Source organism: Nonomuraea sp. NPDC026600 (assembly GCF_040638335.1).
GTDB lineage: Bacteria > Actinomycetota > Actinomycetes > Streptosporangiales > Streptosporangiaceae > Nonomuraea.
Genome location: NZ_JBEZYD010000006.1, coordinates 1 through 55,461 on the forward strand (window position 1 = coordinate 1; position 55,461 = coordinate 55,461).

The following is a 55,461-nucleotide window of genomic DNA, read 5'->3' on the forward strand; positions in this document are numbered from 1 at the left end:
CTCGGCGTGGAGCAGACGGCCCAGGTGCTCGCGCTGATCGGACGGCTACGCGAACGCGGGCTCGCGGTCCTGGTCATCTCACACAACCTGGCCGTGCTTTGACGTCAGCCGACCGCACGAGCTTTCGCGATTCGGCGAACGGCCGGGGTCGGCCTCGACCTGAAGGCCGCCCACCGGAAGAATGGCCCCATGATCTTCATCACCGCGAAGTTCCGCGTCCTGCCCGAGCACGCCGACCGGTTCCCCGAGATCGCGGGCGAATTCACCCAGGCGACCCGCGACGAGCCCGGCTGCCTGTGGTTCGACTGGTCGCGCAGTCTGGCGGATCCGACCGAGTACGTGCTGGTCGAGGCGTTCCGCGATGGCGAGGCCGGGGCAGCGCACGTACAGTCGGAGCACTTCAGGAAGGCCCAGCAGACCCTGCCGCCGTACCTCGCCGAGACGCCGCGCATCGTGAACGCGACCGTGCCGCAGGACGACTGGTCCCTCCTCGGCGAGATGGCCGTGCCCGAACGGGACTGACCGCCGGAGCGTCGCTCAGTGCTGAACCCTCAGGTAGCGCTGGTGGCAGGCTCATCTCACCGCCGATCGAGGTCAGCGGAAGGCTTCGGCGTGTGCGTCCGCCCACTGTTCGAAGGTGCGGGGCGGGTGCCCGGTCACCTCTCGCACGGTCGGCAGGACCTGCGACTCGTCGAGCGTGCCATCGACGTAGAAGCTGAAGAAGGCGTCGACGTACTCGACCGGCATGCTCGCCTCCATCTGAACCCGAGCCTCCTCGTCCGGCAGTCCCTCGCAGCGCAGGTCCCTGCCCAGCACCTTGGCCAGCATGGCGATCTGCTCCGCGGGCAGCAGCGAGTCCGGGCCGGTCAGCTCGTAGATCCGGCCCTCATGCCCATCGCCGGTCAGCGCCAGGGCCGCGATGTCGGCGGGGTCGATGGCGGCGGCTGCCACCCCGGCGAACGGTACGCGCACCAGGTCGCCGATCCGAAGCTGCGGCAGCCAGCGCAGCGCGTTGGACATGAACGCCCTGGGCCGCAGGAACGTCCAGGGCACACCCGCCTCCCGCGCGGCGCGCTCGGAGAGCGCCATGTACCGGGAGATCACATTGTTCATGTCCGCTTGCGCGGCCGAGCCGCTCGTCAGCAGTACGACCCGTTGCACCCCCGGTCCGGCGTATGTGGGCCAGCAGTCCGGGCATGTCTGCGTATCCCGGCAGCAGGAACACTCCCCCGTACGCCGATCAGGGCATCGGCCAGGGTATGAACTGCTGCTCATATTCGCTATGAAGGCCCTGAACATCGGCCATGATCTGTCAAGGTTTCCTCTTGGTCGGCGGTGTCGGCCGGGCCGGGCGGGATCATCCCGCAGGGCCGATCATGGATCGGCGGGGCGTTCGCCGAACCGGTTGTCTGCGGTGCCGCTGAGCCTGCAGATCCGCAGCACGGCGGGTTGCGGCTGGTTCTGGCCGAGCAGGCAGATCAGAATGTTGTCGTTCATATGTTCTACCCGCTAGGGTCAACCGCTGGTAATCTTTCGCTTACCGATCGTGAGGTTTGGTTCCGGAGGGGCGGGGGTGCAGGCATGCGGGCGTACCGGTTCCCCTCCGATCGCGACGTGCTGAGCGCGTGGTGCACCTGTTGCCACGACCGCCGCCTGGCCGGCACCCTCGTGCCCGCATGTGGTCGCCGGGCGTCGAGAACTGCTCAGAGGGCGGCCGATTCAAGCGCGGTCGGTCACCTTCGGCCCACCTCCGAGACGGGAGCGGTGGATGAGTGACCTCACCGCGACCGCCTGCTGCACCGCCTATGCAGCGGTGGTGGAGGCGACCGGTGAGGTCGTTGCGCAGGGTCTGCTGGTGCGGCGGGTGGTCTGGCTGGCCAGCCTGGCGCGCGACCTGACCGCCCGTCTGGTGGCGGCCCGGTGGAATGCGGCTGATCTGGACGCTTTGGCGTCCGGGGTGGGGTTGGACGGGCGGGTGTTGCCGTCGAAGGGCTGGATGGCTGTTCGTCGGCTCGGCTGGGGCGTGGGCCCGCCCGCGGGCGTACATGTGTGCGATCGGGTGGTGCGGTGCGCGGAGGAGCAGGCCGCTCGCCTGTTGCGGCTGGCGCTGCACCGGCGCCGCCTGGTGGCGGCGATCGTGACAACCTGGCCACAGAATACGAGTGCACGCACCGGCGCCGAGTGGGAGGCATTGCGTGCGCTGCTGCCGGACGGGGTGAGCGCGGCGGAGGTCCGTAACCGGAGTCGGCAGATCCGCGCCTATCTTGACGAGCATGAGGTGTTGCCGGCTGATCTGATCGAGTTGGAGGAGCCGCCGAAGGTTGCGGCGCAGGTGGTGCTGGCGGCGGCCGACCGGCAACTGCTCACCCTGCAGCGCACCGGCCACCGCAGCGCCCGGCTGCGGGTGCGGCTTCCGCTGGTCGAATCGCCCGCGTCCGCCAGGGACTGGGCGTGGCATGTGCTGCCGGTCATCTTGCCGCCGACCGTCACACCTGAAGCGACGTTGTGCGCCCCCACCGTGAGGGTGACCAAGGGCCGGGTGCGCGTCGATCTGCCGTTCCGGATCCCGGTCGGCTTCGCGCCCGCTGCCGGTCATCGGATCGGGTGCGGGTTCGACTGGGGCCTGAACGGGCTGCTGGTCGGCGTGGTAGGGGAGTTGGCCGGTGGCCGGGTGATCAGTGATGGGCGGCCGTTCGCCTACGATGCGAGCGGTGTGTCGGCCAAGCTGCACCGGTTGCGGGCCGAGCGTGAGCACCTGGCCGCCAAGCACCGGCGTCTGGAAGGGCTGCTGGCGGGGATCACGCCTGCTGATTCCCGTTACGTCGCGTTGAGTACGGCCTGGCAGCGCATCGGGGTCGAGCATGAGCGGCTGTGTGCGCGCATTCGGCATCTGAACAAGGCGCTGGCCTGGTCGGCGGCGCGATGGGCGGTCGATCAGGCCGTCGCTGCGGGGGCGACGGTCATCTACCTGGAAGATCTGGCCACCCTGGAGGCGCGCGGGCGCCGAGGGAGCTGGAACGCGCGCCTGTCGGGGCAGGTGCGCGGCCGGATTGTCGAGGCGATCCGGCATCTGGCGGCCAAGCACGCCATCGCGGTGGTCACGGTCCCGGCGCGCGGCACCTCCAGGTACTGCCCCCGGTGCGGAGCGGGCACGTCGGTGCTCAAGCATTGCCCGGCTCCGGACCGGTTGGCCGAGCGGGGCTGGCGGTGGGCCTCCTGCCCGGCGTGCGGCCTGTCGTGTGATCGGGACTGGGCGGCGGCCGAGCGGATCGTCGCACGCGGCTTGCTCGGCCAGCACGCCACCCGCACCCATCGTTCCACCGGGGTCCGCACCATCGCCACCGTCGTGGAGGGCAACGTGGCCCGCGCCCGCCGACCGCGCAGGCCTACCCGGGCGGCCCGGCGCGCCCGCCGCACTCGAACCGACCTGCACCCCCGACCGGCCGCACGCGACAGGGCCAAGAAGCGCCCCACCCCGAAACGGCCCACCCGCACCTCAGCCAACTCACGAAACAACTCGATGACTTTCAGCCGTGTGCCCGACCGGCGTACGGTGCCCGCCCCACCGCCTGCGGGCGGTGGACAGCGTCCGGCGGGCCATGCACCCAAGGCGGGACGGCACCAGCCGTACCGGACAGGGCATGTCAGGAATTTTCACCATCGGACCGGCTTCCACCACGCCAAAGCCACCCCCGTGCTCACGTTCACCGAGCACCGGGGCAGCCCAGGCCAGGCCACGCCCGTCCGAGTTGCCTGATTCCTCCAGGCAACTACAGGGAATTCAAGACGCTGTCGGGCTGGTTCAGGGGGAGGGTGGCGGCCCGCGGGTCGCGTACCAGCGCGCGCACCCGCTACCCGGCCTGGGCCAGAGCGGCCACCAGGTGCGAGCCGATATTGCCGGTGGCGCCGGTCACTAAGATCATCATGTCTCCCATCGGTTATCAACTTACGAGGTAAGGAGCTCTATGCGGTGCCGATGAGGCCGACAGCCAGGGTGATCAGCGCGACGGCGAGGAGCAGGCCCCCGACTGGCGTGAGCATCGTGAGCGCTTCGCGAAGGATGTACATATCCTCCGCGAGCAGAATCCGGATCATGCCATCCCCCATCACGACTACTCGAACCGGCCGCCTTGGTGCGTCGGAAGTGTAGTTCCTCGGCGAGGGTCGGAGATGTCGCTGTCTCGCCGCGAGAGCCTCACTCGCCGGGTTCGGGCAGGCGGAGCGCGTACAGGAGCCACACCAGGGCGAAGCCGACGGCGAGTACGCCGAGCAGGCGGGTAGCCCCCGTCATGCCCACCACGACGGTCAGCGGAGCCACCGCCAGCGACGACACCCCTTGCAACCCCGACGACAGCCCGAACGCCGTGACCATCACGCGCCCGCGGATGTGGTCGGGGCTGGCCACCTGTAGCCCGTTGATGGCCAGGATCGCGCACGCGCCCACCCCGAGGTGGCCGGCCATGGCGGCGAGTATGCCTAACCACAGGCTGCCGGCCTGGGCCAGGGCGAGGTAACCCAGCCCGAACACCGCCAGGGCACCACCCGGCACGAGCAGCCGTCGCCGTGGCGACGTGCCGGTCAGTCGCCGGCCCAGGAACGGCCCGAGCACGGAGCCCGCCCCCTGCGCCAGGTACAGGACGCCGACTCCGGCGTCGGTGGCGCCGAACCGTTCGAGCGCGTAGACGGGCAGGAGGCCGACGATGCCGTAACACAGGCGCAGCGCCGCCGTCAGCAGGAGCAGGGCCGACACGGTGGGGGTGCCACGGATGAAGCGCCACAGTTCGGAAGTGTCGGTACGTACGCGCATGCGGCGGGTCGCCGGGGCGGTGGAGAACGGGCGGCGGATCCGGGCGATGAGGACGGCGGACGCGGCGAAGGAGGCGGCGTCGATCAGCAGGGTGGCCGTGCTGCCCCAAGCGGCCGTGACCAGGCCGCCGAGTCCCGCGCCGAGCAGCAGGCTGGAGGAGTAGAGGCCGCCGAGCGTGGCCTGCGCGATGGGCAGCCGGTCGGGGGCGACGAGGTTGGGCAGGACGACCTCGGGGATCGGGCTCGACACCGCGGCCGACACCGACAGCACGGCCAGCGAGACCAGCGCCATGGGGACCGATCCCAGGTGGAAGGCGGCCAGCAGACCCGCGAGGGGGACGATGGCGGCGAGGTCGCAGGCGATGCGCAGACGGCGGCGGTCCAGGCGGTCGGTCAGCGAGCCGATGAGCGGCATCAGCAGGATGCCGGGCAGCGATTCGACGGCGAACAGCAGAGCCGTCAGCCCGGCCGAGCCGGTGCGGTGGTAGACGAAGGCGTTCAGGGCGACGAAGGTGAACCAGTCGCCGGTCAGGCTGAGGGCCGAGGCGAGGAAGAGCCGGCGGAAGTCGGGGTTGCCGCGCAGCAGGGCGAGCAGCGCGATTCCGGGCAGGCGGGAAGGAACGGATGACACCTGGTGACTCCAAGCAGCCGAGCCGTCCGACCGGAAAGGCCGGACGGGCGAAGGGGGGATCGCTTCGCGGGATGCCCGGCGGATCAAGCGCCGGGCGGCTGCTGATCAGTCACACAGGTGTTGCATGAGTGGAGGTTAACGCACCGCGGGACGCGGCGTCAGGAGCGGGCCAGGACCTCGTACTTGACCGTCATGACGCCGGCGCCCGTGTCGCCGATGGCGGAGAAGGCGGCTGACGAGAGGTCGAGGCAGCGACCGCCCACGTACGGACCGCGGTCGTTGATGCGGACCGTGACCGATTCGCCGTTGGCCGGGTTGGTGACGCGTACCCTGCTGCCCAGCGGGAGCGTCTTGTGGGCGGCGGTCATGGCGGACGGGTTGAAGCGTTCGCCGCTGGCGGTCATCTGCCCTTCGTCGTAGAAGGAGGCGCCGCAGGTGCCCGAACTGAGTACGCGGGTCTTCGGCTTGGCGGCCTCGGTCTTCGCCTTGCGGACAGGCACGGTGTTCGCCTTGTCGGCCGGCTTGGTCTCCGGCTGGGCGGCCGCGCCCTTCGGCAGGGCGGTGGCCTTGGGGGCGGCCGACTTGGTGCGGGGCGTGTTCGGCTGAGGGGTCTTGGCGGCCGTCGAGGGGGTGTCGGCCTTCGTGTACGCGGGGGACGGCGCGACGTCCACCGCGGCGGTGGTCTTGGGGGCGTCGTCGTTGGCGACGGCGGCCCAGGCGGTGGTCGAGGCGGCGGCTACGACGGCCGCGCCGGCCGCGACAGTGACCCAACGGCGCTTGCTCGGAGCCTGACGCTCCGGGTTCGGACGGCTCGGCTTGGCGGAGTGCTGGCCCAAGGTAAACCACAGTCCTAGCTAGGGGAAAGGACAGGGAAAGGCCAGGTCGGGGGCAGATCGGGGGTGCGCGTCGGCCAATCCCATGCGCAGGGCGGGTGCCCGGCGAATGTGGACGAACATATGCGACAAACAGTAAGTAAAGACAACTTAATGGGACATTAAGTGATGTATCTCACTTTGATGTCAAGTTGACCAGGACGCCGAGCGTACGCCGGGGATCTTGGGACGTCCGGGGGAACGCGGACTCTGTCACCTTGGGGATAGGTTGATGGGCAGTTTGCGGCATGCCGAACTAACCTGCCGTACCAAAAGGGTCAGAGCATGAGCGAGCGGACCGTCTCCACCGTGTCGGCGTCCGCCGCCTGCTTGTCGGGCCGGTAGCGCAGCACCCGCGCGAACCGCAGCGCCATCCCCCCGGGGTAGCGCGGCGACCGCTGCACCCCGTCGAACGCGATCTCCACCACCAGCTCGGGACGGAGCTTGACCGTCCACTCGTCGGCGGGCCCTTCGGCCAGCTCCAGGAAGCGTTCAGTCTGCCAGGCGAGCAACTCGTCGGTCAGCCCCTTGAACGTCTTGCCCAGCATCACGAACCCGCCGCCTTCCGGGTCACGGGCGCCGAGGTGCAGGTTGGACAGCTTGCCTTCGCGGCGGCCATGGCCCCATTCGGCCGCGAGCACGACGAGATCGAGCGTGTGACGCGGCTTGACCTTGATCCACCCGGCCCCCCGGCGGCCGGCCGCATAGGGGGAGGCCAGTGACTTGACGACCAGGCCCTCGTGGCCGGCCTTGATCACGCCGGTGAAGTACTGCTCCGCCTCCGAGACGTCACCCGTGACGAGCCGCGGCGTGAGCAGGCCGGGTATGACGGTCTCCGCGAGGAGCTCCTGGCGCAGGGAGTAGGGCAGGTCGAGCAGGTCGGTCCCGTTCACCCGCAGCGCGTCGAAGAAGAACACGCTCAGCGGCGTCTCCTCCCGCAGCCGCGGCACGTCGGTCTTGCTCGTCACCCGGCTCGCCGTCACCTGGAACGGGTGCGGCCGCCCGTCGGGCCGCAGCGCGATCACCTCGCCGTCGAGCACGAGGTCGTCGGAGGCCAGACCGAGCACGGCCTCCACGAGTTCGGGCACCTGGGCGGTGATGTCGTCGAGCGTGCGGGTGAACACCCGGACCTGGTCGCCGGAGCGGTGCGCCTGCACGCGTACGCCGTCGAGCTTCCATTCCAGCGCGGCCGGGGAGCCCGCCTTCTCCAGCGCGGCGGCGACGTTCGGGGCGCTGCCGGCGAGCATCGGCGAGACCGCCCGGCCCACCTCCAGCTTGAACGCGTGCAGCGCCGCCACCCCACCGGCCAGCGCCGCCGCGCCCACGGCGGGCAGCCAGCCGCGCAGCGTCAGCGCCCGCCGCACGTCGGCGGACGGCGCGCCCGACGCCTTGGCGATCGCCTCGATCATCACCCCGTCGAGGGCGCCTTGGCGCAGCTCGCCGCCGAGCAGCTTGAGCATGAACGCCTGCTCCTGGCTGGTCAGCCCGGCGAACAACTGGGTGACCAGCGTCTTGCGCGCCGCCTGCGAACCCTGGCCGGAGACCGACTTGATCCTCGACAGCAGCGCGTCGACGTCGGTGAGGGTGGCGGTGGCGGCCAGCTTGGCGGCGGGCAGGTCCTGAAGGGTCCGCCAGCCCACGCCCACCTGGCGCTGCGGCAGCTCACCCGACAGGTAGGAGATGGCGATCTCCGCCTCATCGGCGCCGACCCTGCCGAGCAGCTCCGCCAGATGGCCGACCTTGCCGAGCCGGGCCGACGTGCGTGTCACCGCCTCAGAAACCCGCACCACGTCGATCAACAGCACATGCCCTATGTTGCCGTACTTCGCCGACAATTCCGCCGCGCTTAGACCAGCATTTTGTCCGGTGTTGGGCCCCCGAAGGGGCGGGGCGGGCTTGGGGCCCGCCCCAGCGTGTTAACGGACGGCCAGGAGGTCGACGACGAAGATGAGCGTCTCTCCACCCTTGATGCGGGCGCCGGCGCCGCGGTTGCCGTAGCCGAGGTGCGGCGGGATGACCAGCTTGCGGCGGCCGCCCACCTTCATGCCGGCCACGCCCTGGTCCCAGCCGGCGATGACGCGTCCGCCGCCGAGCGGGAACTCGAACGCGTTGCCGCTGTTCCACGACGCGTCGAACTCCTCGCCGGTCGAGAACGCGACGCCCACGTAGTGGACTTTGACGCTCTGGCCGGGCTTGGCCTCGTCGCCGTCACCCACGACGATGTCGACGATCTCCAGGTCGGCGGGCGGGTTGCCCTCCGGGAAGTCGATTTCCGGCTTCTCGAGTGCCACGAATAGCTCCTGTTGACGAATTGGCGATCAGGAATGAACCCGACGACTCTATGCGGTCGGGATAAGGTCAGCGTTCATGGCCGCCCTTTCTCCTGATGCGATCCTGCTCACCGGGCGCGTCGCAGTGATCACCGGGGCGGCGCGAGGGATCGGACGGGCGATCGCGGAGACGTTCGCGGCATTCGGGGCTCTGGTCGCGATCTGCGACCGGGACCAGCCCCCCTACGACAGCGAGTTCGCGATGACGCTGGACGTGCGCGATCCGGTCGCCGTCGAGGTGTTCGCGCAGGCCGTGCGGGAGCGGTGGGGGCGGGTGGACGTGCTGGTGAACAACGCGGGCGGGACGTTCCACGCCGCGTTCGCCGACACGACGGTCCGCGGCGAGCGGACCCTGATCGAAGAGAACTTCACGCAGGTCACCGGCATGATCCGGCGGCTGCTGCCGATGATGGGGGCCGGGGCGTCGATCATCAACGTGACCTCCAGCGAAGCGCATCAGGCGGCGCCGGGGTTCGCGGTCTACGCCGCGATGAAGGCGGGGGTGGAGAGCCTGACGAAGTCGCTCGCGCTGGAGTTCGCGCCCCTGGGCATCAGGGTGAACGCGATCGCGCCCGACGGGCTGCCCACCGACGGCGAGGCCGAGGTGCGGGAGCGGATGACGGACGGGCCCTTCGAGCCGGTACGACTGCCGCCGCTCGGGCACCTCGGGGAGCCGGCCGACGCGGCGGGCGCAGCGGTGTTCCTGGCCAGTGATCTGGCCAGGTTCGTGACCGGCGCGACGGTGCACGTCGACGGCGGGATCCACGCGGCGGGCGGCTGGCGCCGCACCTGAGGCTCCGCGCTACCAGCTCTGGTGGAGCGGCATGCCCTCGGTGTAGCCGGAGGCGCTCTGGATGCCGACCACCGCGCGCTCGTGGAGCTCCTCCAGGTTCGCCGCGCCCGCGTACGTGCACGACGACCGCAACCCGGCCACGATCGCGTCGATCTGGTCCTCCACGCTCGGCCGGCGCGGATCCAGGTACATGCGCGAGGTCGAGATCCCCTCCTCGAACAGCGATTTCCTGGCCCGATCGAACGCGCTGTCCTCCGCCGTGCGCAGCCGCACGGCCCGCGCCGAGGCCATGCCGAAGTTCTCCTTGTACCTGCGCCCGTCGGCGTCGGTGCGCGCGTCGCCGGGCGACTCGTACGTCCCGGCGAACCAGGAGCCGATCATCACGTTCGCCGCGCCCGCGGCCAGGGCGAGCGCCACGTCACGCGGATGCCGGACGCCGCCGTCGGCCCACACGTGCCGGCCGAGCCGACGCGCCTCCGCCGAGCATTCGAGCACGGCCGAGAACTGCGGCCGCCCCACCCCGGTCATCATCCGCGTCGTGCACATGGCGCCGGGGCCGACGCCCACCTTGAGGATGTCCGCCCCCGCGTCCACCAGGTCGCGCACGCCCTCGGCGGTCACCACGTTGCCCGCCGCCACCGGCACGCCCGGGTCGAGCGCCCGGACCGCGCGCAGGGCGGAGACCATCTTCTCCTGGTGCCCGTGCGCGGTGTCGACCACCAGGCAGTCGATCCCGGCGTCGAGCAGTTCCTTGGCCTTGGCCGCGACGTCGCCGTTCACGCCGACGGCGGCCGCGATGCGCAGCCTGCCGGCGGCGTCGAGCGCGGGCTGGTAGAGCGTGGCGCGCAGGGCGCCCGTGCGGGTCAGGATGCCGACCAGGCGGCCCTCGGCGTCGACGATGGGCGCCAGGCGGTGGCGGCCCCCGTGCAGCCGGTCGAAGGCCGCGCGCGGCTCCAGCCCGGCCGGCAGCGTCAGCAGCTCGCTCGACATCACCTGCGAGAGCTGCGTGTACATGTCGACGCCCTGGCAGTCGGCTTCGGTCACCACGCCGACCGGACGGTTGTCCCAGTCGACGACGATGACCGCGCCGTGGGCGCGCTTGGGCAGCAGCTGCATGGCCTCGCCGACGGTGTCGTGCGGTGTCAGCGTGAGTGGTGTGTCATGGACCAGGTCGCGCTTCTTGACCCAGTCGACGACCTCCGTCACGACGTCGATGGGAATGTCCTGCGGGATCACGGTGATGCCGCCCCGGCGGGCGATGGTCTCGGCCATGCGGCGGCCGGCGACCGCGGTCATGTTGGCCACGACGATGGGGATGGTGGTGCCCGTGCCGTCGTTCGTCGAGAGGTCGACCGCGAGCCGGGAACCGACCGAGGAACGCGACGGGACCATGAACACGTCGCTGTACGTCAAGTCGTATTGCGGCACGAGGCCGTTAAGGAACTTCACGTTCGTCCATCCTATGCGGTGACTGCTAACAAGGGGTTTTCCCTGTCTCGTGGCCATATGATCGGCCAGGAAACTTAGGGGGATGGAGGGCCTGTGGAGGTCACTGAGAGAAACGAGCTGACAGTCGTCGGTATCGCCGTACGCACTTCGAACGCCGACGAGATCGACCCCGCCAGGGCGAAGCTGCCCGTGCTGTGGCAACGAGCGGGCGCCCCCGGGGCGTTCGCGCACGTGCCGGGACGCGTCGACGAGAACCTTTACGCGGTCCTGACCGATTACGAGAGCGACCATCACGGCGCCTACACGCAGATCGTCGGCATCGGCGTCCGGACGGTCCCCAGGCTGCCGGAGGGCATGGTCGCCGTACGCGTGCCCGCGGGCACGGCCCTGCGAGTGGAGGCGCGCGGCCAGATGCCGCAGGCGATCGTCGACGCCTGGCAGCAGGTGTGGAAGCACACCGAGTCGGGCGGCACGCCCCCGCGGGGGTTCACGACGGACCTTGAGGTGCACCACCCCGGTGGCGCCGACCTGTACGTCGCCGTTTACTAGGCGTTTCCCGCACCCGAGCCCGATCGGGCTCGGGTCATGGGTTGCTCATAGGCCGAGCGCGGCCGCGGCGGCTTCGACCGCCGCCGGTTTGACCTCGTCGAGGGACAGGTGGGCGTACTCCACCGAACAGTCGGACATCCCACCGATCGCCACGGTCGCGTGGATGTGCCGGGCGGGGGCGGGGTCCGGGCCGAGCAGCAGCGTGATGAGCCGCCGCCGCCAGTCGAACATGCGCTGACCCAGGTCGAGATAGCCCAGCGTGGACATCTCCCGCACGATCATGACGGTGATGTCGCGGTGCCGCCAGATCATGTCGAAGTAGTCTTCGAGCAGCTCGCGCGCGTCACCGGACTCGCGCGTGGCCACGAACCGCTCCATGTCCTCGACCAGCGGCTGGATGATGCTCCTGACCAGCTCGTCGCGTGAGGCGAAGTGGTAGTAGAGGGCGGGCTTGGTGATGCCCAGCCGGTCGGAGATCTGCCGCAGGCTGGTGTTCTGCACTCCCTGCTCGACGAACAACTCGCGCGCCACCGCCTGGATGCGCGCCTTGGTGTCACTGGGCCTCGCCATGGTCCAAGACTATCCCTTACCTATCGTTAAGTAAGCCCTTGCGTTCATCATTCCGGCTGGCTTACCATCCGTTAAGTAAGGAGGTGCCACCATGCAGATCCTGATCTCCGGCGCGAGCGTCGCCGGACCTGCCCTGGCGTACTGGCTCAACAGGTACGGCTTCGACGTCACCGTCGTGGAGCGCGCCCCGTCGCTCCGCAAGACGGGCGGGCACGCGATCGACCTGTTCAGGCCCGCGATGGACATCGTCGAGAAGATGGGCCTGATCGACCCGATCATGGCCAAGAAGACCGGCACGAACTGGCTCACCATGTACCGCGAGGGCGCGGAGGGAGCCGTGGAGGTGGACCTGCGGCGCGTGTTCACGGCCGTGTCCGACCGGCACGTCGAGATCATGCGCGACGACCTCAGCGAGATCCTCTACGACGCCACCCGCGACGACGTCGAGTACGTCTTCGACGACTCCATCACCGCCATCGGCGAGGACGGAACGGTGACGTTCGAGCGCGGGGCGGCCAGGCGGTTCGACCTGGTCGTCGGCGCCGACGGGCTGCACTCGAACGTGCGCGGCCTGGTCTTCGGCCCGGAGTCGCGCTTCTCCACCTGGATCGGCGCCTACCTGGCCGTCTTCTCGGTGCCCAACTACCTCGGCCTCGACGGCCGCATGGAGGGACTGTCCGGCATCGGGCGGGTGAGCGGGATGTACGGCGCGGCGCACATGGCCGACGCGCGGGCGTTGTTCATGTTCAGGACGCCGGAGCAGCTCCAGTACCACCACCGCGACGTCGCCCGGCAGAAGGAACTGCTGCGCGAGCGGTTCGCGGACATGGGCTGGGAGGTCCCCCGGCTCTTGGCGGAGCTCGACCGCACCCCGGCCTTCTACTTCGACTCGATCACCCAGTTACGGCTGGACACCTGGTCGCGCGGTCGCGTGACGCTGGTCGGCGACGCGGGCTACTGCCCGGGGCCGGCCGTGGGCGGCAGCACCAGCCTGGCCGTCGTCGGGGCGTACATCCTGGCCGGCGAGCTGGCCACCGCGCACGGTGACCACGAGCGCGCCTTCCCCGCCTACGAGGCCGAGATCGGCGATTACGTACGGCGCAGCCGTACGTTCGCGATCGGGGCGGCCAAGCGGATCGTGCCCGGCACGCGGTTCGACCTGTGGGCCCTCACCCAGGCCGCGCGGTTGATCGGTCACCTGCCGGTCGCGGTGAGCAAGGCCGCGGCCAAGCTGGGCAGCAAGGGCCTGCGGCTGCACGACTCGATCGCGTTGAAGGACTACTCGGCGTACGAGAGCGTGCGCCGGTAGATATCCGGCGGGAAGCCGCGAATAGACTGCGCGCCGTGCGTGCCGCTTATTTCGCCTTCGACCGGTTCCCTTCGAGCAAGGGGTCGGCGGTGCACATCGGGCAGATGGCGGCCGAACTGTTCGACCGGTTCGGCGGTGGGCTGCTGGGGGTGCTGGGCGGGGGCGGGCTGCCGCGCTACCAGCGAGAGGGCGACATCGAGATCGCCAGGTTCGACGAGCAGATCCCCAACCTGATCGACCGGGCCGAGGCGTACTCGCACTGGGTCGCCCGCCACCTCGCGCCGCACCTGGAGACGCTGGAGCTGGTCCACGTGCGTGACCCGTGGAGCGCGCTGCCGGTGCTCGGCCACCGGCACAAGGTGGTGTACGAGGTGAACGGGCTGCCGTCCATCGAGCTGCCGCACACCTGGCCACAGGCGGCCCCCGCCACGGTGGCCAAGGTGCGGCGGCTGGAGGAGCACTGCCTGGAACATGCGGACGCCGTTGTCGTGCCATCGAGCGTCATCGGCAACGCCATCCGCAAAATGGGGATAAATCCGGAAAAAGTGTTCCTTGTGCCGAACGCCGCCGACCCCGTCGCCCCGCCGCAGCCGACAGCGACTGCGTCGACGGCGACGGCCGGTGCGTCGTCGGTGCCGCGCGCCAGGCCGCCTGGCGCGCCGGAGCACTACATCATCTATGTGGGCGCCCTCCAGCGCTGGCAGGGCGTGGACGTGCTGCTGCGCGCCTTCGCCAGGCTCGCCGACCTGACCGACCTGCGCCTGGTCATCTGCTCCTCCGTCCCGGAACGCCGCGCCAAACCGCTCCAACGCCTCGCCGACCGGCTGGGCGTGGCCGAGCGGATCATGTGGCGGTTCACGCTGCCCCACGACGAGGTGGCCGGCTGGCTCGCCGGCGCAGCTGTGTCCGCCGCCCCGCTCACCGCCTGCCCGCGCAACCTCGACCAGGGCTGCGCCCCGCTCAAGATCCTGGAGTCGATGGCCGCCGGCACGCCGGTCGTCGCCTCCGACCTGCCGGCCGTACGGGAGATCCTGGGGGAGGACGGCCGGCTGGTCGCGCCCGACCGGCCCGCCGAGCTGGCCCGCGCGATCCGGATCCTCCTGGAGTACCCCGGACAGGCGCGGGCGATGGCGGCGCGGGCCAAGGGCAGGGTGCCCACCTGGGCCGATTCCCGGGCAAAGCTCGCCGAGGTCTATAGCCGTGTGTAATGCTTCGCACCATGTTCTGGCGGAAGACGCGCGCGGCTATCGCCGGGTTCCACCCGCTGCACCAGACCCTCATCTGGGAGCACACGCTGTCGGCCACGATGCCCAAGACGGAATGGGCGGCGCTGCTGGCCAGCCTCGCCCGGCATGACGCGCTCGTCCGCAGGCGCAAGTGGCGGCTGCCCGTGCGCACGGAGAGCGCGCTGGTGCCGCTGATCAGGGTGCTCTGCGAAGACGTCGGGCGCGGCATGGTCGGCATCACCGCCGACCTGCGCGGCCACGGCGTCCCCGGCAAGACGGGGCCGCGCCAGGCCCTGCCCGCCGTACGTCCGGTGCGCCGGGCCGAGCAGTGGTGGGTGACCGATGCGTGGCTCAGCGCCCGCTCGGAGCTGCGTGACGGCGGCGTGCTCACACTCGCCGTCACCGACGTGGTCAGGTACCGCCACATCGTCAAGGTCAACCCGCGGGGCAAGCGCAAGAGCAAGACCAAGACGAAGGGCGTGCAGCGGATCCAGACCAGCCGCTCGCTGGCCAAGGACCAGACGCCGGTGCGGCCGGGCAGCCCGCCGCCGTGGTGGATCCAGGTGAAGGTCCGTCCGGGCGTGAAGACCGTGATCAGGGCCGCCGCCAAGGTGCCGCTGCCCGCCGACCGCGACCAGCTCGGAGTGATCATGACGGCGGCGACCGAGCCGTTCAGATGGACGAAGTCGTTCAGATGAAAACAGAGGAGGCGGGCCGCGTGACCCCGTGCATGGTGAGCACCGGATTCTTCGTGCTCGGCCGCTGTGGCCGCGCGCCGGTGGCCGCCTGCGGCCGGTGCGGCAGGCCGATCTGCGACCGGCACGCCGCTCCCGGCGGCGTCTGTCCCGAGTGCGCGGCCGCCCAGGGGTACAGCTCCCCGTACGACCCGCTGTGGACCAGCGGCTTCCGCCGCCACCACTACTACAGCACCTCGTCCACGTACTCGGACCCCGGCTGGTACGGCTCGTTCGACGACTACGACAGAGGCGCCTTCGACCCCGAGGACCAGGGCGACTTCGGCGACTTCGGCGACGGCGACGACCGCGACTTCGTGGACAGCTGATGCGGCTGCTGTGGCTCACCGAGCACTACCCGCCGAGCAGGGGCGGCATGGCCGAGTCCTGCGACCGGATCGTCAGGGGCCTGCGCGAGGCGGGCGTGGAGATCGACGTCGCGCATCTGACCAGGCGGGACCGGCCGTGGCAGGTCGGCGGCGAGCGGGGCGGGCGGCTGCTCACCGTGCCGCTGGAGGACAATCCCGAGCACGCGCTGCGCCGGCTGTGGACCACGCTGCGCGGTGAGTCGTACACGCACGTGGTGGCGTTCGGCGGCACGTACGCGATGCTCGGCGCCCCGATCCTGGCCGCGTGGCTCGGCGCCCCGCTGGTGACGCTGCTGCGTGGCAACGACTTCGACACCGGCGTGTTCTCGCTGCGCCGCAGGGGCGCCCTGCTCGACGCGTTACGCGCCTCGGCGGCGGTGTGCGTGGTGGCCTCCGGGCACGCCCCGCTGGTGTCCGCGCTCGTTCCGGAGGCGCGGGTGCGGTGGGTGGCCAACGGCATCGACACGTCGAGCTGGCAGATCCTGCCCTCCGAACGCGCGGCGGGCCTGGCCAGGCGGGCCGCCGCGGGCCGGCGCACGATCGGGCTCATCGGGCAGCTCAAGAACAAGAAGGGCGCCGGCTTCCTGCTCGACGCGCTGGCCGCCTCGGGGCACGCCGACCTGTTCCACCTGCTGCTCGTCGGGGAGCTGGAGGAGCAGTTGGCCGTGCCCGCCGGGCACACGCGGCTGCCGTTCCTCGACCGCTACGAGCTGCCCGCGCTCTACGCCGCCTGCGACCTGGTCGCGCTGCCGTCCTTCTACGACGGGCTGCCGAACGTGGCCCTGGAGGCCGCGGCGCTCGGCGTCCCGCTGCTCGCCTCCGACGCGGGCGGGCTGGCCGACCTGGTCGACGACGAGATCGGCTTCCGCTTCGCCGCCGGAGACCCGCACGAGTGCCGGGCGGCGGTCGACCGGGCCGCGCGGGCCACCGACGAGCAGCTCGCGAAGCTGGGCACCGCGGCGGCCGAGCGGGTACGCAGGGACTTCACGGTGGCCGCCGAGACGGAGGGTTACCTGCGGGTGTTCCGCGAGAGCGCAGGCTCGTCCGTTTCGCCCGACGGCACATGATCGGCTGCTCCGCCCGGCAGCACATATCGTCTGCGGCGCCATGATCGTCTGCTATGCCCGGGGCGGCGGGCTCGGCCACCTCACCCGGGTCGGGGCCTACCTGCACACTGTCCATCCGGGCGCTGCGGCCACGATCCTCACCGAGTGGCCGGGCGATCCGGCCGCGCTCTCGGGGGCCGACGAGATCGTGGTGGACGCGTTCCCCGCCGGGCTCGACGGCGAGCTGGACGCGGCGGAGGTGCCGCCGGGGGTGCGGGTCGTGCATCTGGCCAGGCTGCTGCGCTGGGACGCCTACCGGCCGCTGATCCCGGACCGGCCGCTCCGCTTCGCCCAGACGTGGCTGGCCGAGCCGGTGAGCGGGCCGCACCTGGCGTATCTGCGCTCGGTCTCGGATCGGATCGCCCCGCTGGCGCTCCGGGATCCGCCGGGCCCGCCCGCGACGGCTCCCGGCGACTGGCTGATCGTGCACTCCGGGCCGCCCGAAGAGATCCTGGAGCTGGTGGCGTACGCGCGGGAGAGCGCCGCCCTGGAAGGGCTCAGCCCGCGCCTCGTGCTCGTCTCGCCCGCCGCGCCGCCCGGCCTGCCGGCCGAGGTCGCGCATCTCGCCGTCTGCCCGGCCTGGCCGCTGTTCGCCACGGCCGGCCGCATCGTGTCCGCCGCCGGTTTCAACGTGGTACGGCAGGCCGCGCCGTACCGGCACAAGCACCGGATGGTGCCCTTCCCCCGCCGCTTCGACGACCAGTTCACCCGCGCGGCGAGAGGACGACGGGAAACGACGTGACGCCGCGCACGAACGCGTTGGGCAGGATGCGCGGGCCGGCGTCGTCGGCCCAGGCGGCCGAGCCCACCCGGTCGATCCACTCCTCGAAGAAGATCCGTAACTCCAGCCGGGCCAGGGCCGCGCCCAGGCAGAAGTGGGTGCCCAGGCCGAACGCGATGTGCCCGCCCGGCTTGCGCGTCACGTCGAAGACGTCCGGGCGGTCGAACACCACCTCGTCCCGGTTCGCCGAGCCGTACATGAGCAGGACCTGCTGGCCGCGGCCGATGTGCTGCCCGTGCAGGTCGGTGTCGCGGGTGGCCGAGCGGCACATGTTGAGGATCGGCGTGGTCCAGCGGATGAACTCCTCGACCGCGTTCTCGATCCGGCCCGGGTCCTCGCGCAGCAGCCGCCACTGGTCCGGGTGGCGGATCAGCGCGTCGATCGCGGTCGCGATGACCGTGCGGGTGGTCTCCGCGCCGCCGTCGAGCAGCAGCAGCGCCTCGTTCGCCAGGTGGTCGTCGTCGTAGGCGGCCCGGCCGGACCAGAGGGTCACCAGGTCGTCGGCCGGGCACGCGCGGCGCTCCGCGGCCAGGGCCAGCACGGCCTCGCCGAACTCGCCCGCGGCGACCGCGGCCTCGTGGGTGACGTAACGCAGGCCGCCGCCCGCCACGATCGTGGTCTCCGACCAGTGCTTGAGCCGCGGCCAGTCCGCGTCGGGGAAGCCGAGCAGCCAGCCGATCATGCGGGCGGGCAGCGGCGCGGCCAGGGCGGGCACCGCGTCCACGGTGCCGGCCTCCAGGGCCTGGTCGATCAGCTCGGTGACGACCTCGCGGACGCGGCCGGCGTAGCGCTCGTGGACGTGGCGCGGGGTGAAGCGGCGGTAGACGAGGCGGCGGTGCTCGGCGTGCTCGGGGTCGTCCATGCCGATCATCGACGGGTCGGACGGTAACTGGGGGCGGTAGCCGCCGGTGCTGGTCCACAGCCCGGGATCGCGCTCGATGGCCGAGATGTCGGCGTGCCGGGAGATGCCCCACAGCCCGTTCGCGGCGTCGTGGTGGACGGGGGAGTGGGCGCGCAGCCAGGCGTAGACGGGTGCGGGGTCGCCCGCGTACAGGGCGCCGTCGAGCAGGTCGGGGTTCATGTCGGGCCGGGACTCCCTCAGGTCGGGGTTCAGGTCAGGCCAGCACTCCCTGGGAGCGCAGCTTCTCCGCCGCCTCGGCGTTCAGACCCCAGGCGGACAGGTCGGCGAGCCGGGTGGCGGGCGAGAGGTCCTGGCCCGGCACGCCGAGCAGGCGCGGAGCGGGGACCGGCTGGCTGAGGCCTCCGACGTCGGCGAAGGCGCCCCTGGCCACGTTGTGCGGATGACGTACCGCCTCCGCCATGGACAGGACCGGCGACACGCACGCGTCGGAGCCCTCGAACACCGCCTCCCACTCCGCCCGCGTCCGCGACCTGAACTCCTCGGCCAGGCGGGCCCTGAGCGCGGGCCACTGCTTCCGGTCGCCGCGGTCCGGCAGGTCCGACAGCCCCATCCGCGTCACCATCGCGTCCCAGAACTGCGGCTCCAGCGAGCCGACCGCCAGGAACTCCCCGTCCGCCGTCTCATAGGTGTCGTACTGGGGCGCGCCCGTGTCCAGCAGGTTCGTGCCGCGCGCGCCCCAGAAGCCGCTCTGCACGCCGTGGTAGAACATCGCGAACAGGATCGAGGCGCCGTCGACCATGGCCGCGTCGATCACCCGGCCCTTGCCGGTGCGTTCCCGTTCGAACAGGGCGAGCAGGACGCCGTACGCGAGCATGAGGCCGCCGCCGGCGAAGTCGCCCAGGATGTTGATCGGCGGCGTCGGCTTGCCGCCCTCGCGGCCGAGCATCGACAGGATGCCGGAGATCGCGATGTAGTCGATGTCGTGGCCCGCGGTGGTGGCGAGCGGGCCGTCCTGTCCCCAGCCGGTCATCCGGCCGTAGATCAGCCGTTCGTTCACCGCGTGGAGGTCGTCGGGCCCGATGCCGAGCCGTTCCGCCACACCGGGCCGGAACACCTCGATCACCACATCCGCGTGCGCGGCCAGCTCCTTGAACGCGGCGACGCCCTCGGGCGACTTCAGGTCCAGGCCGATGGTGTGCTTGCCGCGGTCCATGACGTCCTTGCGCGGCTCGTCGGACACGGCGGCCACGCGATCGACGCGCAGCACGTCAGCGCCGTGGTCGGCGAGCATCATCCCGGCGAACGGCCCCGGCGCGAGCCCCGCGAGCTCCAGCACCCGGACCCCGGAGAGCGGGCCCTGACGGCCTTCAGACATCGGTATCTCCTACGACTCGGCTGGCCCCAGTAGAACAACATTCGGTGACCTGTGGCAAGACGCCTTCCCGACCTTCAGGCAGACATACGCGAGGTATGGGAAACTTGCCCACTGTTCGGGTGGGTCTACAGGGGTTGGACATGGTTTCGGATAGCAACCGGCTGGTCGCCAAGCGATACCAGTTACTGCGCGAACTGGGGCGCGGCGGGATGGGCGTGGTCTGGGAAGGCCGCGACACCCTGCTCAACCGGCAGATCGCGGTGAAGGAAGTGCTCCTCCCCGCGGGACTGCCTCGGGCGGATCAGGAGCGGCAGCTGCTCCGCACCGCCCGCGAGGCGCGCATGGCGGCGCGGCTGAACCACCCGTCGGTCGTCGCGATCTACGACGTCGTCGAGGAGGACGGCCGGCCGTGGATCATCATGGAGCTGGTGCGGTACCCGTCCGTGGAGGAGGTCGTCGCCACGTCCGGAGCCCTTCCGGTGCGGCAGGCGGCCGACGTGGGCCGACAGGTCCTGTCGGCGCTGCGGGCCGCGCACGCGGAGGGGATCCTGCACCGCGACGTCAAGCCGAGCAACATCCTGCTCACCGACGACGGCCGGGCCGTGCTCACCGACTTCGGCATCGCCACCGCCGAGGGCGACGCGTCGCTCACCCAGACCGGGATGGTGACCGGCTCGCCGAGCTTCCTGGCTCCCGAGCGGGTGCGCGCGGCCGAGTCCGGGCCCGCCTCCGACCTGTGGTCGCTCGGCGCCACGCTCTACGCCACGCTGGTCGGCCGCTCGCCGTTCGAGCGCGGCGATCCCATGGCCACGCTGAACGCGCTGCTGAGCGACGAGCCGGACTACCGCCGGATCCCGCCGATCATGCACCCGGCCCTGCAAGGGCTGCTGCGCAAGGAGCCGCACGAACGGGTCAACGCCGAGCAGGCCGACGCGCTGCTGGCCGCCGTCGTCGCCGCCAAGCAGCCGAACAACGACCGGGTCGTGGTCGAGCCGAAGCAGCGCCGCGGCGGTGGTCGTACCCTCGTCGCGGTGGCAGCGGCGGCGGCGCTGGTGGTCGGGGGCGGCGGATTCGCCTTCTTCAAGCTCAGCGGGGCGGCCGAAGGGGCGCCGGTCGTCACACAGAGCGCGGTGGCGGTCAGCGCAGCGCCGAGCACGACGCCACCCGGCGCCGAGGCCAGCGAGACGCCCACTCCCACCCCGACGCCCACCCGCACGAGGGTCGTGGCGACGGTACGGGCCTGGACGTCGCCCGACGGCTGGTCGATCATGCGGCCCGTCGGCTGGAAGGGCGCGCGCAAGGAGGCGTACACCGAGTGGACCCGCCGGGACCAGGCCGCGCACCTGGGCGTCGAGGCCGTCTACGTCAACCTCGACCCGAACCAGCTCGTCCGCGACTCGCAGGAGACCTTCAAGCAGAACGCCACCGACCTGCAGATCCTGCGCCGCAGGGCCGTCACGCACCAGGGGACCAAGGCCGTGGAATGGGAGTTCACCTACACGGCGGGGGCGACCGGCGACGCGCCGTGGAGCACGCAGGGCACGAGGTATCACGAGATGCAGCGGGCGGTGGCGATCGGCGACACCGCCTACATCCTGTCGTGGACGGCCACCGAGGCCCAGTGGAAACGAGACCAGGGGTTGATGCGGCAGGTGATCGCCAGCTTTACGGTGGCCACATGAGTTCGATGTCGCCGGTGATCGCATGACGCCCTGGGACCTTCTCGCACTGCCGCCGCTCCCCGAGGAGCCGCTGCGGCGGCTGCTCGCGCCGCTCGGCGACCGGGTGGCCGTGCGGGTGCCGCCGGCCCGTGACCGCGCCGCGCTCCTCGCCTCGCTGGCCGAGGCGGAGATCGTGCTCGGCGACTGGACGGCGCGGTTGGCGCTCGACGCGGAGGCGGTGGCCGCCGCGCCCCGCCTGGCCTTCGTCCAGCAGCCCTCGGTCGGTGTCGACGGCCACGACCTGACCGCGCTGGCCGCCGCGGGCGTGCCGCTGGCCAACACGGCGGGCGTCAGCGCCGTCGCGGTGTCCGAGTGGTGCCTGGCCGCCGCACTGTCGCTGTCACGCAAGCTCGCCGAGGCCGACGCCGCCGTCCGCGCGGGCCACTGGCCGCAGCAGAGCCTCCAGCCCCGCGAGCTGCACGGGCGGCAGGTCGGCATCGTCGGCTTCGGCCCGATCGGCGCGGCCTGCGCGCGGCTGTTCCGGGCGTTCGGCTGCCAGGTGTCCTACTGGACCCGCACACCCCGCGAGGAGCCCGGCTACCAGGAGCTGGAGCCGCTGCTGTCCACCTCCGACGTGGTCGTCGTGGTGATCGCGCTGTCCGAGGAGACCCGCGGCCTCATCGACCCCCGGCGGCTGAAGCAGGGCGCGTTACTGGTCAACGCGGCCAGAGGCGGGGTCGTCGACCATGCGGCGCTGACCGATGCGCTCACCGGCGGGCACCTCGGCGGCGCCGCGCTCGACGTGTTCGACATCGAGCCGCTGCCGGACGGCGACCCGCTGCGCGAGCTCGACGGGGTGCTGCTGTCGCCACACGTCGCCGGAGTGACACCGGAGTCCACAGGACGCCTGCTCACGGCCACTATGGAGAACCTCACGGCGGCGCTGGACGGCCGCGCGGTGGAGAACGTGATAAATGGGATATCTCCGGTCATCCGCCGGAAGTTTAATGGTTCGCCCACCGCGTAGGCATACGACCTGGCACGATAAACAGTTTTCGTGTCTTTAACGACCCCGGTCTGGTCGATGTCAGTCCAGGGAGATACCTTCTTCAGGACGATCTCTACCGGCTCAAGGGGGTGCTCCAGTGACGACGTCGATGTCGACACACCAACGGGCAGTAGAGCACATCAGGCAGTCGTACGCGGAGCTCCCGGGGGACGCTTCGCCCCGACTGTCCAAGGCCACGTCCAACCTCTTCAGATTCCGCGACTCGGGCAAGACCGCCAAGCTCTCCGCCAGGGAGCTCGACGAGGTCATCAGTGTCGACCCGGTGACGATGACGGCCGAGGTCCAGGGCATGACGACCTACGAGCACCTGGTCGATGCCACGCTGCCGCACGGGCTCATGCCGTACGTGGTGCCCCAGCTCAAGACGATCACGCTGGGCGGCGCGGTGACGGGGCTCGGGATCGAGTCGACCAGCTTCAGAGACGGCCTGCCGCACGAGTCGGTCGAGGAGCTCGAGATCCTCACCGGCGACGGCCGCGTCGTCATCGCCCGCGACGACAACGAGCACCGCGAGCTGTTCCGGGCCTTCCCCAATTCCTACGGCACGCTCGGCTACGCCCTGCGCATCAGGATCAAGCTCAGGAAGGTCGAGCCGTACGTCAAACTGACGCACGTCAGGTTCACCGACGCCGACAAGTGCATGCTGGCCCTGCAGGAGATCTGCGAGAGCATGGAGCACGACGGGGAGCCCGTCGACTTCGTCGACGGCGTCTTCTTCGAGCCGGGGGAGCTCTACATCACGGTCGGCCGCTTCGCCGAGCGCGCCCCCTACACCTCCGACTACACCGGCATGCGCATCTACTACCAGTCGATCAGGCAGCGCAACCGCGACTGGCTGACGATCCGCGACTACCTCTGGCGCTGGGACACCGACTGGTTCTGGTGCTCGCGTGCCTTCGGCGTCCAGCAGCCGGTGGTCCGCTCGCTGATGCCGCGCCGCTGGATGCGTTCCGACGTCTACCGGCGGCTGGTCGCGCTCGACAGGAAATACGGGGTGATCGCGCGCGTCGACCGATGGCGCGGCCAGCCCGTCCAGGAATCGGTCATCCAGGACGTCGAGATCCCGGTCGAGCGGGGCGCGGAGTTCCTGGAATTCTTTCACGACAAGGTCGGCATGACGCCGGTGTGGATGTGCCCGCTGCGGGCCTCGTCCCGCTGGCCGATCTATCCGATGGAGCCCGGCAAGCTGTACGTCAACTTCGGCTTCTGGGGAATGGTGCCACTGCCTCGGGGGCAGTTCGACGGCTACTACAACCGTCTCATCGAAAACTCGGTGCACGAACTCGACGGGCACAAGTCGCTTTATTCAACCTCTTTCTACGCCCGTGAGCAGTTCTGGCAGCTGTACAACGGCGATGCTTACTGGCCGGTCAAGCAGGAATACGACCCGAACGGCCGAATGCTTGACCTGTACGACAAGTGTGTACGGGGAAGGTGAGTAGATGGCTCTCGCATCCATCTTTGAGAAGATCGTTGGCTCGGAAGCCAACATCGCGTTCATGGCCTACGACGGCAGCAAGGCGGGACCCGACGGTGCGGACCTCGCCCTGGAGGTCAAGTCCCCGATAGCGGTAGCCTACCTCGCCCAGGCCCCCGGGGAGCTGGGCCTGGCCAGGGCCTACATCTCCGGTCACATCGACATCCACGGCGACATGTACGCCCTGCTCGACCGCATGTGGAACATCACCACCAACGACCTGACGACCTCGGAGAAGCTGGCGGCCGTCCGTTCGCTGGGACTGAAGCCGCTCCTCATGCGCGTCCCGGCGCCGCCGCAGGAGATCCGGTCGAGCACCCTGGCCAGGCTCGGCTCCCGGCACGCCAAGCAGCGTGACGCCGAGGCGATCCACCACCACTACGACGTCTCCAACCGCTTCTACGAGTGGGTCCTGGGCCCGTCCATGGCCTACACCTGCGCCGTCTTCCCCTCGGAGGAGTCGACGCTGGAGGAAGCTCAATACGCCAAGTTCGACCTGGTGGCCCGCAAGCTCGGCCTCGAGCCCGGCATGCGGCTGCTCGACGTCGGCTGCGGCTGGGGCGGCATGGTCATGCACGCCGCCAAGCACTACGGCGTCAAGGCCCTCGGCGTCACCCTCAGCAAGCAGCAGGCCGAATGGGCCCAGAAGGCGATCATCGACGCCGGTCTCCAGGACCTGGCCGAGGTCCGCTTCATGGACTACCGCGACGTGGTCGAGTCGGGCTTCGACGCGGTCAGCTCCATCGGTCTCACCGAGCACATCGGCAAGCACAACCTCCCGTCCTACTTCTCGTTCCTGTACAGCAAGCTCAAGGCGGGCGGCCGCCTGCTCAACCACTGCATCACCCGGCCGACCGGCACCGAGAAGACGTTCAACAAGGGCGGCTTCATCAACCGCTACGTCTTCCCCGACGGGGAGCTGGAGTCGGTCGGCTACCTGGTCAGGCAGATGGAGGACATCGGCTTCGAGATCCGCCACGAGGAGAACCTCCGCGAGCACTACGCCAGGACGCTCCGGCACTGGTGCGACAACCTCGACGCCAACTGGGCCGATGCGGTGCAGGAGGTGGGCATGGGCACTGCCCGCGTCTGGGCGCTGTACATGGCGGGCTGCATCGTGGGCTTCGAACGCAACAAGGTGCAGCTGCACCAGGTGCTGGGGGTCAAACTCGACTCGGAGGGGCGCGCCGGGGTGCCGCTCCGACCGTCGACCGACTGGCCCTAGAGCTTCCGGTGTGAGGGGTCTGCCCGGCCCCTCACACCCACGGCGGCCCGTCCCAAAGGGCCTTCCGTCCGCTCCGGACGTTCTTCTTTCCCACCCCTTACCCGTCTGGGTGGTTGGCCGTCTGATGCCCGCCCGCCCAAAAAGGCCCTCCGCTTCGCTCCGGACGTCCTCCCAGGCGGGCTGACGCCCGCCCCCTGAAGGACCTCGCTCCGCTCGGACGCCCTTCCTGAAGGCTTCGCCGGGCTGGCCGGACGCGTCGACCAGGACGAGAAGGGTCACCGGAAATTCGGGGCCGACCCGGGGAGCCGGTGTCGTAGCCCTGCATGCCGTGCCTGTCGTTCCCGAGCCGGGCCAGCCATGGTGGTCACCAGCGCGAGCACGTCCTGCGGCTCGATCGAAGCATGGACGAGGCCGCTGTGCTGCGCTTCGGCGATCGCGCTCAGCTTGGCGGCGACTGCTGGGGCTCCGATTGATCGTCCTCGTCAGGCCATTCGTTCTGGAGGTAGAGGCGTACGAGCGCGGCATGGGAGAGCGGGGTCCTGGGATTCGTGACCTCGCCGTTGGTGGTGTAGTCGAGCAGCAGAACCTCCTGCTCATCGGCGAGGTCGCGGAGGTGTTCGATCAGGTCGGTGGTCTTGTTCTCCAGGACCCATCGGTAGGCGGGCAGGTAGATGCGACGTCTTGCCGTCTCATAGCTCAGGAGCCGCTCCCCGTGTAAGCCGTCGCGGTGGCCGCGCACTTGGCCGTATCTGCGGACGGTGCGCTTGAGGCCGGTCATGGTAGTGATGTCCAGCTTGGTGAGGTCGACGTCGGTGGTTTCGAAGACCTTGAGTGCCTGCCAGATTCCTTCGACCGACTGACCGGTCGCGCCGGGCGTCTGCGGCACCGGGATGCCGCCGTGCGGATAGAACGGGCTCAACCGCACCCATGGCTCAGCCGCCTTGGAGGTCACGTCGACGATCTGAGCTCCGGGAAAGGCCTTGGCGAGCGAGGCCGCCGAACGACGGCGGCTGGCGATCCGGATCGGCACGAGAACATCCCTTCCGAACTCTTGGCGGCAGAGCCCAGCATGGCCGACGGCGGCGACAGTTTCCGTCCCGGGCCGGCCGTCGTGGCACCCTAGTGAGCCTGTGACCGATAGATGGCGGTGTGATCGATGGTTGGCGTCATTGGGTATCGGCCCCATCAGGAACAACCGAACGCTGGCACGGTTGACGCTCTTGACCTCAAGCAAACTTAAGGTTCTATCGTCATCGTCATGAGCACAATGAACATTGCCGACCAGACGAGCCAGGCCGATATCGAGGCGATCGAGCAGGTGGTGGCCGCTGTTGAGCACTCCCAGAACAACGAACTCCCTGACGCATTCGTTGCTCTGTTCCGAGCTGACGCGATCTGGACAACGGGCGGTGGCAAGCGCCTCTTCGGCCGTGATGCGATCTCGACGTTCACGCACCAGGTGCTTCCCGGAGGGATGCAGGGCACGACGGTCACGTTTGAGGTGGAACACGTGCTGTTCATCCGCCCCGACGTCGCAGCCGTGAAGGTGCGTCAGGTCTATCGGACGTCCGACGGAACAGAGGTGGGCACACCGCTATTCGTCATGGCAAAGGAGAATGGGCGGTGGCTCCTGACCGCCTGCCAGAACACCAGCGTGCTCGGCAGCGACTGACGCTTTCGATGGGCGACACATCGCGGTCACGGCCAAAAGGCTGAGACTGGCGTACCGGAGTTTCGTCGTTTCATACCCCAGTGACGAGACAGCAAGGTGGCGGGTGATCTGACCTCTGTGTATGTACAGGCTCAGAAGCTTGGTGGCTGCATCCGCAGGCCCGCGGAAGCGGCGCTTCCCGAGGAGGTGGTCTGTCCGCAGCAGACAAAAACGGGAAAGGAGCACCTGCTCCTTTCCACTCTCAACGTATAGCGCACCGGGGGGCTTGCGGCAAGACCCGGGTCGTGCCGCAGAATCGTCGGCCGAGGCCAGAACCTGCGGAAATGGGAGCCACGAAGTGCGTGTGTTGTTGTCGACGACCGGGTCGCGCGGTGACGCGACGAGGGATCGCGCGGGGAGTGGCCGGTGATGGGCGCCGACGTGATCATCGTGGGCGGCGGCCCGGCCGGCCTGATGCTGGCGGGTGAACTGCGCCTGGCCGGAGTGCGACCGCTGGTACTGGAGCGGCAGCCGCAGCCCCGAGACACCCCGAAAGCCAACGGTCTCGGCGGGCAGATCCTGCAACTGCTGAGCTACCGAGGTCTGCTGGACCGGTTCGAAGCGGCTTGTACCGGCCCTGGCCACCCGGCTCCCCGATTCCCGTTCGGCGGTGTGCATGTGGACCTCTCGCCGCTGCCGGATCCCCCGCTGCGGGGGCTGACGCTCCCGCAACCGCGACTCGAGCGCCTGCTCGGCGAACACGCCCACGAGCTCGGCGCCGACATACGCCGCGGACACGAGGTGGTCGGGGTGAGCCAGGACGACGCCACGGTGACCGCGGACGTGCGCGGCCCGGACGGGCCGTACCAGGTGACCGCCCGATACCTGGTGGGGTGCGACGGCGGGCGAAGCAGGGTCCGCGACAGGGCGGGCATCCCGTTCCCCGGCACGACGTATCCGGAGGTCAACAGGCTGGGCCAGGTCACCGTGCCCGATTCGGTGACCCGGCTGGGCAACGGCGACCTCGACGTCCTCGGCCTGGGCAGGATGCGCGCGGGTACCTTCACCTGGACGGACCGCGGCGTCTTCGGGTTCGGGTGGCTCACCTCGGAGGTGGTGATGGTCTCGACCACCGAAGACGAAGCCGCCGAAGTCGACGATGACGTACCGATGACGCTGACCGAGCTGCGGGAGAGCATCCGCCGCGTGCTCGGTGCGGACTTCCCTCTGGGAGAACCGCACCGGCTGTCGCGGTACCAGTTTCAGGCTCGGCAGGCCGAACGATATCGCGACGGGCGGATCCTGCTGGCCGGCGATGCGGCTCATCTGTTCCCCGCCACGGGTGTGGGCCTCAGCGCCGGCATGCTCGACACCGTCAACCTCGCCTGGAAGCTGGCCGCCGACGTCCACGGCTGGGCGCCGCCCGGCCTGCTGGACACCTACCATCAGGAACGCCACCTCGCCGGCGCGCGGACGCTGTTCCACACCCAAGCTCAGGTGGCACTGCGGCGCGGACACGACCCGGCCGCCGACGCGCTGCGGGAAGTCTTCCTGGAACTGTTCGCCGACGAACAGCCATTGCGCCGCATCGGGGCCATGATCGCCGGCACCGACATTCGCTACCCGATGCCCAACCCCAATCAACACCCCTTGACCGGCACCTTCACACCAGACCTCACTCTGCACACCGACCAGGGCACAACCAGCGTCGCGGAACTCATGCACACCGCACGGCCCATCCTCCTCGACCTCGCCGACCGCCCGGACCTCCGCGAGATCGCCCGAGACTGGCAGCATCGCGTCGGCGTCCACACCGCCAAGACCGATCATCGACCAGCTGACGCCCTCCTGATCCGCCCGGACGCCCACATCGCCTGGGCCGCGACCATCGACGAACCCGCCGACACCGCGGCGCCCGCGCTGCGAGAAGCGCTCTCCGGCTGGTTCGGCACCGTTCCTCAAACTGAGCGGAAGTGAGTCCTGTTGCCAGGACTCATGCTCGGTCGCGCGCCCCGAACGGTGGTGGGCGTGCTGGTTGCCCGCGTCCGGGCGGCGCGGATCGTGTCCGTGGTCCGGGGGTGGGGGCGGGGTTCTCCATTCCTTGCTCTCCCCCGCAGGCCACTCGCACTCATGAACAGCCCATGAAGAGCCTTTGCGATCATCCGGTCACCTTGGCGTCCCAGTCGATCCGGTAGTCGAAGATCCAGGTCATCTTCTCGGGCTTGCCCAGCTTGCCGAAAATCCGGATCGCGTAGGCGTTGACGACGCGGCCGACCGGCCCCGCCGCCTTGCTGGCGTTCTTGCGGGTCGTCTCCTTGATGACCCGCTCGACCCGGGGACGGCGCTCGGCCTCATAGGCGGCGAACGCCTCAGCGTAGGGGAGGTCGCGTAGGCAGCGGGCGAGTTGGATCGCGCTCTCGATCGACAGGGATGCGCCCTGCCCCGAACTGGACGACGGCGCGTGCACCGCGTCGCCGACCAGCACGATCCGGCCCTGGCTCCACGTGACGGTTGTGGGCGGCATGTTCTCCATCGGGCCGACGATCACCACGTCCGACAGGTCGGTCCGCTCGATCAGGTCCCGCGCCGGGGTGTCGTCGGCGGCGAACTTCTCCGCCAGGATCGGCAGCCACTCGGCGGCCGGGGTCGCCTGGACCTCGGCGGCGGTCATCGGCTCGGGATGCGGGAGGTTCACGAACCAGACGGCGTCGTCCGCGCCGAAGACCTGGTAACCGAAGAACGCCTTCTTGCCGAAGGTCATCGGCATCTTGCCCTCGGTCGAGGGGATCCCCGGGGCCCGGACGCGGGCGCCGAAGCTGATCAGGCCTGCGTACTGCGGTCCCGGGGCCACCGGGTCGATGAGGGAGCGGACGGTCGAGCGGATACCGTCGCAGCCGATGAGGATGTCGGCGATGGCCTGGGTGCCGTCCGCGAAGTGCGCGGTCACCCCGTCGGCGGTCTCCTCGGCCCGGACGAGGCGCTTGCCGTGCTCGGTTCTGACACCGCGCCGTGCGGCCTCGTCGTGCAGCACCCGGTAGAGCTCGTCGCGCCAGACGAACTGCATCGGCCGGATCCCGGGCGGGTTGCCGAACTCGGCGAGCGGACGGCCCTTCCAGTCCTGGAGCACGATGCCGGTCATCGGCGCGCCGAGCGGTCGGATCAGGTCGGCGCAGTCGATCGCGTCCAGCGCGTCGACTCCGTTGGGGGCCAGGCTCATGCCACCGCCGACCCCGTCGGCGGTCTTCTCGTAGGCCTCGTAGACGGTGGCGTCGATGCCCGCCTTCTGCAGGGCCATCGCGGTGACCGGCCCGGCGATCCCGCCGCCGATGACGAGTGCTGTCTTCACAGTCGCGGTGTTCTGTTCCATGGCGGTATAGTTTCACTGAAACTAGTAGCTCGTCAACTAGTGTATTTCGGAGTAGTGTCGGTGACATGAGTACTGCGTTCCGAGGTTCGCCGCTGGCCCTCACCGTCCTGGCGCTGCTGCATTACAAGCCCCTTCATCCGTACGGGATCCAGCGGCTGATCAAGGACTGGGGGAAGGATCTGGTCGTCAACGTCGAGCAGCGGACGAGCCTCTACCGGACGATCGACCGGCTCGCGGAGGCCGGCCTGGTGGCGGTGCTGGACACCGAGCGGGACCACGCCTACCCCGAGCGGACCGTCTACGAGGTCACCGACGCGGGCCGTGAGGCCGCCCGTGAATGGCTGGTGGACCTGCTCACGGTTCCGAAACGGGAGTTCCCGCAATTTCCGGCGGCGCTGTCGCACCTGCTGCTGCTTTCGCCCGAGGAGATCCCCGGCCTACTGGAGCGCCGGCTGACGGCCGTCACGGCGTCGGTGGCGGAACTGCAGACCGCGCTGACCGGTCAGGCCGAGGGGGGTCTGCACCGGGCCGGCCTGCTCGAACTCGAATACCTGCACGCGGTGGCCGTCGCCGAGGCTCGCTGGCTGACCGCCGTGATCGACGACCTCCGCTCCGGCCGGCTGACCTGGTCCCCGGCCGACTTCGCCGACCCGCAATAAGGCCGACCCGCAATAAGTACGGGCTGCTCATGCCGAGGCCGCAGGGACGGATGTCGGCGTTCGGTTTCTGCCGGTGCCGGTGAGGGAGCCGCGCGTGTCCGGGCGAGCAAGGCGTCCGCCCTGTCTGATTGCCCGTCAGCGGAACTGGCGGAAGAACTCCCGCACATCGTCGACCAGGAGGTCGGGTGCCTCCATGGCGGCGAAGTGCCCGCCGCGGCTGAACTCGGTCCAGCGCACGACGTTGTGGTCGCGTTCGGCGAGGGGCCGAAGGGTGAGGTCATTGGGGAACACCGCCACCGCGGTCGGCACCGGTGACCGCGGCTGGACCTGACCCCAGGTGCGGGCGCCTTCGTAGTAGATGCGGGCCGCGGATCCGGCTGTGCCGGTCAGCCAGTACACCGAAACGTCGGTAAGGATCTGGTCGCGGTCGATGGCGTCTTCGGGCAGGCCGGCGCTCGGATCGGTCCATTCCTTGAACTTCTCGACGATCCACGCGAGCTGGCCGGCAGGTGAGTCGGTGAGGGCGTACGAGATCGTCTGCGGCCGGGTTGACTGGACGATGGCATACCCGGACATGTCACGGCCCCAGGTCGTCATGAGCCCGAGTCGGGCCTGGTCGGCCTCGGTGAGGCCGGTCAGCTCGGCCGGATCGCCGGAGGGGAAGGTGCCCAGGTTGTTGACGTGCACGCCGATCACATGATCGGGGTCGATGCGGCCGAGCTCGGGGGAGACGATCGCCCCGGTGTCCCCGCCCTGCGCGCCGTAGCGGTGGTAGCCGAGGCGTTTCATCAGTTCGGCCCAGGCACGGGCCACCCGGCCGGTATTCCAGCCCGCGGCGGAGAGTGGGCTGGAGAAGCCGAAGCCCGGCAGTGACGGGGCCACCACGTGGAAGGCGTCGGCGGGGTTCCCGCCATGGCTCGCAGGGTCGGTCAGCGGGCCGATGATCTTCATGAACTCCACGACCGAGCCCGGCCAGCCATGGGTGATGACGAGCGGCAGCGCTCCCGGCTCCGGCGAACGGACGTGCAGGAAGTGCACGGTCTGTCCGTCGATGTCGGTGGTGAACTGCGGAAACTCGTTCAGCCGCGCCTCATGGGCGCGCCAGTCGTAACCGGTGCGCCAGTAATCGGCCAGATCCTTCAGGTAACCCAGCGGCACCCCGGCCTCCCAGCCGACGCCGGGCAGTTCGTCCGGCCAACGAGTTTGGGCGAGCCGGTGGCGCAGGTCATCGAGGCGATCCTGGGGAATCTTGATCTGAAATGCGGATATCTCTTCGCTCATGACAGACACGCTATGAGCAAGCTAGGACAGCTTCTGCCCTAGGAGCAGTAATCTGCTGAACATGTTGGAAACGTCCGCCCGGTTGCTGCAACTGCTCTCGCTGCTGCAGACCCCGCGCGATTGGACCGGAGCCGACCTGGCGCAGCGCCTCGAGGTCGACGTACGGACCGTGCGCCGCGACATCCAGAAACTGCGCGACCTCGGCTACCCGGTGCACGCCACCCCTGGCGCGGCCGGCTACCGGCTCGGCGCCGGAACGAAGCTCCCGCCGCTGCTGCTCGACGACGAGGAGGCCGTGGCCGTCGCCATCGGGCTGCGCACCGCCGCCAGCGGCACGGTCAACGGCATGGAGGAAACCTCGCTACGCGCGCTGGCCAAGCTCGAACAGGTACTGCCGTCGCGCGTACGGCACCGGGTCAACCTGCTGCACTCGGTCACCGTCATGGTCCCCACCGGCGGTCCCACCGTGGACCCGGACGTGCTGACCGTGCTCGCGGCCGCCTGCCGCGAGCACGAACGGCTCCGCTTCGACTACCAGAGCCACGACGGTACCGACTCGGTACGCGACACCGAACCTCACCGGCTGGTCCACACGGGCCGGCGCTGGTACCTGGTGGGCTGGGACACCGACCGGCGCGACTGGCGCACCTACCGCGCCGACCGGATCCGTCCCCGCATCCCCACCGGGCCTCGCTTCACACCCCGGCAGGCCCCCGGCGTCGACCTGGCCGGCTACCTCGCGCTCGGCGTCTCCACCGCCCCCTACCGCTACCAGGCCCGGATCACCCTGTACGCGCCGGCCGAGACCGCCGCCGAACGGATCCCGCCCACCGTCGGTGTCATCGAAGCCGTCGACCCGCACAGCTGCCTTCTCCATACCGGATCCAACTCACTCGACGAACTCGCCATCTACGTCGCGCTGTTCGGCTTCCGCTTCCGGATACACCAGCCACCCGAACTGATCGCACACATCCGAGACCTCACCGCCCGGCTCGCCGACGCCATCGACTGACTTCCCGCTTGCCCCGGCACTGACGCGGTGCGCGCGACGGACCACCCGCCACCGTCACCCGCGGCCTGAGATCACTTCCTTGAGCACGTCGTCGACCGGTGTGGCGCCCACGCCGAGAATCTTCTCGGTCTCGGAGTAGTCGATGACGAACGGATGGCCGGGCTTGGTGAGCACTTCGTGCATTTCTGCCCAGAACGGCTCAGTGAACGCGAGCAGGGTCAGATCGCGTTCGGTCATCTCTTCCATCCGCGGCGCCGGTGCCCCCGCGAGTTCGGCGAGTCGCCCGGCCAGGTCCCGCACCGACAGGGTCGAGGTGGGTGCGTGCCAGGCCCGGCCGTACGCCTGCTCGTTACGGCTCGCGGCGATCAGAGCGCGTGCGGTGTCACCGATTGCCGAGTAACTGTGCGGCACGTTGCCTGCGGCACCAGGGCAAGCGTCTGAGATTCTCTGTAGTTCCCTAAAGAAGTAGGACTTTAGGGAATTCGAACGGGCGTAGCGTGGTGTCTGCCACTTCCGTACTCACCGAGGTTGAGCACGGGGGTGATTTTCACTTTGTGGAAGCCGGTTCGGTGGTGAGGATCCCGTACAAGCCCTGTACGCCCCGGCTTGTGCTGGGGTGCCTTGGATGCTTGGCCCGCCGGACGCTTTACCACCGAGATGGTGGTGGCGGGCACCAGACGCCGGTCGGGCATCTGGCTGGAAGTCTGTTTCGGTTGAGTCTGGCGCTTGGCGGTGGGGCCGGTCTTGGCCCGGTTGTTACGACTCTCGGGCCGGGGGTGGAGGTCGGTGCCGGAACGTCGGGCGCGGCGGGCCGCACGGGTCGGCTTCTTCGGGCGGCGGACGCGGGTGACGTTTCCTTCGGTCACGGTGCGGATGACCCGCTTACCCGTCTTGCGCTCCGTGCAGGTGTTTTGCTGGGCGAGGAGCCCTCGGGAGACAATGCGTTCGGCGGCGGCCCAGTCCCGGTCACAGGAGAGACCGCACTTTCGGCAGTGCGCCCACTTCCAGCCCCGCTCGCCCAGCCGATCGGGGGCGGGCGTGTGCGTGAGTTCGCTCTTGCCGTTCCCGCACCGCGGACAGTATTTCGACGTGCCTCGGGCCGGGACGGTGACGACCGCGATCTGGTGTTTCGCGGCCAGGTGCCGGATCGCGTCTACCACGCTTCGTCGGACCTGCCCGGACAGGCGGGCGTTGCCCCGGCGGGTGCCGCGGGCTTCCAATGTGGCGAGGTCTTCGAGGTAGACGACCGTGGCTCCGGCGGCGGCGGCCTGGTCCACGGCCCACCGGGCAGCCCCCCAAGCAAGCGCGTCGTTGAGATTGCGGATCCTGGCACACGCGTGGCTGTGCGCGAGGTCGGCGCGCTCGTGCAGGGAGTGCAGTTCGGCTCGGCGGGTGTCGCCATCGGTGAGACCCGCCAGGAGCTTGGCGTACTGGGTGCGCTTGGCGGCCAGGTATTCGCGGTGGCCACGCAGGCGATGCAGCTTGGCGGAGATTACGCTCGCATCGTAGGCAAGCGGGCGAGCGTCGGTTTCGACCCGCCCGCCCACCAGGCGGCCGACGGTCCCGGTCAGCAGGGTATTGACGCCCCAGTCGAAGCCGATGGCGGTGGTGTGACCAGCGGAGGGGACGAACGGGACCAGGACGGTGAAGGGCAGGTCGACGCAGATTCGCCCGTTCTTGATCCGTAGTGTTGGGGAGGACAACTGCGCGTCGGCGGGAACGTGCGCGGGCAGCGTGATGGGGATGACGTGCCACGCCCATGTCTTGCGGGAGGACGGCAGGGCCTGCACAGGGAGTTGGACGCGGAGTTCCGCCGTGCGCTCTGCGGTCCGGGTCAGGGTGAGGAGTTGCCGGTCGGCGGCGGCGAGCAACGCCTGTGGCGCGTTCACCGGGGCATCTTCGGCCTCGGTGAAACACCCCGGCAGCGCGTCCTCCCGGTCGAGGATGGTCTGGATCTGCCGGCTGCGGTTACGGATCTCCGCCGCCGTAACCCCCTCTGGGAGCATCGCGCGCAGCGCCGTCCATTCCGCGTCGGTGCGCTTGCGCGAATCTGCGGGCCACGTGGCAATAATCGCCTCGACGATCGCCAGGCGGTGCAGGGCCAGCCGCAACGCGCGGGCGGCTTCCTCTTCCGCGCAGCGCCGGACCCGGTCTGAGACGTATACCTCGTCGGGGAAGAGCGCGATCCAGCCCAGGCGCCGCAATGCCATGTAGCCGTTGGACGGCAACGCGCGTCCGTCCTCACTCTTGCCCCGGGCCAGCAGATCGAGATCGGCGGGGTTCCAGTGCCTGGCCACCACCGTCGCGGCGGCAGCCTGAACCAGAGCGAGCAGGAACCCGACCCGCGCGGCCAGTTCCCGCGTGCGGACCACGACGCCGGTCGACTCCTCGACCGCCCGGTAGGCGCTACATGTCGCCGTCGCAATCAGCTCAGGCATCGGGGTCCACCGGATCGTCGTCCGCCCGCGCGGCGGCCTGCTCCAGCAACCGCTTGCGTGCCTCCTTCGAACGGATCCCGTACATCCGCCCGGCGAACGTCGCGATCAGCGATGTGAAGTCCGCGAGCAACTCTTCCCTGCCGGCCGCGCTGCCCGTCTCGTGGAGGATCTCCACGCTGACCCCGTGACAGGCGAGCACCTGGGTGAGCCAGGACAGGCCGAATCGGGCCAGTCGGTCGGCGTGGGTGACGCGGACCACGGTGAAGTTCCCGGCGGCGGCGTCCTTGAGGAGTTTCGCCAGCCCGGGCCGGTTCTCCCGCAGCCCCGACGCCCGGTCCTTGTACACATGCGTGATCCCGCACACCGAGGACCGCCGCAGCTCGTCTTCCTGCGCGGCAAGAGACGTCGGCTGCCCCAATGTCCCCGACACCCGCACATACGCAACCTCAACCCGCGCCCGAACCGGAGCCGCCACGCCAAGGAACGCGTCCAAGTCCGCTTCCGCGAATCGACGCTCCGGCTGCGCTTTACTCACCCACGTGAACGGCATCTGTCCCTGGTCGGCCCATGCGCGCAACGTCGCTGGGGCAACGCCCAACCGTTCCGCTGCCTTGGCCAACCTCAACAGAGCCATCTAGCGATCATAGCCGAACGTTAAGGTTTGATAGGGAAATCGGGCAACAGTCTTAACCCTGCCCGCCATCGACCTTTGCCTGCATCTGGTCAGGATCGACTACGGCGCGGCGGTCGCCAACGCGGCCGCGCGGCTCGCGGTCGTCCCTCCCGTACGGCCGGGCGGCCAGGCCCAGTTCATCGAGACCCCGCTGCCTCCCGAGCGTGGCACCTCACTCGCCGCCACCCGGGCCTGGGCGCTCGCGCATCTCGATCGCCCGCTCACCCTGGCCGACCTCGCCGGTCACGCCAGGACGAGCGTGCGGACGCTGACCAGGCGCTTCCACGCGGAGACCGGGCTGAGCCCGCTGCAGTGGCTGCTGCACCGGCGCGTCGACCGGGCCAGGGAACTGCTGGAGACCACCGAGCTGCCCATGGATCTGGTGGCCGAGAAGAGCGGTCTGGGCAGTGCGGATTCCCTCCGCAAGCACATGGTCGGCCGGGTGGGGCTCACGCCCCGGGCCTATCGTGCGAGCTTCACCCAGTTGCCCACCGACATCTCCTCCTGAGCCCTGCCGCGGTGAATCCGTGATTCACCGCGGCGGGGTTTCCGGTTGTCGTTCGGCGGCCGCGGTGAGTTGACGCGCCAGGTCCTTGAGGGCTTGGCGCAGTTCGTCGGGGCTATGGATGGTGAAGGGCCATTCCAGGGAGGCGAGGAGGTGGGCCATGCCGTCGAGCCGTTCCGCCCGGGCGCGCATCAGGACACCGTTGGGCTGGGCGGTGAGAGTGGCGATGCTGTTCGGTAGCCGTCGCGCGATCTCACCAAGAGGGCCGTCGATGAGGATTTCGACCTGCCAGCGGTAGGGGGCCTGCGTCAGGGTGGCGAGGAGGTGGGTGACCGGGTCGAAGCCGGCGGGGGTGGTGAAGGTGGCGTCGCGGGGTGTGACGGAGGCGACTCGGTCGATGCGGAAAGTCCGCAGGCTGTCGCGGAGGTGGTCGTGGCCGATGACGTACCAGCGCCCGGTGTGGAAGACCACGCCGTACGGGTCGAGGTCGCGTTCGCTGTGTTCCTGGCGCCAGGACCGGTAGCGCAGGGCGACGCTTTGGCGGGAGCGGGAGGCCTGGGCCAGAGCCAGCAGGACGCCGGTTTCGGGGACCTGCGCGTTCACGGTGTTGCCGGTGAAGGACAGGGTGTCGCGCATGGCGGCGAGCGGCTCCCGCAGGGCCTGCGGCAGTACTCGCTCGATCTTGGCCAGGGCGCCGGCGCCGGCCGGTGCGGTGCTGTTCATGCCCAGCCGTTCGCCGGCGAGCAGACCCAGGACGACCGCGAGGGCCTCGTCGTTCGTGAGCACCAGGGGCGGCATCCGGTAGCCGCGGGCCAGCCGGTAGCCGCCGTAACGGCCACGATCGGACTCCACCGGAATGCCGAGCTCCCGCAGGTGCGCAGTGTACCGGCGCACCGTGCGGACATCAGTGCCCAGGCGGTCCGCCAGCTGGGTGCCGGTGAGTCCAGCGTGCGCTTGGAGGAGTTCGAGAAGGGCGAGTACGCGCGTCAGGGGATGAGACATGGATCACTCACAATAACAGGGCGGAAACTGTCCTGTATCACCCCTACGCTCGTCTCATCACCTCGAAAGGGAGAATCGCGTGGCTACTTTCGTACTTGTTCCCGGCGCCTGGCTGGGTGCCTGGGCCTGGGACGGCATCACCCCTGCGCTGCGGGAACGCGGCCACACGGTGCTGCCGGTGACGCTGACGGGCCTCGGCGAAGGCGCCGGCCAGGCGACTCCGGACACGAACCTGGACACCCACATCGACGACATCGTCACGGCCGTCGAACAGCACGGTCTGCACGACGTCACCCTGGTGGCGCACAGCTACGCCGGGGCCCCCGTCACCGGGGCCGCCGGGCGCCTGGGATCGCGGCTGGAGCGTCTGGTCTACCTCGACAGCGCCCCGTTCGCCGAGGGAATGGGCATGCTGGACCTCATGCCGCCGCAGGCGGCGGAGCAACTGAGCAAGCAGGTCGCCGATCAGGGGGAGGGATGGCTACTGCCGATGCCGCCCATCGAGGTCCTCGGCTCGTTCGGCAGCCTGGAGGGGCTCAGCGAGGACCAGCTCGACCTCATGCGCGCGAAGGCCATGCCCCAGCCGTTCGGCACGTACGAGCAGCGGCTCACCGGGCTGGCCGAGCCGGGGCCCGGCGTGGACCGCGTTGTGATCGCTTGTAACGACTTCCGGGCGCTGCTGGATGCCGGGGTGCCGATGCTGGCTTTCCTGAACCAGGCGCCGTGGCGCCGATTCGACCTGTCCACCGGACATTGGCCGATGCTGTCCGCGCCCGGCGAGCTCGCCGATGTCCTGCACGCGGCCGTCTCCTGACGCTGCCAGGCGACGGCACATCCGATGCTGACGCAGTGAAGGAGTGCTGGTAATCCATTAAGGAAGGCGCCAGTTCGCCGTCCACAGGCGAGCGCCGGTGCGGCGGTCGAGGCGGCGGAGGAACGACAGGACGCCGGACGCGCCGGTCGCCCAGGTGTAGCCGGGCTTGTCGAGGTCGTTGCCGGTGAAGACCGGTGCGGCGAATTCGCCGCCCGCGCGCATCAGCATCAGCTCGACGACCTCCTCGGCGCCCCGCCAGTATCCGTCGTCGCCGGTGGCCATCGCCAGGTCGATCAGCGCCTCGCCGATGCCCGACAGACCGCAGCACTGGGACACGACCCACGCCTGCGGCGCGATGGCCAGGCTCGCGCGGGCGCCACGCTCCGCCAGATCGAGGTAGTGGTCCTCGCCGTACGCGCCGGCCGCGTGCGCCAGCGGGGCGAGGATGCCGGAGACGCCCTGGCACCAGGACGCGCCCATGGCCTTGGCGTCCGGCCCGGTGAGCTCGCCGAGCATGGCCTCGGTGGCGGTGGCCAGCGACTCGAAGCGTTCCCTGGCCGCCTGCCCGGCGGCGTGGTCGCCGGTGGCCTCGTGGTAGGAGAGCAGGAACTCCGCGCAGCCGGCGGCGCCGTGGGCGAAAGCCATCTCCACGTTCACCCCCGAACCGGCCTGGGCCGGTGCCACCGCGTCCTTGGAGTCCGTCACCTCGCCGGAAATGAGCAGCCTGGCGCATTCGGCGGCCACTTCCAGGTGGCGCGGATCCTGTTCCAGCGCGGCCAGCGAGAGGTGCCCCGCGCCGATCCCGGCGACGCCGTGCGCCTGGTCCGCGCGCTGCTCGCCCGACAAGACGATCGGCCCGGGGTCCGGCAGTTCGGGGACGGCGGTCAGCCGCGCGGCGGCGAGGAACAGCGCGGTTCCGGTTCGGCCGAAGTAGAGCGCCGGGGGGAGCGCGGTGGGCGGCATGAGGCGGGCCGTCCAGCGGGCCAGGTCGGCGGCGACGGCCTTGGCCTCGGGGTGGTGCAGCAGTTCCATGCCGATCCCGGCCGACCCGCCGTAGACGTTCGTCACCGGCGGGCTCGACGTGCGGTCCGCCGGGCCGTCCATCAGGCCCTCGGCGAACCGTACGCACGCGCGGGTGGTGTGGTCCAGGACCCGCGACAGCAGATCACCGCTGAACCGCACCCCGTCAGGCCGCGACGTACTGCGGCTCGGTCGCCCGGCCCTCATGTCGGCCGCGGCCGCCACACGTTCCTCGGCGTCGAGGCTCAGCAGGCGGGGCAGCAGCCCGATGACGCCCGTCGTGACGCCGGGGAACATCCGTGCCAGGCACATCACCGTCCGTTCGACGTTCCGGGCCTGGACGGAGTCGATCATGATGGGGTTCATCCCGGTCGCCGCGAAGAACAGCGTCGCCCCGAGCGAGAAGTAGTCGTCGGCGGGCTCGGAGGGACGATCCTCCTGCTGGCCGGGCACGCTGTAGCCACGGCTCCACCCGGGCAGCTGCAGCTCCTCGTACCTGCTGTTGCCGAAGTCGATCAGCGTGCAGGCGCCGTCCTCGCCGAGCACCACGTTCTTGGGGGAGAAGTCCCTGACGACGACGCCGCGCGCGTGCACGGCGTCCAGCACGTCCAGCAACCGGGCCGCCAGCACGGCGAGGTCCCTGTCGCCGCCGTCCTCGGTGAAGCGGCCTTGCTCGCCGACGAACCGGTTGAGGTCCAGGCTGCCGGCGTCGGTCATCACGAGGAACTCGTCGTCGCCGTGCCGGAAGTGGTCGATCGGCGTGGGGACGCCCGCGACGCCGTCCAGAGCCTTGAGGATGCGCAGCTCGTTGCGCAGGTACATGCGCAGGTCCCAGCCTTCGGCGTTCTCGCCCACGTAGGCGCGGGACTCCTTGACCACGACCGGCCTGCCGTCGGCGTCCTCGGCCCGGTAGACGTTGCCGCGCGGGCCGCGCATGACGCCGGACGTGAGGCGGTACCGGTTGCCGATCAGCTTGGCGGGCGCCTCGCCGGCATCAGGCCCAGCGGTGCTCTCCCGGGACGGGCCGGGGGCGCTCTCCCGGGACGGGCCGGGGGCGCTGCCTTGCGGGCGGAAGGGGTCGGTCGCCCACGGCGGGCAGGAGAACTCGGGTCCTGCCGCGCCCGGCAGGTGCTCGCCGTCCGGGCCGACGATGATCAGCTCGAAGTCGCCGTTCTCGTCCACACGGTACTGGGGGGCGAAGGGGGCATATCGGTAATAGACCGGCGCGTCGGGGCGCACTCTGCGATCGCTGACGATGCGCGGCGCGGTCAGCCCCGCCAGCGCCTCGGCCAGCCGGTGGCCGAGCGGGACGACCTCGTCCGGCTGCGGGTAGACGGTGATGGCCTTGCCGACCGCGCCCGGGTCGAGGTCTCCGGAGTTGAGTTCCGCGAGCTTGCCGGGCGAGAGGGCGACCTTGAAGTCGCAGGACACGCCGGCCAGGACGGGCAGGACCCGGTCGAGCGTGGCGGCCAGGGTGCCGGGACGGGCGGAGACGTGCAGCTTCCAGCCCTGGTTGGGCGTCGTCGCACGCGGGTCGTGAACACTGACCCAGGTGTCGCCCTCGTAGATTTCCCTAGTATTCGACTCGGCAAAATGGGTAAGAGTGACAACCACATTTACTGTCAACGGGAAAACCCCTTCTGCGCCGGAGCGGCCGGATGCTCCAAGAAAGGCCACCGGAAGTGCGCCGATGGCCTTTCCGCCGCGTTACGGAACAAGTCGTGCGTCGCCTTAGACGCCGAACGCGTTACCGCGCGATTACACGATCGAAGGGCAGCAGGGGAACGTCGAGCACACGGTGCGCTTGCAGGTGTTGACGCAAGCCTGTGGTCCGTGGAGCAGCGCGGTGAGCTCGCCTTCGAAGTCGATGGCGAGGTCCTCGTACTCCAGAACGCCTGCGTCGCGGGGCTCAAGTGTAAGAACGGACATGAGGGCTCCTTCCTTGGCCACCGGGTGGGTGGCCGATGGTGGATTCGAGCCTCGGGACGGCACCGGGTAGGGGCCGTTACCCGCGCCCTGACCGCGATAGGAATCGCCTGTCGCGGCCAAACGGACGCATTATGTTCATATTTTCTCAACCATGTCCAGACGTCACTCAACGCGAGCCAGGTCGCATCACCTCCGGGACAAGTCATTTACAACAGGGCTTTACGCTGACACATTGGTCACCTAGATTGGCTAGGTGATCTGGTCACTCGCATGAAGTCGTTCTGGAAGAAGCGACCCCCGGACGTTCCGGCGGACAGGTCGGGGCTGGCGGTCGCCTACTGGGAGAGCCACGACGACGAACTCTTGACGGCGAGCCTGTCGAAGATCGCGCGCCGCCTGCCGTACCTGGTGATGTCCGCGTTGCGGATGGCGTGGGAGGCCCACCGCCGCGACACGATCATCGCGCTGGCCGGAAACCTGCTGGCCGGTGTCTTCACCGTCTACGGCCTGGTCGCGACCTCCGACGTGCTCGCCTCGCTGTTCGCCGGCGGGCCGACGCCCGAGCGCATCCGGGCGGCGCTGCCCTCGCTGGCGCTGGTCGCGGCCGCCGCCGGGCTGCGCGGGACGCTGCTGACCGCCGCCACCTGGGCTCAGGCGCGGCTCAAGGTACAGGTCGAACGGCTGGCCGAGACGCGGCTCTTCGAGCTGACCACCCAGGTGGAGCTGACCGCGTTCGACGACGACGAGTTCCACAACGCGATGCGCAGAGCCCGTGACAGCGGCGTGCCCGACGCCGCGGGCGTGGTCGAGGCGACGGTCGCCGTGATCGGCGGAGCCGTCGGCGTGCTGGCCTCGGCCGTGGCGCTCGGCCTCATGCACCCGCTCCTGACGCCGCTGTTGCTGGTCACGGTCGTGCCCGCGGGCTGGGCCGCGATACGGGCGGCACGCCTGCAGTACCAGGCGTACTACCGGCTGTCGGCCGCGCGGCGGCGCAAGTTCATGCTGTCGGACCTGATGGCCGAGCGGTTGCCCGCCGCCGAGGTGCGCGCGTTCGCGCTGCGCGACTTCCTGCTCGGCGAGTACGGGAACGTCGCCGACCTCGAACAGGAGGTGCAGCTCGACGTCGCGCGCCGCCGTGCCGTCACCAAGGCCGCCGGCGACCTGCTGACCGGCGCCGCGACCGTCGCCGTCTACGCCGCGCTCGCTGGGCTGCTGGCCGTCGGCGTCATCCCGCTCGCGGTGGCGGGCGCGGCCGTGCTGGCCATCCGCGCCGGCCAGATGTCGCTTGCCGGGCTGGTGCAGATGATGAACCGGCTGTATGAGGCGGGCCTCTACTTCGGCGACTACCTGTCGTTCCGCGCGCTGGCCGCCTCGCGCGTGCGACAGCCATCCGGTACGGCGGCACCGGAACCGTCCGGGCGGCTGACCGCCGACCAGGTGACGTTCAGCTATCCGGGGGCGAGTGGTCCCGCGCTCACCGGGGTCAGCGTCTCGGTGGGGTTCGGCGAGGTCATCGCCCTGGTCGGCGAGAACGGCTCCGGCAAGACCACGCTGGCCAAGCTGCTCGCCGGGCTGTACCGGCCGGACTCGGGGGCGATCCGCTGGGACGGCGCCGACCTGGCCGACCTCGACACGCGCGGGCTCATCTCGGTGATCGCCCAGGACCACACCCGCTGGCCGCTGACCCTCCGCGAGAACATCCTCATGGGCCGCCCGCTGGACGAAGAGCGCCTGGCCGCCGCCGCGGCCGCCGCCGGGGCCGACGAGGTGGTGGCCGGGCTGTCGCAAGGGTATGACTCACTGCTCGACCAGCGCTTCCGAGGCGGCCACGACCTGTCGGGCGGGCAGTGGCAGCGGATCGCCGTGGCCCGTGGCTTCTATCGCGACGCCGCCCTGGTGATCTTCGACGAGCCGACCTCCGCGCTGGACGCACGCGCCGAACACGCCCTGTTCGAGCGCATCCGCAAGCACGCCGACGGCCGCTCCATCGTCCTCATCACGCACCGCCTCGCCAGCGTCCGGTACGCCGACCGCATCTACGTCCTCGACCACGGGCGGGTGGCCCAGCAGGGCACGCATGCCGAGCTGATGGAGAAGGGCGGTTCCTACGCCGACATGTACACCCTCCAAGCCCAGGCCTACCGGGAGGCGGTCACATGACCTCTTGTGAGGGTTCCGAGGCGATCCGGTGATCCTTCTGGCGTCGGCCTACGCGGCTCTGATCGCGGTGCTCCTGTACGCGGCCGTGAGCAAGGTCCGTGACCTGCCAGGGTTCGCCGCCGATATCGCGGGTTACCAGCTGATCCCGCAGCGGCTCACGCTCGCCGCCGCCGTCACGGTGGTGGGTGCGGAGCTGGCGGCGGCCGGGCTGCTCACCGCGCCACCCACCCGGCGCTGGGGCGCACTCCTCGCGGTGGTGCTGTTCGCCGCCTTCCTCGCTGCAATGGCGTCCGTGCTGCGGCGCGGGCTGACCGTCGGCTGCGGCTGCTTCGGCGACCACGACCTCGTCGGCCCCGCCACCATGACCCGTACCGGCCTGCTCGCGGCGCTGGCGGTCATGGCCGCCGTCGCGGGGGCTTCCCCGTTCACCTTCGTCCACCTGCTGGTGGGAGCGGCCTACCTCGCGCTGACCTTCTTGCCGGCCCGGCTGATCGGGGCCGTGGAGCGCGGCCGCGTCGGCCCCCGCCCCGGCAGCCACTGGGACGTGACCCCACAGGCCGCGGCCCTCACCTCTGAAAAGCCCGGCGTCCTGTACGCGCTGATAGGGCCGACCTGCGGCGTCTGCAGCGCGATGCTGCCCGCCTTCGTCGCGGCGGAGCGGGTGGACGTCGTCCTGGTGAGCGCCGCGGAGGAGGGGCAGGTCCGCGACTACCTCGCCGCGCACGAGGTCGAGTTGCCCCTGGTCATCGATCCCGGGGTGTTCGACCGTCACGGCATCCCCTGGCCGCCGTACGCGGTGCTGACCGACCGGCAGGGCGTCGTCCTGGCGGCAGGCGGTGTGGCCGAGCCCGGCGCTCTCGACGCCCTGCTCGGCAACCTCCCATCGGCTCCTGGCCGGTCCAACGCCTGATGCGACATCCCCTGGGCGGCCTCCCGTGAGCTAAAGGTCGGCACCAAGCACGGCGATCGCGTCCAGTACGTCGGTCACCTCATGGTCCGCTCCCGGGGATCGCCCCGGAGACAGGCCGCGGTCGATCCAGATCGTGCGCAGACCCGCGCCCCGCCCGCCCGCCACGTCCTTCTCCACGTCGTCGCCCACCATCCAGCCACCCCCCGCCAGCGTGGTGCCGCACCGTTGGGCGGCGATCTCGAACAGTTCGGCCGCCGGCTTGCTGACGCCCTCGGCGTCCGAGATGGCCCAGCCGTCCACCCGGTCCACCAGTCCGCTGTGGTGGATCTTGCCGTACTGGTTGTCGGTCATGCCGTTCGTCACGATGCCCACCATCCAGCCGGACAGGCGCAGCCGATCGAGGGACTCGAGTACGGCGGGGCGGCAGGTGACGAGGTGCGGCAGGCGGTCTCGGTAGCCACGCCACAGCGAGTCCGCCGACTCGGCGAGCGCGAACCGCTCGCGGACGTGGGTGAAGAAAGTGTTCATCGGTAAGGAGCCGTCGGCGTCCAGTTCGATCAGCCAGGCCACATCCGCCGGGCCCAGCCCCCTTTCGGCGGCGAACTCGGCGGCCCAGCGCCGGAAGGCGTCGAGGCGGTCGATCAGGGTGTTGTCCAGGTCGAAGAGCGCCAGCACGCGTGTCAGCCCTTTCTGCTGTCGATGAGCTCGTCCGTCGCCTCCGGACAGGCCGCCGCGGCCCGGTGGGAGAAGTCGAACAAGATCGCTGATTCCGCCTCAGAATAGCCACTCAGCAGCTCGCCGAGCCGCCGCCGGGTGCCGGCCAGGACGAGGTGATCGACGGCTGTGTGCCCGGTCGTCACTCACCGGCCACCTTGCCCGTTTACCGTACGCGGCATGCTGACGCGCAGATTATTCGCGAGTGCCCTGGCCGTCCTGACCGGTGGTACGGTCGCCGTCGTGATGCTTCAGCCTCACGCCGCCACGGCCGAGCGCCGCGGTCAGGCCCCCGTCGTCATCGGTCACCGTGGCGCCAGCGCCCACCGTCCCGAGCACACGCTGCTCTCGTACGAGGCGGCCATAGCGATGGGCGCCGACTACATCGAGCCCGACCTGGTCTCCACCAAGGACCACATCCTGGTGGCCAGGCACGAGAACGACATCACCGGCACCACCGACGTGGCGGCGCATCCTGAGTTCGCCGACCGGCGCACCACCAAGACGGTCGACGGGCGGCCGATCACCGGCTGGTTCACCGAGGACTTCACGCTGGCCGAGCTGAAGACGCTGCGGGCCAAGGAACGCGTGCCCGACCTGCGGCCCGACAACACGGCCTTCGACGGGGTGGCGGAGATCCCGACGTTCGAGGAGGTCGTGCGGCTCGCGCAGCGCCACGGCGTGGGCGTCTATCCCGAGACCAAGCATCCGACGTACTTCGACTCCATCGGCCTGTCGCTGGAGGAGCCGCTGCTCGACATCCTGAACGCCAACCACGTGCGCAAGGCCTACATCCAGTCGTTCGAGACCGCGAACCTGCGGGAGCTGCGCAAGAAGACCAGGCTGCCGCTGATCCAGCTCATCACGTTCGGCGGGGCGCCGTACGACTGGGTCGCGGCCGGTGATCAGCGTACTTATGACGACATGGTGAAGCCCGAGGGGCTGCGCGAGGTGGCCTCGTACGCGAACGGGATCGGCGTGGACACCCGCCGCGTCGTGCCGGTGGGCGCGGACGGCAAGCTGGTGGAGCCCACCACGCTCGTCGAGGACGCCCACCGCAGGCGGCTGGACGTGCACGTGTGGACCATCCGCAACGAGAACTCCCAGCTCCCCCTCGACTACCGGCTGGGCAACCCGGCCAGCCCTGCCTTCCCGCGCGCCACCGGCGACGTGATGGGCTGGCTGACCAGGCTGCTCGACCTGGGCGTGGACGGCGCGTTCTGCGACGACCCGGCGATGGGCCGGGCCGTCGTCGCGCAGCGGTCCCGCTAGGCGGGAGCCAGGCAGGAGAACAGGGCTACCTGAGCTCGCGCTTCAGGATCTTGCCCGTGGCGGTCATCGGCAGCGCGTCGCGGAACTCCACGACGCGCGGGTACTTGTAGGCCGCCATGTTCTCCTTGGCCCAGGCGATCAGCTCCTCCTCGGTCGTGGTCGAGTCGGGCGTGCGGATGATGTACGCCTTGATCTCCTCGCCGTGCGAGTCGTGCGGCACGCCCACGACGGCCGCCAGCGAGACCGCCTCGTGGGTCATGAGGACCTCTTCGAGCTCGCGCGGGTACACGTTGAACCCGCCACGGATGATCATGTCCTTGGAGCGGTCGATGATCGAGTAGTAGCCGTCGCTGTCGCGGGTGGCGATGTCGCCCGTACGGAACCAGCCGTCCCGCAGCACGTCGGCCGTCGCCTCGTGGCGCCCGTAGTAGCCCTTCATGATGTTGTGGCCGCGGATCGCGATCTCGCCGGGCCCCTCGCCCTCGATGGTCTTCCAGTCGCCGTCGATCAGCTTCATCTCGACGCCCCAGATCGGGGTGCCGACCGTGCCCGGCTTGGTGGGCCGGCCGAGCTGGTTGAAGCTGGCCACCGGGGAGGTCTCCGACAGGCCGTACCCCTCCAGGATGTCGAGGCCGAACGTCTGCCGGAAGTCCTTCAGCACCTCGACGGGAGAGGACGCCCCGCCCGCCACGGCGATCCGCAGCGTGGTCGGCACCTCGGCGCCCTCGGCGTGGATCTTGGTGAGCATGCCCCAGTACATCGTCGGCACCCCGGCGAAGAAGGTGACACTCTCCTTGCGCATGAGGGCGACCGCCTCGCCCGGCTCGAAGCGGGGCATCAGCACGACGGTGGCGCCGCGCAGGAAGCCGGTGTTCATGACGACGGTCTGGCCGAAGGAGTGGAACAGCGGCAGCACCGCCAGATAGGTGTCGCCACCGTCGCCGCGCGGGAACATCTTGTCGCTGGCCATGGCGTTCAGCAGCATGTTCTGGTGGCTGAGCTCGGCGCCCTTGGGCTGGCCGGTGGTGCCGGAGGTGTAGAGGATCACGGCGGTGTCGTCGGGCGCCGTCTGCACGGTCTCGAACTCGCCGGGCATGCCGCCGAGCGCCGCCCAGATCGACTCGCCGTACTCCGACTCGGTCGCCAGCGGCGTGGCGGGCAGCACGAACAGATGCTCGCAGCCCTCGGCCCCCTCGAACCCGGCCCTGCCCCGCTCGCCCAGCGGCAGCTCGGGCGTGCCCTCGAAGCAGAACAGCGCCTTGGCGTCGCTGTCGTCGAGGTGGTAGGCGATCTCCCGCGACTGCAGCAGCACGTTGAGCGGCACCACCGTCGCCCCCGCCTTGAGGATGCCGTAGTAGACGAAGGGGAAGTACGGCAGGTTCGGGCAGGCGAGAGCGACCTTGTCGCCCTTGGTGATGCCACGCGAGACGAGCAGGTTCGCCACCTGGTTCGCCACTGTGTCGATCATCGAGTACGGCAGCCGCATGTCACCGAAGACGATGGCGGTGCCGTCGGGGGTGTTCCTGGCGCTGTCCTCCAGGACGATCGACAGGTTGAGCATGAGCGCCTTCCTCCCTGTATGCGGCTTGCGGCGCCATCATCGCAGGAAGGACATACCGACCGGTAGGTGCAAACTCCATAACCTGTAGAACTCCGCTGGACGCGGCCCAGCATGGGTAACACTGGGGGCAGATAGGTGTATGGACGCCGTAGTCCGCCTGGAGTAAGCAAGTACCAGATTACTTACCCCTGGGAGGGGCGCGATGGAGTACGACTATGTGATCGTCGGGGCCGGGTCGGCGGGGTGTGTCCTGGCCAACCGGCTGTCGGCCGATCCCGGGGTGTCCGTGGCGCTGGTCGAGTCGGGCGGGCAGGACGACAAGCTGGAGATCCGCATGCCCGCGGGCTTCGCCAAGCTGTTCAAGACCGACTACGACTGGAACTACTCGACCGCCAAGCAGGGCGAGATGTCCGGCCGGGAGCTCTACTGGCCCAGGGGCCGGGTGATCGGCGGCTCCTCGTCGCTCAACGCGCAGATGTGGGTGCGCGGCTGCCAGCTCGACTACGACCAGTGGGGGATCCCCGGCTGGACGTACGACGACGTCCTGCCGTACTTCACCAAGGCGGAGCACCGCGTCGGCAGCAACGGCGGCGGCGTCTACGGCTCGGCGGGCCCGCTGTTCATCTCCGAGCTGCGCAGCCCCAACGTCACCACCGCGGCCTTCCTCAAGGCCTGCGAAGAGCTCGGATTAGCGCGGCTCGCCGAGCTCAACGGCCGCTCCAACGAAGGCTTCAGCGCCACGCCCGTCACGCAGAACCGCGGCCGGAGGTGGAGCGCCGCCGACGCCTACCTGCGCCCGGCCCTGAAGCGGCCCAACCTGACCGTGATCACCGGCGCGACCGTGGACCGGGTGGTGTTCGACGGCACGCGGGCCGTCGGCATCGAGCACGACGGCGGCGCGCAGGTCAAGGCCAAGCGGGAGGTCATCCTGTCGGCGGGCTCCATCGGCTCGCCGTACCTGCTCATGCGCTCAGGGGTCGGCGCGGCCGACGAGCTGCGCGACGCGGGCGTCGCGATCGTGCGAGACCTGCCGGAAGTCGGCAAGAACCTCCAGGACCACCTGTCGACGGGTGTGTACGTGCAGTCCAAGCAGCCGGTCACGCTGACCAAGGCGGAGTCGATCGGCAACCTGCTCCGCTACATCGTGCTGCGCTCCGGCATGCTCACCACGAACGTGGGCGAGGCGGTGGCGTTCATCAGGACCTCACCGGAGGAGCCCGCCCCCGACATCGAGCTGATCTTCGCGCCCGGCCCGTTCATCGACCACGGCCTCACGCCGCCGACCGGCCACGGGCTGACCGTCGGCGTGGTGCTGCTGCAGCCGGAGAGCCGCGGCCGGATCGGGCTGAACGGCCGCGAGGTGGTGATCGACCCCGGCTACCTGACCCAGGAGGCCGACGTCAAGCGGCTCATCGCCGGGCTTAAGACGGCCAAGCAGGTCTTCGCCACCGCCGCGATGAAGGAGTACGCGGGCGGGCCGATGGCCCCCTACACGGGCCCGGAGAGCGACGCCGAGCTCGCCCAGTGGATCCGCGAGCGCGGCGAGACCCTCTACCACCCGGTCGGCACCTGCCGCATGGGCACCGACGCCGAGTCGGTCGTCGACCCGTCGCTCAAGGTACGCGGCCTCGACGGGCTCAGGGTCGTGGACGCGTCGATCATGCCGACCCTCAACCGCGGGCACACGCATGCCCCGGCCATCATGATCGGCGAGAAGGGGGCCGAGCTCATCGCCAAGCGCTCTTGACGTAAGTGAGCGCTTGCAGAAGGCTTGGTTCATGACGATCTCCAGTGACCTGGACATCTCGCAGCTCGCGTTCTGGGGGCTGCCCCAGGCCGAGCGCCTGGCCGTCTTCCGCCGGTTGCGGCAGCTCGACCAGCCGGTGTTCCTGACGGAGCAGGCTGTGCCGTTCATCAAGGGCGGGCCCGGCTACTACGCCCTCGTGCGCCACGCGGACGTGTCCGAGGCCAGCAGGAACGCGGCGGTGTTCAGCAGCGAGCCGTGCTCCAACAGCGTGCCCGACATGCCGCGCTGGCTGGCCGTGTACTTCGGGTCGATGATCAACATGGACGACCCGCGGCACGCGCGGCTGCGCAGGATCGTGTCCAGGGCGTTCACCCCGCGCATCCTGTCCAAGATGGAAGAGGACCTGGCCACGGCCGCCGCCGAGATCGTGGACCAGGCGATCAAGGAAGGCCCGGGCGACTTCGTGGCGCAGATCGCCGCCCGGCTCCCCGTCCGCGTCATCTGCGACATGATGGGGATTCCGGCGACATTTCATGACATGGTGCTTCGCCGGACCAACGTGATCCTCGGCAACGCCGACCCCGAGTACACCGGCATCGACCCCGAGTTCAGCCGCGTCAACGTGGCCCGCGGCCTGGCCAAGCTGCTGCACGCGGGCTTCTCCCTGAACCGGCTCGCCGCCCGCCTGGGCGACGAGCGGCGCAAGCATCCCACGGGCGACCTGGTCAGCCTGCTGGTCAACGGCGAGGAGCGGCTCACCTCGCAGGAGCTGGGCTCGTTCTTCATCCTGCTGGTGGTGGCCGGCAGCGAGACGACCCGCAACGCGATCGCGTACGGGCTCAAGCTCTTCACCGACCACCCGGACCAGCGGGAGCTGCTCCTGGACGACTTCGACGGCCGCGTCACCAAGGCGTGCGACGAGATCGTCCGCTACGCCACACCGGTGATCCAGTTCCGCCGCACGCTCACCCGGGACCACGAGATGAACGGCACGCACTACAAGAAGGGCGACAAGGTCCTGCTCTTCTACAACTCGGCCAACCGCGACGAGACGGTGTTCCGGGACCCCGACGCGTTCGACATCACCCGCGATCCGAACCCGCACGTCGGCTTCGGCGGCCCGGGCCCGCACTACTGCCTGGGCGCCCACCTGGCGCGCAGGGAGATGACGGTGATGTTCCGCGAGCTGTTCACCCGCCTGCCGGGCATCAGGTCGGAGGGGGAGCCCGACTTCCTGCTGTCCAACTTCATCAACGGGATCAAGCACCTGAGGTACACCTTCTGAGTCTTGCTTCGACCTGCGGTTTTGTGGCCTGCCTCTCCTTGAACTTGCAAGCCCTAGAACTGCGTGAATGTCGTTTGCTGTGGTTGGCCGCGATTGGCCGGAGTCGGCTCTCTGACGGCCCACAGACGGCCCAGGGCCGCCCACCCTTACCGGTCTCCCGTCAGGCACGCTTCTTGCCGCCGCCCCGAGGGCTGGGTTCAATGCCGTTGTCTCGGGCGATCTTGCGGACGTGCGCCGCGGTGAAGGGCGAATGCTCCACAACGTCGGTTGGACGCTTGCCGGCCTTGAGGGCGGCGATCACGTCCGAGATCACGTCATTGCGTGCTTCCTCGTGTGTCTTCTCGGTCTCGCGGTATCTGCGCGTGCTGTCGTCGAGGGCATCGAGTGGATCTGTGGTCGCCATACCCAACAGGCTATCGCAACCCTCTTGCGATTCCTATTGGCGTTTACTACTGTGGCACCTAGAGCAATCGCCACATAGAAGCGATTCCCTACATCGGTTAGGCGGCCCCCGTCCGGCGACTGCAACGTCGGACGAGGGCCTTGACCGGGAATTGAGCTCCCAGCCCATGCACGATGTTAAAGGCGGCAACGACGCCGCAGCCACCACCCCTCAGGACCGTGTCGACGCCGAGACGGCACGGCCCATCACGCTCCATGGCGAGCCCGTGACGATGACGCTCACCCCGGCGCAGGCTGACGGCCGCGCTTGCATCACTTGTGGACGCGGCGACCAGCCGATGAAGCCGGTCGAGGTCCGCGACGGCGTCCAGGTGTTCGAGTGCACCACCCACGACGCACCGCTGACCGTCGACCAGCTCGCGGGCCGCGCCTGCGTCGCCTGCGGCGCCCAGGGCATGCCCATGCACGTCGCGGGCGAGGTTCCCGGGCACGGCGACGTGTTCGAGTGCGCCAGCCACATCGCGGCCACCGTCTCCGACCACTTCGAGGCGAAGGTCGAGGACGCGGTCAAGCTCAACAACAGGCCGCACCTCACCAACCGCGAGGCGGGCCTGATCTTCCGGCTCGGCTCCGCCAGTTCCGTGATCCTCGCCGACGAGCTGGGCCGCGACATCCGAGACCTCGGCATCAGCAACGTCTACGACATCATGTCCGCCAACGAGATCGACGAACTCGTGTCGTTCGTGCGCGACCTGGTGGCGCGTCGTCAGGCCGTCGCCAAGTGAGCGCCCCCGCCGAAGACGCCCTGACCCGCCTGCTCCGGGCGACCTGGGCAAGCGGCTACGTGGAGGCTCAGCGCCAGGCACGTCAGGCCAGTGTCGAGCTGGGCGACGCCCTCAGCAACGAGCAGATCGACGAATGGGTGTGGAACGTGCTGCCGCCCGAGCACCGCGACCAGGTCGGGCAGTTCGCCGCGGCGCTCGTGATGGACGCTTTCCACGACGAGCTGACCGCCGCTGGCCTGCTGCTGGGAGGTGGGGCGTGAGCGGGCCGAGCGTGAGCGTACCGGTCGCCGAACTGCTGAAGATGCACGAGCAGATGATGCGGCTCACCGTCCGCGTGGGCCTGCTCCTCGACGCGGCCGGTGTCGACATCACCGGAGCCACCTCGCCCACGGTGCTGCCCGACAACGTTGTCCGTCTGTCCGACCGCCGCCGCGCGGTCTCCACATAGCGAAACGGCCCCCGCCCGGTGTGCAACCACCGGGCGGGGGCCTAGACCTCAATCACCTGCACACACAGGGAGAGATCTGATGGCGAAGATACCGCCGTCGAACAACCGGTGCACCGTCTACTACTGGTGCTCCGCCGCCCACCTCCATCCGGACGGCCCCCACCACACGAACCTGGACCTGATCGAGCACCTCGACCACTCCCACTGCCTCGTCGAACTCGACGTGCGCATCCACGGCCAGGACAAGGCCGTCGTCGTGAAGCTCACCGACCTCGACCGGCAGGACACCACCATCGCCCTGTCGGCCGAGCAGGCCAGCGTGATCGGCTACATCATCCGCACCTTCGACCGGCGCGGCATCCGCGAGATCGCCGAACTGCTCGACGAGGGCTCGGTGCTGTTGAACGAGGAGCCGACCCGATGAGATGCCGCCACCGCTGGTGCCAGGTCGCCCACAAGGACCCGTTCGCCGCCAACCATAAGGGCGTGATCGCCGAGTTCGCCGGACTGAAGGTCGGCCTGTCGCTGACCGAGAGGCCGGGCGACATGCTCGACGAGTCGTGGGTGCAGCTCGACTACAACGCGAACGGCCACCGCCACCACCACGACGTCACCCCGCAGGCCGCCGCCGACTGGGCCGAGATCCTCGCCGCCGTCGACGTCCGCGAACTGGCCGCCATCGCTCAGGCCCTCTACCAGGCGGGCGTGACGTTGGGGGCGAGCGCTTGACGCGCCGCACGTCCTGACAAGCCGGTCCCCGGCAGGCGACCTCACCGCCGGCCGGGGACCTCAATCCGACCCCTGCCTGACAGGAGATCCGACTGTGGTCCAAGACCCTACCGAGCCGACCTTGGCATCGGCCGAACCGCCGCGCCTGAAGCGGCGCAAGCTCGCCCGCACGAGGGCCTTCCTGACCGTTCGATTCCATGGCCGCCGAGACCGTGCTGTGCCGCCCGTCGAGCCCGTCGAGGAGACCGGCACGCGAGGTGTCGGAGACTTCCTCATCCGCGCCGCTGCCGTCATCGTTGTGCTGGGTGTCGCCGCCGCTGCGGGCTACGTCTCGTACCACCACTTCTTCGCTCTCTCGATCGCTCTCGGGGAGCACCGGGACATGGCCGTCCTGTACCCGGCGATGTCGGACGGCGTGATCGTGATGGCGTCGCTCGTCATGGTCCACTGCTCGCGCCGCGGAGTGCCTGTGCCGCTTCTGGCCAAGGCCGCGCTCGTCGGCGGCGGCATCGTGACGCTGATCGCGAACGTCGCCAACGGCTGGGATGGCGGAACGGGATCGCGCCTGCTCAGCGCCCTAGCCCCGATCGCGTTCGTCGGCGCGTACGAGTTGTTGATGTGGATCGTGCGGTCCAGCCGGAAGGTCACCGAGAGGGTGAATCACCCTCTCCCGGAAGAGCACGTGTGCCAGCCCGTAGAGGTGCCCGTGGAAGTGGAACGGGTCGTGACGGTGATGCCGGTGGACCGGTTCGAGGCGGCACGCCTCACCTTCGAGGAGAGCCTTCAGACCGGCAACAAGCGGATCGGCCGGCGGGCACTCGCGAACCGGTGGGGTCTGGAGTCTCGCGAGGCCGAAGAGATCATCACCGAAGTGGAACGGGAGCGCGCCGGAAGCGTCGAGCCGGACGCCCCCGAGGAGCCGGTTACGAAGCCCGCCGTGCGCTGGGGTGACCGTGTCGTGCCGACCGGCACGGCGCCCTCTCCGGAGGTCCGCCAGCGCATCACCCAGATGCGCGACGAGGCGCTCATGAACGACGTGCCCGTGCCGTCCTCCAACGGGTCGTCCGCGACCGGTACGGCGGTCGCGCCGTGACCACCCTCGACATGCTCATCAGGCTCGCCGTTTTCGCCGCCTCATTCGCCGCCCTGTTCGCCGCCCACTCCTTCGGCGATCACTGGTACGGCCAGACTCACAAGCAGGCGCTCGGCAAGGGAGCCCGCGGCAAGCACGCCCACGAGGGCCGCAAGCACTGCCTTGGGCACGTCCTCCTCCTGACCGGACACAAGGTGGCGTTCCTCGTCTCGATCTGTCTCGTCACGGGCCTGCGCCCGTCGCTCCTGTTCGTCACGGTCGGCCTGCTCGTGGACGCCGTCTCGCACTACTGGGCAGACCGCCGGTTCACCCTGCAGTGGCTCGCCGAGCACACCGGGAAGGGCGAGTTCTACCAGCTCGGCAGCAACACCGTGGATGCCGCTGGCAAGCAGGCATTCCACCTCGGAACCGGCGCCCACGCGCTGGACCAGTCCTGGCACATCGGCTGGCTGTTCATCGCAGCCCTGATCATCGCAGCGGGCGCGTGACCGTGACCGTTGAACATGAGCCCGGCGGCGACCTCGACGTCCAGGAGTATGACGCCGAGGTCGTCACCGAGCCGACCGACATCGACACCGGCGAACCCGTCGACCTACCCGAGGATGAGGACGACGAGCCGGCCACCGTTTATGCGACCATCACCGGTCGCGAGGTTGATGAGCGGCGGCCGATCCTGCCCGCGTGGGCGCGGAGCCGCCGTGACTTCGAGGCGGCGGCCCGCTGGTGGGCGGGCAACCTGTGGTACCGGACCCGCTTCCACGCCTGGCACTCTCCGAAGTACCTGGCGAAAACCCTGTGGTGGGCGCCGCGC

The 55,461-nt window shown here is 69.8% G+C and carries 59 protein-coding genes and 1 pseudogene (1 of these 60 only partly in view); 34 read left to right on the top strand and 26 right to left on the bottom strand.

The genetic code is table 11. From position 1 onward, the window contains the following. Positions 1-93 (top strand): annotated as a pseudogene (locus AB0F17_RS15625) (sugar ABC transporter ATP-binding protein); the annotation flags it as partial. Positions 94-189: 96 nt separating this feature from the next. Further along, the gene (locus AB0F17_RS15630) at positions 190-522 is read left to right on the top strand and encodes a putative quinol monooxygenase (protein ID WP_358022381.1); all 333 of its coding nucleotides are present in this window, start codon (positions 190-192) and stop codon (positions 520-522) included. Positions 523-594: 72 nt separating this feature from the next. Here AB0F17_RS15630 and AB0F17_RS15635 read toward each other — a convergent pair whose 3' ends face one another. Beyond that, entirely contained in the window at positions 595-1,161 is a 567-nt protein-coding gene (locus AB0F17_RS15635) for a hypothetical protein (protein WP_358022383.1), read from the bottom strand. 213 nt (positions 1,162-1,374) lie between these two features. Continuing rightward, a complete protein-coding gene (locus tag AB0F17_RS15640; protein WP_358022386.1) occupies positions 1,375-1,497 on the bottom strand; it encodes a hypothetical protein in 123 nt (40 codons plus the stop codon). Between the two features lie 271 nt (positions 1,498-1,768). Between AB0F17_RS15640 and AB0F17_RS15645 the strand changes: the two genes are divergently transcribed. Then, positions 1,769-3,757 (top strand): transposase, encoded by a 1,989-nt coding sequence (locus AB0F17_RS15645; protein WP_358022388.1) that lies wholly within the window; start codon positions 1,769-1,771, stop codon positions 3,755-3,757. Positions 3,758-3,851: 94 nt separating this feature from the next. Here AB0F17_RS15645 and AB0F17_RS15650 read toward each other — a convergent pair whose 3' ends face one another. The 6 genes from AB0F17_RS15650 to AB0F17_RS15675 form a co-directional block, all read right to left on the bottom strand. Next, on the bottom strand, positions 3,852-3,935 hold the full coding sequence (locus AB0F17_RS15650) for an NAD-dependent epimerase/dehydratase family protein (protein ID WP_358023834.1): 84 nt from the start codon (positions 3,933-3,935) through the stop codon (positions 3,852-3,854). 28 nt (positions 3,936-3,963) lie between these two features. Continuing rightward, entirely contained in the window at positions 3,964-4,095 is a 132-nt protein-coding gene (locus AB0F17_RS15655; RefSeq protein WP_358022391.1) for a hypothetical protein, read from the bottom strand. A gap of 100 nt (positions 4,096-4,195) precedes the next feature. Then, positions 4,196-5,437 (bottom strand): MFS transporter, encoded by a 1,242-nt coding sequence (locus AB0F17_RS15660; protein WP_358022394.1) that lies wholly within the window; start codon positions 5,435-5,437, stop codon positions 4,196-4,198. 158 nt (positions 5,438-5,595) lie between these two features. Continuing rightward, positions 5,596-6,273, bottom strand: coding sequence for a septal ring lytic transglycosylase RlpA family protein (locus AB0F17_RS15665; RefSeq protein ID WP_358022397.1), 678 nt, complete (start codon positions 6,271-6,273; stop codon positions 5,596-5,598). 314 nt (positions 6,274-6,587) lie between these two features. Continuing rightward, positions 6,588-8,114, bottom strand: coding sequence for an ATP-dependent DNA ligase (locus tag AB0F17_RS15670; RefSeq protein WP_358022400.1), 1,527 nt, complete (start codon positions 8,112-8,114; stop codon positions 6,588-6,590). A gap of 111 nt (positions 8,115-8,225) precedes the next feature. Further along, positions 8,226-8,600 carry an FKBP-type peptidyl-prolyl cis-trans isomerase gene (locus AB0F17_RS15675; RefSeq protein WP_358022404.1) on the bottom strand — a complete coding sequence of 125 codons (375 nt, stop codon included), beginning with the start codon at positions 8,598-8,600 and terminating at the stop codon, positions 8,226-8,228. Positions 8,601-8,676: 76 nt separating this feature from the next. Here AB0F17_RS15675 and AB0F17_RS15680 point away from each other — a divergent pair, with 76 nt between their 5' ends. Beyond that, entirely contained in the window at positions 8,677-9,432 is a 756-nt protein-coding gene (locus AB0F17_RS15680; protein ID WP_358022407.1) for an SDR family oxidoreductase, read from the top strand. 9 nt (positions 9,433-9,441) lie between these two features. On the opposite strand, the gene AB0F17_RS15685 is transcribed toward AB0F17_RS15680, so the two are convergent. Further along, positions 9,442-10,881 carry a GuaB1 family IMP dehydrogenase-related protein gene (locus tag AB0F17_RS15685; RefSeq protein ID WP_358022410.1) on the bottom strand — a complete coding sequence of 480 codons (1,440 nt, stop codon included), beginning with the start codon at positions 10,879-10,881 and terminating at the stop codon, positions 9,442-9,444. A gap of 93 nt (positions 10,882-10,974) precedes the next feature. Between AB0F17_RS15685 and AB0F17_RS15690 the strand changes: the two genes are divergently transcribed. Beyond that, a complete protein-coding gene (locus tag AB0F17_RS15690) occupies positions 10,975-11,430 on the top strand; it encodes an effector binding domain-containing protein (protein ID WP_358022413.1) in 456 nt (151 codons plus the stop codon). A gap of 45 nt (positions 11,431-11,475) precedes the next feature. On the opposite strand, the gene AB0F17_RS15695 is transcribed toward AB0F17_RS15690, so the two are convergent. Next, positions 11,476-12,000 carry a TetR/AcrR family transcriptional regulator gene (locus AB0F17_RS15695; protein ID WP_358022416.1) on the bottom strand — a complete coding sequence of 175 codons (525 nt, stop codon included), beginning with the start codon at positions 11,998-12,000 and terminating at the stop codon, positions 11,476-11,478. 91 nt (positions 12,001-12,091) lie between these two features. Between AB0F17_RS15695 and AB0F17_RS15700 the strand changes: the two genes are divergently transcribed. Genes AB0F17_RS15700 through AB0F17_RS15725 form a run of 6 tightly spaced genes read left to right on the top strand, consistent with a single transcriptional unit; the run spans position 12,092 to position 17,485 of the window. Then, entirely contained in the window at positions 12,092-13,309 is a 1,218-nt protein-coding gene (locus AB0F17_RS15700; protein ID WP_358022419.1) for an FAD-dependent monooxygenase, read from the top strand. Between the two features lie 35 nt (positions 13,310-13,344). Continuing rightward, a complete protein-coding gene (locus AB0F17_RS15705) occupies positions 13,345-14,517 on the top strand; it encodes a glycosyltransferase (RefSeq protein WP_358022422.1) in 1,173 nt (390 codons plus the stop codon). A gap of 11 nt (positions 14,518-14,528) precedes the next feature. Continuing rightward, on the top strand, positions 14,529-15,233 hold the full coding sequence (locus tag AB0F17_RS15710; protein ID WP_358022425.1) for a hypothetical protein: 705 nt from the start codon (positions 14,529-14,531) through the stop codon (positions 15,231-15,233). 20 nt (positions 15,234-15,253) lie between these two features. After that, on the top strand, positions 15,254-15,598 hold the full coding sequence (locus AB0F17_RS15715) for a hypothetical protein (RefSeq protein ID WP_358022428.1): 345 nt from the start codon (positions 15,254-15,256) through the stop codon (positions 15,596-15,598). Then, positions 15,598-16,704: a glycosyltransferase family 4 protein gene (locus tag AB0F17_RS15720; protein ID WP_358022431.1), complete on the top strand. Its 1,107-nt coding sequence runs from the start codon at positions 15,598-15,600 to the stop codon at positions 16,702-16,704. Before AB0F17_RS15715 ends, AB0F17_RS15720 begins: the two co-directional genes overlap by 1 nt. Positions 16,705-16,744: 40 nt before the next feature. After that, positions 16,745-17,485, top strand: coding sequence for a hypothetical protein (locus AB0F17_RS15725; RefSeq protein WP_358022434.1), 741 nt, complete (start codon positions 16,745-16,747; stop codon positions 17,483-17,485). On the opposite strand, the gene AB0F17_RS15730 is transcribed toward AB0F17_RS15725, so the two are convergent. Together AB0F17_RS15730 and AB0F17_RS15735 are read right to left on the bottom strand one after the other, a co-directional pair. Beyond that, on the bottom strand, positions 17,448-18,605 hold the full coding sequence (locus AB0F17_RS15730) for a cytochrome P450 (RefSeq protein ID WP_358022437.1): 1,158 nt from the start codon (positions 18,603-18,605) through the stop codon (positions 17,448-17,450). The two genes, AB0F17_RS15725 and AB0F17_RS15730, sit on opposite strands and share 38 nt — an antisense overlap. 34 nt (positions 18,606-18,639) lie before the next feature. Continuing rightward, complete coding sequence (locus tag AB0F17_RS15735; RefSeq protein ID WP_358022440.1) at positions 18,640-19,761, bottom strand: CaiB/BaiF CoA-transferase family protein; 1,122 nt, start codon at positions 19,759-19,761, stop codon at positions 18,640-18,642. 140 nt (positions 19,762-19,901) lie between these two features. On the opposite strand from AB0F17_RS15735, the gene AB0F17_RS15740 reads away from it, so the two are divergent. The 4 genes from AB0F17_RS15740 to AB0F17_RS15755 all read left to right on the top strand — a co-directional run bounded on the left by AB0F17_RS15740 (position 19,902) and on the right by AB0F17_RS15755 (position 25,193). Beyond that, a complete protein-coding gene (locus tag AB0F17_RS15740) occupies positions 19,902-21,443 on the top strand; it encodes a serine/threonine-protein kinase (RefSeq protein ID WP_358022444.1) in 1,542 nt (513 codons plus the stop codon). A gap of 22 nt (positions 21,444-21,465) precedes the next feature. Further along, positions 21,466-22,449 (top strand): NAD(P)-dependent oxidoreductase, encoded by a 984-nt coding sequence (locus tag AB0F17_RS15745; protein WP_358022447.1) that lies wholly within the window; start codon positions 21,466-21,468, stop codon positions 22,447-22,449. A 130-nt stretch (positions 22,450-22,579) separates the two neighbouring features. Further along, positions 22,580-23,929, top strand: coding sequence for an FAD-binding oxidoreductase (locus AB0F17_RS15750; RefSeq protein ID WP_358022450.1), 1,350 nt, complete (start codon positions 22,580-22,582; stop codon positions 23,927-23,929). Between the two features lie 4 nt (positions 23,930-23,933). Further along, positions 23,934-25,193, top strand: coding sequence for a cyclopropane-fatty-acyl-phospholipid synthase family protein (locus tag AB0F17_RS15755; protein WP_358022453.1), 1,260 nt, complete (start codon positions 23,934-23,936; stop codon positions 25,191-25,193). A gap of 275 nt (positions 25,194-25,468) precedes the next feature. On the opposite strand, the gene AB0F17_RS15760 is transcribed toward AB0F17_RS15755, so the two are convergent. Further along, complete coding sequence (locus AB0F17_RS15760; RefSeq protein ID WP_358023837.1) at positions 25,469-25,663, bottom strand: hypothetical protein; 195 nt, start codon at positions 25,661-25,663, stop codon at positions 25,469-25,471. Then, entirely contained in the window at positions 25,633-26,223 is a 591-nt protein-coding gene (locus tag AB0F17_RS15765; RefSeq protein ID WP_358022456.1) for a hypothetical protein, read from the bottom strand. The genes AB0F17_RS15760 and AB0F17_RS15765 overlap by 31 nt, the downstream gene beginning before the upstream one ends. Positions 26,224-26,451: 228 nt before the next feature. Between AB0F17_RS15765 and AB0F17_RS15770 the strand changes: the two genes are divergently transcribed. Both AB0F17_RS15770 and AB0F17_RS15775 read left to right on the top strand, forming a co-directional pair. Beyond that, on the top strand, positions 26,452-26,865 hold the full coding sequence (locus AB0F17_RS15770; RefSeq protein WP_358022459.1) for an SgcJ/EcaC family oxidoreductase: 414 nt from the start codon (positions 26,452-26,454) through the stop codon (positions 26,863-26,865). A 408-nt stretch (positions 26,866-27,273) separates the two neighbouring features. After that, a complete protein-coding gene (locus AB0F17_RS15775; RefSeq protein WP_358023840.1) occupies positions 27,274-28,821 on the top strand; it encodes an FAD-dependent monooxygenase in 1,548 nt (515 codons plus the stop codon). Positions 28,822-29,002: 181 nt separating this feature from the next. Here the strand turns inward: AB0F17_RS15775 and AB0F17_RS15780 are convergent, their stop codons facing one another. Then, positions 29,003-30,211 carry an NAD(P)/FAD-dependent oxidoreductase gene (locus AB0F17_RS15780; protein ID WP_358022462.1) on the bottom strand — a complete coding sequence of 403 codons (1,209 nt, stop codon included), beginning with the start codon at positions 30,209-30,211 and terminating at the stop codon, positions 29,003-29,005. A gap of 65 nt (positions 30,212-30,276) precedes the next feature. Here AB0F17_RS15780 and AB0F17_RS15785 point away from each other — a divergent pair, with 65 nt between their 5' ends. Further along, entirely contained in the window at positions 30,277-30,870 is a 594-nt protein-coding gene (locus tag AB0F17_RS15785; protein WP_358022465.1) for a PadR family transcriptional regulator, read from the top strand. Between the two features lie 135 nt (positions 30,871-31,005). On the opposite strand, the gene AB0F17_RS15790 is transcribed toward AB0F17_RS15785, so the two are convergent. Further along, on the bottom strand, positions 31,006-32,151 hold the full coding sequence (locus AB0F17_RS15790; RefSeq protein ID WP_358022468.1) for an epoxide hydrolase family protein: 1,146 nt from the start codon (positions 32,149-32,151) through the stop codon (positions 31,006-31,008). Between the two features lie 61 nt (positions 32,152-32,212). Between AB0F17_RS15790 and AB0F17_RS15795 the strand changes: the two genes are divergently transcribed. Next, positions 32,213-33,163 (top strand): YafY family protein, encoded by a 951-nt coding sequence (locus tag AB0F17_RS15795; protein ID WP_358022471.1) that lies wholly within the window; start codon positions 32,213-32,215, stop codon positions 33,161-33,163. A gap of 54 nt (positions 33,164-33,217) precedes the next feature. Here the strand turns inward: AB0F17_RS15795 and AB0F17_RS15800 are convergent, their stop codons facing one another. The 3 genes from AB0F17_RS15800 to AB0F17_RS15810 form a co-directional block, all read right to left on the bottom strand. Beyond that, complete coding sequence (locus tag AB0F17_RS15800) at positions 33,218-33,574, bottom strand: hypothetical protein (protein ID WP_358022474.1); 357 nt, start codon at positions 33,572-33,574, stop codon at positions 33,218-33,220. 62 nt (positions 33,575-33,636) lie between these two features. Continuing rightward, positions 33,637-35,601: a transposase gene (locus AB0F17_RS15805; protein WP_358022477.1), complete on the bottom strand. Its 1,965-nt coding sequence runs from the start codon at positions 35,599-35,601 to the stop codon at positions 33,637-33,639. Then, positions 35,594-36,235: an IS607 family transposase gene (locus AB0F17_RS15810; RefSeq protein WP_358022480.1), complete on the bottom strand. Its 642-nt coding sequence runs from the start codon at positions 36,233-36,235 to the stop codon at positions 35,594-35,596. Before AB0F17_RS15810 ends, AB0F17_RS15805 begins: the two co-directional genes overlap by 8 nt. A gap of 190 nt (positions 36,236-36,425) precedes the next feature. On the opposite strand from AB0F17_RS15810, the gene AB0F17_RS15815 reads away from it, so the two are divergent. Continuing rightward, positions 36,426-36,782 carry a helix-turn-helix domain-containing protein gene (locus tag AB0F17_RS15815; RefSeq protein ID WP_358023843.1) on the top strand — a complete coding sequence of 119 codons (357 nt, stop codon included), beginning with the start codon at positions 36,426-36,428 and terminating at the stop codon, positions 36,780-36,782. Between the two features lie 24 nt (positions 36,783-36,806). Here AB0F17_RS15815 and AB0F17_RS15820 read toward each other — a convergent pair whose 3' ends face one another. Then, entirely contained in the window at positions 36,807-37,781 is a 975-nt protein-coding gene (locus tag AB0F17_RS15820; RefSeq protein ID WP_358022483.1) for a YafY family protein, read from the bottom strand. Between the two features lie 79 nt (positions 37,782-37,860). Between AB0F17_RS15820 and AB0F17_RS15825 the strand changes: the two genes are divergently transcribed. After that, entirely contained in the window at positions 37,861-38,595 is a 735-nt protein-coding gene (locus AB0F17_RS15825) for an alpha/beta fold hydrolase (RefSeq protein ID WP_358022486.1), read from the top strand. A gap of 57 nt (positions 38,596-38,652) precedes the next feature. On the opposite strand, the gene lanL is transcribed toward AB0F17_RS15825, so the two are convergent. Together lanL and AB0F17_RS15835 are read right to left on the bottom strand one after the other, a co-directional pair. Beyond that, positions 38,653-41,229, bottom strand: coding sequence for a class IV lanthionine synthetase LanL (lanL, locus tag AB0F17_RS15830; RefSeq protein ID WP_358022489.1), 2,577 nt, complete (start codon positions 41,227-41,229; stop codon positions 38,653-38,655). Between the two features lie 144 nt (positions 41,230-41,373). Continuing rightward, the gene (locus AB0F17_RS15835) at positions 41,374-41,544 is read right to left on the bottom strand and encodes an SflA family class IV lanthipeptide (RefSeq protein WP_358022491.1); all 171 of its coding nucleotides are present in this window, start codon (positions 41,542-41,544) and stop codon (positions 41,374-41,376) included. Between the two features lie 270 nt (positions 41,545-41,814). Here AB0F17_RS15835 and AB0F17_RS15840 point away from each other — a divergent pair, with 270 nt between their 5' ends. Both AB0F17_RS15840 and AB0F17_RS15845 read left to right on the top strand, forming a co-directional pair. Beyond that, positions 41,815-43,704 (top strand): ABC transporter ATP-binding protein, encoded by a 1,890-nt coding sequence (locus AB0F17_RS15840; RefSeq protein WP_358022494.1) that lies wholly within the window; start codon positions 41,815-41,817, stop codon positions 43,702-43,704. A 28-nt stretch (positions 43,705-43,732) separates the two neighbouring features. Beyond that, complete coding sequence (locus AB0F17_RS15845) at positions 43,733-44,614, top strand: MauE/DoxX family redox-associated membrane protein (RefSeq protein ID WP_358022498.1); 882 nt, start codon at positions 43,733-43,735, stop codon at positions 44,612-44,614. A 30-nt stretch (positions 44,615-44,644) separates the two neighbouring features. Here AB0F17_RS15845 and AB0F17_RS15850 read toward each other — a convergent pair whose 3' ends face one another. Together AB0F17_RS15850 and AB0F17_RS15855 are read right to left on the bottom strand one after the other, a co-directional pair. Beyond that, a complete protein-coding gene (locus AB0F17_RS15850) occupies positions 44,645-45,289 on the bottom strand; it encodes an HAD-IA family hydrolase (protein WP_358022501.1) in 645 nt (214 codons plus the stop codon). Positions 45,290-45,294: 5 nt separating this feature from the next. Next, positions 45,295-45,474 (bottom strand): hypothetical protein, encoded by a 180-nt coding sequence (locus AB0F17_RS15855; protein ID WP_358022504.1) that lies wholly within the window; start codon positions 45,472-45,474, stop codon positions 45,295-45,297. A 34-nt stretch (positions 45,475-45,508) separates the two neighbouring features. On the opposite strand from AB0F17_RS15855, the gene AB0F17_RS15860 reads away from it, so the two are divergent. Further along, positions 45,509-46,600 carry a glycerophosphodiester phosphodiesterase gene (locus AB0F17_RS15860; protein ID WP_358022507.1) on the top strand — a complete coding sequence of 364 codons (1,092 nt, stop codon included), beginning with the start codon at positions 45,509-45,511 and terminating at the stop codon, positions 46,598-46,600. A gap of 25 nt (positions 46,601-46,625) precedes the next feature. Here AB0F17_RS15860 and AB0F17_RS15865 read toward each other — a convergent pair whose 3' ends face one another. Then, positions 46,626-48,161, bottom strand: coding sequence for a long-chain fatty acid--CoA ligase (locus AB0F17_RS15865; RefSeq protein WP_358022510.1), 1,536 nt, complete (start codon positions 48,159-48,161; stop codon positions 46,626-46,628). 202 nt (positions 48,162-48,363) lie between these two features. On the opposite strand from AB0F17_RS15865, the gene AB0F17_RS15870 reads away from it, so the two are divergent. Continuing rightward, the gene (locus AB0F17_RS15870; RefSeq protein WP_358022512.1) at positions 48,364-49,908 is read left to right on the top strand and encodes a GMC family oxidoreductase N-terminal domain-containing protein; all 1,545 of its coding nucleotides are present in this window, start codon (positions 48,364-48,366) and stop codon (positions 49,906-49,908) included. A 31-nt stretch (positions 49,909-49,939) separates the two neighbouring features. Beyond that, positions 49,940-51,193, top strand: coding sequence for a cytochrome P450 (locus tag AB0F17_RS15875; RefSeq protein ID WP_358022515.1), 1,254 nt, complete (start codon positions 49,940-49,942; stop codon positions 51,191-51,193). 160 nt (positions 51,194-51,353) lie between these two features. Here AB0F17_RS15875 and AB0F17_RS15880 read toward each other — a convergent pair whose 3' ends face one another. Next, entirely contained in the window at positions 51,354-51,596 is a 243-nt protein-coding gene (locus tag AB0F17_RS15880) for a hypothetical protein (RefSeq protein ID WP_358022518.1), read from the bottom strand. A 166-nt stretch (positions 51,597-51,762) separates the two neighbouring features. Between AB0F17_RS15880 and AB0F17_RS15885 the strand changes: the two genes are divergently transcribed. From AB0F17_RS15885 to AB0F17_RS15920, 8 genes are all read left to right on the top strand, one after another. Further along, positions 51,763-52,380 carry a hypothetical protein gene (locus tag AB0F17_RS15885; protein WP_358022521.1) on the top strand — a complete coding sequence of 206 codons (618 nt, stop codon included), beginning with the start codon at positions 51,763-51,765 and terminating at the stop codon, positions 52,378-52,380. Beyond that, positions 52,377-52,640 (top strand): hypothetical protein, encoded by a 264-nt coding sequence (locus AB0F17_RS15890; RefSeq protein ID WP_358022524.1) that lies wholly within the window; start codon positions 52,377-52,379, stop codon positions 52,638-52,640. The genes AB0F17_RS15885 and AB0F17_RS15890 overlap by 4 nt, the downstream gene beginning before the upstream one ends. Further along, positions 52,637-52,828: a hypothetical protein gene (locus tag AB0F17_RS15895; protein ID WP_358022528.1), complete on the top strand. Its 192-nt coding sequence runs from the start codon at positions 52,637-52,639 to the stop codon at positions 52,826-52,828. Before AB0F17_RS15890 ends, AB0F17_RS15895 begins: the two co-directional genes overlap by 4 nt. A 79-nt stretch (positions 52,829-52,907) precedes the next feature. Then, complete coding sequence (locus AB0F17_RS15900; protein WP_358022531.1) at positions 52,908-53,252, top strand: hypothetical protein; 345 nt, start codon at positions 52,908-52,910, stop codon at positions 53,250-53,252. Continuing rightward, complete coding sequence (locus AB0F17_RS15905; protein ID WP_358022534.1) at positions 53,249-53,557, top strand: hypothetical protein; 309 nt, start codon at positions 53,249-53,251, stop codon at positions 53,555-53,557. Before AB0F17_RS15900 ends, AB0F17_RS15905 begins: the two co-directional genes overlap by 4 nt. 94 nt (positions 53,558-53,651) lie before the next feature. Beyond that, the gene (locus AB0F17_RS15910; protein ID WP_358022537.1) at positions 53,652-54,650 is read left to right on the top strand and encodes a DUF2637 domain-containing protein; all 999 of its coding nucleotides are present in this window, start codon (positions 53,652-53,654) and stop codon (positions 54,648-54,650) included. Next, positions 54,647-55,138, top strand: a complete 492-nt coding sequence (locus AB0F17_RS15915) for a transcriptional regulator (protein WP_358022540.1) — start codon at positions 54,647-54,649, stop codon at positions 55,136-55,138. Before AB0F17_RS15910 ends, AB0F17_RS15915 begins: the two co-directional genes overlap by 4 nt. Positions 55,139-55,140: 2 nt before the next feature. Beyond that, positions 55,141-55,461 carry the 5' end (the start) of an AAA family ATPase gene (locus tag AB0F17_RS15920; protein WP_358022542.1) on the top strand. It continues 1,737 nt past the right edge of the window, so only the first 321 of its 2,058 coding nucleotides appear in the window; it begins with the start codon at positions 55,141-55,143; its stop codon lies off the right edge, out of view.

Bases quoted from the DNA above. Each gene is read 5' to 3' on its own strand.
- AB0F17_RS15875 (WP_358022515.1), top strand. From the start codon at position 49,940: ATGACGATCTCCAGTGACCTGGACATCTCGCAGCTCGCGTTCTGGGGG.
- AB0F17_RS15735 (WP_358022440.1), bottom strand. From the start codon at position 19,761: ATGTCTGAAGGCCGTCAGGGCCCGCTCTCCGGGGTCCGGGTGCTGGAG.
- AB0F17_RS15840 (WP_358022494.1), top strand. From the start codon at position 41,815: ATGAAGTCGTTCTGGAAGAAGCGACCCCCGGACGTTCCGGCGGACAGG.
- AB0F17_RS15700 (WP_358022419.1), top strand. From the start codon at position 12,092: ATGCAGATCCTGATCTCCGGCGCGAGCGTCGCCGGACCTGCCCTGGCG.
- AB0F17_RS15860 (WP_358022507.1), top strand. From the start codon at position 45,509: ATGCTGACGCGCAGATTATTCGCGAGTGCCCTGGCCGTCCTGACCGGT.
- AB0F17_RS15790 (WP_358022468.1), bottom strand. From the start codon at position 32,151: ATGAGCGAAGAGATATCCGCATTTCAGATCAAGATTCCCCAGGATCGC.
- AB0F17_RS15645 (WP_358022388.1), top strand. From the start codon at position 1,769: ATGAGTGACCTCACCGCGACCGCCTGCTGCACCGCCTATGCAGCGGTG.
- AB0F17_RS15820 (WP_358022483.1), bottom strand. From the start codon at position 37,781: ATGTCTCATCCCCTGACGCGCGTACTCGCCCTTCTCGAACTCCTCCAA.
- AB0F17_RS15725 (WP_358022434.1), top strand. From the start codon at position 16,745: ATGATCGTCTGCTATGCCCGGGGCGGCGGGCTCGGCCACCTCACCCGG.
- AB0F17_RS15780 (WP_358022462.1), bottom strand. From the start codon at position 30,211: ATGGAACAGAACACCGCGACTGTGAAGACAGCACTCGTCATCGGCGGC.
- AB0F17_RS15885 (WP_358022521.1), top strand. From the start codon at position 51,763: ATGCACGATGTTAAAGGCGGCAACGACGCCGCAGCCACCACCCCTCAG.
- AB0F17_RS15785 (WP_358022465.1), top strand. From the start codon at position 30,277: ATGAGTACTGCGTTCCGAGGTTCGCCGCTGGCCCTCACCGTCCTGGCG.
- AB0F17_RS15730 (WP_358022437.1), bottom strand. From the start codon at position 18,605: ATGAACCCCGACCTGCTCGACGGCGCCCTGTACGCGGGCGACCCCGCA.
- AB0F17_RS15905 (WP_358022534.1), top strand. From the start codon at position 53,249: ATGAGATGCCGCCACCGCTGGTGCCAGGTCGCCCACAAGGACCCGTTC.
- AB0F17_RS15835 (WP_358022491.1), bottom strand. From the start codon at position 41,544: ATGTCCGTTCTTACACTTGAGCCCCGCGACGCAGGCGTTCTGGAGTAC.
- AB0F17_RS15805 (WP_358022477.1), bottom strand. From the start codon at position 35,601: ATGCCTGAGCTGATTGCGACGGCGACATGTAGCGCCTACCGGGCGGTC.
- AB0F17_RS15750 (WP_358022450.1), top strand. From the start codon at position 22,580: ATGTCGACACACCAACGGGCAGTAGAGCACATCAGGCAGTCGTACGCG.
- AB0F17_RS15775 (WP_358023840.1), top strand. From the start codon at position 27,274: ATGGGCGCCGACGTGATCATCGTGGGCGGCGGCCCGGCCGGCCTGATG.
- AB0F17_RS15745 (WP_358022447.1), top strand. From the start codon at position 21,466: ATGACGCCCTGGGACCTTCTCGCACTGCCGCCGCTCCCCGAGGAGCCG.
- AB0F17_RS15655 (WP_358022391.1), bottom strand. From the start codon at position 4,095: ATGATCCGGATTCTGCTCGCGGAGGATATGTACATCCTTCGCGAAGCG.
- AB0F17_RS15870 (WP_358022512.1), top strand. From the start codon at position 48,364: ATGGAGTACGACTATGTGATCGTCGGGGCCGGGTCGGCGGGGTGTGTC.
- AB0F17_RS15795 (WP_358022471.1), top strand. From the start codon at position 32,213: ATGTTGGAAACGTCCGCCCGGTTGCTGCAACTGCTCTCGCTGCTGCAG.
- AB0F17_RS15755 (WP_358022453.1), top strand. From the start codon at position 23,934: ATGGCTCTCGCATCCATCTTTGAGAAGATCGTTGGCTCGGAAGCCAAC.
- AB0F17_RS15740 (WP_358022444.1), top strand. From the start codon at position 19,902: ATGGTTTCGGATAGCAACCGGCTGGTCGCCAAGCGATACCAGTTACTG.
- AB0F17_RS15770 (WP_358022459.1), top strand. From the start codon at position 26,452: ATGAGCACAATGAACATTGCCGACCAGACGAGCCAGGCCGATATCGAG.
- AB0F17_RS15720 (WP_358022431.1), top strand. From the start codon at position 15,598: ATGCGGCTGCTGTGGCTCACCGAGCACTACCCGCCGAGCAGGGGCGGC.
- AB0F17_RS15640 (WP_358022386.1), bottom strand. From the start codon at position 1,497: ATGAACGACAACATTCTGATCTGCCTGCTCGGCCAGAACCAGCCGCAA.
- AB0F17_RS15810 (WP_358022480.1), bottom strand. From the start codon at position 36,235: ATGGCTCTGTTGAGGTTGGCCAAGGCAGCGGAACGGTTGGGCGTTGCC.
- AB0F17_RS15680 (WP_358022407.1), top strand. From the start codon at position 8,677: ATGGCCGCCCTTTCTCCTGATGCGATCCTGCTCACCGGGCGCGTCGCA.
- AB0F17_RS15880 (WP_358022518.1), bottom strand. From the start codon at position 51,596: ATGGCGACCACAGATCCACTCGATGCCCTCGACGACAGCACGCGCAGA.
- AB0F17_RS15650 (WP_358023834.1), bottom strand. From the start codon at position 3,935: ATGGGAGACATGATGATCTTAGTGACCGGCGCCACCGGCAATATCGGC.
- AB0F17_RS15865 (WP_358022510.1), bottom strand. From the start codon at position 48,161: ATGCTCAACCTGTCGATCGTCCTGGAGGACAGCGCCAGGAACACCCCC.
- AB0F17_RS15695 (WP_358022416.1), bottom strand. From the start codon at position 12,000: ATGGCGAGGCCCAGTGACACCAAGGCGCGCATCCAGGCGGTGGCGCGC.
- AB0F17_RS15710 (WP_358022425.1), top strand. From the start codon at position 14,529: ATGTTCTGGCGGAAGACGCGCGCGGCTATCGCCGGGTTCCACCCGCTG.
- AB0F17_RS15900 (WP_358022531.1), top strand. From the start codon at position 52,908: ATGGCGAAGATACCGCCGTCGAACAACCGGTGCACCGTCTACTACTGG.
- AB0F17_RS15630 (WP_358022381.1), top strand. From the start codon at position 190: ATGATCTTCATCACCGCGAAGTTCCGCGTCCTGCCCGAGCACGCCGAC.